The organism is Paenibacillus sp. FSL R5-0887 (assembly GCF_038002305.1).
GTDB lineage: Bacteria > Bacillota > Bacilli > Paenibacillales > Paenibacillaceae > Paenibacillus_AQ > Paenibacillus_AQ odorifer.
This window is the reverse complement of record NZ_JBBOCE010000002.1, coordinates 749,730-806,298: the sequence shown is the minus strand read 5'-3', so window position 1 is coordinate 806,298 and position 56,569 is coordinate 749,730. Positions and strand designations below refer to the sequence as shown.

Sequence of the window (56,569 nt, the reverse complement as noted above, 5' to 3'; positions counted from 1 at the left end):
TTGTTTCAAGCGCCACTCCTACCTCTGCTAACAAGGACACATGAGTGTGCCTTAAACTATGAGGAGTCAGGGCTGATGGAAGACCTGCAATTTCTAGATAAGTCTTCATTCTCAAGGTAATGTTTGGATGGGCTTCAGGGTATCCTGGATTTCTTCTGGTGTTTACGAATAGGAATCCAGCATCGTAGTAGTTTTTTCGATTTGCCATTTTAAATTCATTTAGCCATGCGATTTGATCATCGACAACATCAATGACACTATCAGTAATATCAATTTCTCGTCGTGATGCTTTTGTTTTAGGTGTGTTAATGACATACTCTTTAATTTTCTTTTTACAATAGAGCGTTTTTGTTATAGATATGAATTTCTCAGCACGGTTAATATCTTTGTTTTTATTTAGTGCGCTCATTTCCCCGATCCGTATTCCTGTATAGGCCATGAGATAAAAGAGATTAAAATCCTGCCTATCTCCATGTTCCTTCACTGCTTTCAGAAATCTTAACAATTCCTCCTTTTCCATATACTTTGGAATTTCAGTTTTATTTTCTAAATCTTCAACAGTAGTTTGATAAGTTGGTATTTCAGCACCAGAAGTTGGGTCTGATTTAATCATTTCTAATTCAACAGCTTTTTTGAAAATAAGCGAGCAAGACGAATGGAGAAGTTTAATTGAGTTTAATGAATAGTTTTGCTTCTTCTGATCATCAAGCATCATTTGGTAATCTCTTTTTGATACTTCTCCAATTTTTTTATGACTAAAGTACTTTTTGCATTTTTGTAATTCACGCATACGAATATCAACAGTCGTGTTTTTTACCTTACCAGTTGCTTCATACATTTTAAGCCATTCCACAACAAAATCATCAAATACGATATCCCTTTCTTCAAAGTAAGTTCCGTTTAATAACTGGGCTTTAATTTTAATTCCAGCTTCAAAAGCTTCCTTCGCTGTTGGATAGCTAGGAGTTTCCTTTTGTTTCCTTCCTTTTTTTCCAGGCACTGGAACACTGTAGCGGTACGTATGTCTACCATTTTCCGAACGTACACCTGGATACTTTATTTCTTCCCTAGGTTCCTTTGGTTTTCTGCCCATATCTAAATTCACCTCCCTTCACGAATGTATGTTCTGTTTAATTCGTATGTGAATCCGCCCTATACGGCTAATATCCATAGGTTATTTGAAAATTTTTATTACCGCGACGGGATCGAAGTAAATTATGTATTCATCATTTCCAGGCTTGTACACCGTGCAAGGTCCGTACACTTCCCAATAGTGATCAATTGCATTAATTAGAAAATCATCTGTCACACCAAGTAACTCAGCAAATTCATAAATATTTCTGACTCCAGCTTCATGTCCCATAAGAAAAGAGGAAAGTGGTACTAATTCCTCATAACCCCAGTTTTTCGCCTTCTTTTCTTGCTTCCTTTTATTAATACAATCTTGCATCAGAATATCTCCTGCACTGGTTTCATGATGGCCAATTTCCTCTACGAGCGTGCAAGCTTTCTCTGTCTTCGATTCAAGTCTACTATCGATACAGATAACTCCGTCAGCATATATGCCCCTTAATTTACCCGTCAAGGGGCGCTCTATGACTTCTATTAACAGAAGGTGAGCTTTTTGAAGTAATAGATCATATACCATAACACCACTCCTGATAGCAGTTACTTGTCTGAGGACTGTTGGTTTTTCTTGGAGCGAACAAACTCTTTGAATTTTTCTATTTCCATCAGTTCTTCGTCAGTCCAATCGTATCCGTCATGATGAGCAGCGATGGTTTGAATATCTATTTCAGCTTCAGTCTCTTTCTTTTTGGACATTTCTTGAAGCTCGTCCACAGTAATTCCCAATGCACGACAGATTTTTATCACATTATCGACAGATGCTTTTCCTATTCCTCTAGTTAGCATTGATTGCAAGGTAGTAGGCGGAATTCCAATTTCTTCAGCAAAAGCTCTATTGCTGGGATAGCCTTTTTCTTTAATTAGTCGGACTAATATTTTAGCTCTCTCCAATTTAGACTCACCTTTCAATTCAGATGTGAACGATTTATCGTTCATATACCTATGATACATGATACGTATTTAGTTGTAAAGCAGTGTTTGAACGAAATATTGATCAAATGAACGAAAAATTGGTTGACTGTGACCGCTATATCGTTTATAGTCAAGTCATCGCAAACGAAATTGCGTTCAACAAGAGAGGAGGAGACAGGGTGTATAGCAATCTTCGAGTTGAAATGATTGAGAAAAACGTCACCGTGACTGATATTGCTAAAACTCTAAATAAAAGGCGGTCCACTGTCGGGGATAAAATCAATGGAAAGTACAGGATTTATGTAGACGAAGCATTCGCTATTAGAGACGCTTTTTTCCCGGGTAGTAGTATCGATTACTTATTTGAAGCTTCAGAGCAATTAGGGGATAAAGACTTGGAGGTGAATCAAGATGGATCTCAACAATATGCCTGATCTATTAACTGCTGAACAAGTCGGGGAGTATTTGGGAGTCTCACGAAGCGCAGTCTACAGTTGGTGCAGAGCTAAGAAATTACATGGGATAAAACTTTGTGGAAACTGGCGTATTCGGAAATCAACATTACTAGAGTGGGTAGCTGAGCAGGAGAGAGCAAGTTGCCCCTCTAATGTATGAGCCTCCACTAAAGTCATCATAACCGTCTGCGTTAGATTTATACCTGAAAGGAGTTACACAATGACCTTTAACATTCAAGCTGAATTGCTTGCTGCTAAGCTTCACCTGGACCGTGCTATAGAAGCCTCTATCCAAGCAAGGGACATCCGTCATCTTAGTAAGCTTGGTTCAGCACGATATGAAATCGTTGAAACAATGATTCGGATGTATAAGGAGGCTGAAAGCAATGCGCCAACAAGTTGTGTCAGCTGACCAGATGTGGAGACGTATGGAACTTCGCCGAAGACGGTGGCAGATCCAGAATGGACGTTTGCTGGTGGATGAGCCTGAGGCTGTGGTCTGGTGGCTAGATAAAGAGATCGCGGAAATGGAGGGGCAACGTTGAAATCAAGGAAAGAAATTGACGCTATGAGCCATCAACTAGAAGCTTTGCTTCCTTCAGATGTATCGAAAGTCGCATTTCTTTGTATTGGAACAGACCGTAGCACTGGAGATTCACTTGGTCCACTAGTTGGTCGCTATTTAAAGCGCCGCGGTATTCCTAATGTAATTGGCACTCTTCACGATCCATGTCATGCGCAGAACCTTCAAGAGTGTACAGATTTATTTAATGGAATGTTTGTAGTTGCGATTGATGCCTGTTTGGGGAAATCAACGAGCATAGGCGACATCAGACTAAAGAATGGACCGTTAAAGCCAGGAGCCGGAGTAGGCAAAGACCTTCCACCAGTGGGAGACATTCATTTTAAAGGAATCGTCAACGTTGGTGGATTTATGGAGTATTTCGTTCTCCAGAATACTAGGCTTGCTTTAGTAGACGATATGGCTACTGCAATAGGTAGAGCGATCTGTGGGGCGATCAGACGAAAGAAATTATCAATTATGGCTGAGGTCGCTTGTGGACTTGAAAGGAGGTGAGATAAGGGAATGAGTGAACCTGTAACAGATGCACCAGGTGAGGTCATTGATTACTGCAGCCAATGTGGAGCTGAAATCACACTGGGTCGGATAGTCATTCGGTTTGGACGAGAATTGCTCTGTGATACTAATTGTCTGTGTGATTGGATTGGAGCTGAGGAAGTTACTGCTCCAGACCAGACAAAGCATGAAAAATGACCCGACGGATTAGGGCCCGTCAGGTCATCGATTTAAAACTAACACATTATGAGGTCAGTGTAACACTGACCAAAAGGAGATGCAAGTATGAAAGCTACTGGAATTGTTCGTCAATTGGATGGATTGGGTCGCATTGTCATTCCTATGGAACTTCGTCGCACTATGAATATCAAAGATGGAGACGGTTTGGAGATTTTCGTCGAAGGTGAAAAGATTGTTCTCCGTAAGTATGCACCAGGTTGCACGCTCTGTGGAAGTTTGGAAGGTATTGAATATATCTCGGGTAAACCTATCTGCCGTCCTTGTATCTCTAAAATCACTAAACTCCATGGTCTCTCATAATGTTGGCCATCCATCAGGTACATCGTAAACTGGCGCAAATCGTTCATATGAATCTTGACCAGAACGGAAACTTGATCGTTGGTAACCTTGAGCTGCAACTGATCCTAAAGCTTCTCCGGGAAAATCACAATCTGGTGTACAAATTGGACGGATTGAAAGAACTCGCCTTTATGGCTCACGAAATAGGCGACATGGAATGGCAGATGGATCTATGCGCCAAAATCGAAGAGCTTGAAGCGCGGATGATTTAGCTATGATGATTAAATTGTCCAGCCATGTTCGTTGTGAAGTTTGTGGCCACGTTGTAAATATCCGACTTATTCGGAACTGGAACGATCGGCAAGTTTGCACTCATTGTATAGCATCTATATTAAAAGTTAGCGACGAAGGAGAACTGTTGCATGATCAAAATAAATAAGCTTGAAATCGAAAATGTAAAACGGGTTAAGGCGGTTAAGATCGAGCCGACACCGAACGGGCTTACCCTGGTGGGTGGCAAGAATAATCAAGGTAAAACAAGTGTGCTGGACGCTATCGCTTGGGCGCTAGGTGGTAATAAGTATCGTCCTTCGCAGGCTTCACGTGATGGCTCAGTAATTCCACCATATCTGCATATCACTTTGTCCAATGGTCTGATCGTGGAGCGCAAAGGTAAAAACTCAGATTTGAAAGTCCTTGATCCCAATGGTCAGAAAGGTGGCCAACAGTTGCTTGACAGTTTTGTCGAAGAGTTGGCCATCGATCTGCCCAAGTTCATGAACGCTTCCAATAAGGAGAAAGCAAACATCCTGCTTCGCATTATCGGAGTTGGCCAACAACTTCATGAATTTGAAGTCAAGGAGCAAGAGGTCTACAACCGACGTCACACTATCGGACAGATCGCGGATCAGAAGGCCAAGTTTGCCAAGGAACAAATCTACTTTCCAGATGCCCCAAAGGAACCTATTTCAGCTTCTGATCTCATTCAACAGCAACAAGGGATTCTGGCGAAGAACGGTGAGAACCAAAGGAAACGGCAACGTCTGACGCAGATTCAAGCTGCCTATGATCAACAGCAACGTGAACTAGAACGTTTAGAAGCGTTGCTCAACGAGGCGCACATTAAACGCGCCCAATTCGCGGAAGATTTGGATATTGCTAAGAAGGATGCCTTAGACCTACTCGACGAATCGACAGAGGAGTTACAAGCCAACATCCGGCAGATCGACGAGATCAACCGGAAGGTGCGGGCAAATCTCGATAAAGACAAGGCTGAAACGGATGCTAGCGATTATCGGGTGCAATATGATCAATTGTCTACTGAGATTAATGACATCCGCTCACAGAAAGCTGAGCTCCTGACGAATGCGAATTTACCGCTGCCAGGATTGTCCGTCGATGATGGGGAGTTGATCTATAACGGTCAACGCTGGGATAACATGAGCGGATCCGATCAGTTAAAGGTGTCTACGGCCATTGTTCGTAAGTTAAAACCAGATTGTGGGTTTATTCTGCTCGATAAGTTGGAGCAGATGGATATGGAGAGCCTTCAGGAGTTTGGGCAGTGGCTCGAATCTGAGGGACTACAGGCCATAGCGACCCGCGTCAGCACTGGCGAAGAGTGCTCAATCATCATCGAGGATGGGTATGTCGCTGGACAGGAAGGAATTCAATTACAACAACCTCCGGGAGAGATTGATCGGGGTCCAACATGGAAAGCAGGTGAATTCTGATGTTTGAAATCACAACCGGAACTGTTCAGACAGCGCAGAAAGTCGTGATTTACGGACCAGAAGGCATTGGAAAATCCTCTTTGGCAGCTCAATTTCCTAATCCTGTATTCATTGACACGGAAGGTTCAACCAAGCAGCTGAATGTTCAACGTTTGCCCAAACCTTCAAGCTGGGAAATGCTCAAGCAGCAAGCTCTATGGGTGAAGCATGAGGGACCTTCACGGTTCGGTTCACTTGTTATCGATACTATTGATTGGGCTGAAATGCTTTGCGTCGAGAGCGTATGTGCTACTCATAATAAGAACGGCGTTGAGGATTTCGGATACGGCAAGGGCTATATTTATGTCGCTGAAGAAATCGGCCGTTTTCTCAATTTGCTTGGTGATGTGGTCGAGGCTGGCATTCATGTTGTGCTGAGTGCCCACGCACAGATTATTAAATTTGAGCAGCCAGACGAAATGGGAGCTTACGATCGTTATCAGCTCAAACTAGGGGCAAAGACTGGGAGCCGTACTGCACCGCTTGTCAAGGAATGGGCAGATTTGGTGCTCTTCATTAATTACAAGACCTATAGTGTAGCAACAGACAAAGAAGGTAAAAAGAACAAGGCTCAGGGAGGCGTCCGCACCGTTTATGCCAACCATCATCCAGCATGGGATGCGAAGAACCGCCACGGTCTACCTGATGACTTCCCAATGGATTATAACTATATTGCTCATATCTTTAACGGATCATCACCTGCACAATCTACAGCGGCTCCACAACAAGTTGCACCAACCGTAAATTCAACAGAAATTATTCCAAATATTATTCCGAATCAGCAAACTGCCAATATTGTAGCTCCAGTAACGACTGCTCCACCAGTGCCATCTACAGTGACAGCAGCACCAGTTCCACCAGCTAATACATCACAGCCAGATCCACAACAGCAGGCGCTGAATTCTAATATTCCAAGAGCGCTGTACGATCTGATGAATCAGCACCAGGTAACTGAGCCAGAAATTCAAATCGTAGTGAGTAATAAGGGCTACTACCCATACGATACACCGATAGCCAATTATGATCCTGGCTTTATCGATGGCGTGCTGGTGGGGGCTTGGCAACAGGTGTTTAGCTTGATCCAAGACAGAAGAAATGGCCTACCATTTTAACAAACAACAGGAGGATTAACTTATATGAATCAAAATACGGAACGCGAACTTGGATGGGACGACACAATTGAGAAAGACGGCGGAGAGTTTACTCTCCTCCCTCCAGGTGACTATAACTTCACGGTGACGAAGTTTGAGCGCGGACGTTTCAACGGCTCCGACAAGATGCCTGCTTGCAACCAGGCAAAAATTGAACTGACGGTACATTCTCCAGAGCATGGTGATGTTGTCATATTCCATAATCTCTTCTTGCACACCAAGACGGAGGGCTTATTGTCTAACTTCTTCGCGGGGATCGGACAGAAAAGAAAGGGCGAAAAGCTGAAAATGAACTGGCAGACAGTTATTGGATCTAGAGGTCGCCTGAAACTTGAGATCAATAATTTCAAGGGACGTGACGGTGTAGATAAGACTAACAATCAAGTTAAGACCTTTTATGCCGCTGACGAGCTGCCTCCAGGACAGCCGACTCAGCAATATCAACAACCGCAACAGTACCAGCATCCACAACATCAACAGTCGCCGTTTCCAGGCTCTCCTCCTCCACAAGGTGGGGGCTGGCAAACTGGGCAGTTTTAGGGGTTGGCTGCTATGGCTATGGAGCTCAGACAATATCAACAAGAATCCCGCAAATCGATTCAGGCGGAGTGGGAGAAAGGCGTCCAACGGACGCTCCTGGTTCTCCCTACTGGATGCGGCAAGACTATTGTATTTAGTAAGGTAATCGAGGATCGAGTAAGGCTGGGCGAGCGTGTGCTCGTCCTGGCACACCGCGGGGAGCTGCTAGATCAGGCCGCCGATAAGCTGTCAAAGTCTACTGGATTAGGCTGTGCTACAGAAAAAGCAGAGCAGACTTCCATAGGCAGCTGGTTCAGGGTTGTTGTAGGTAGCGTTCAGACGCTTATGCGGGATAAGAGGTTACGGCAATTTGCAGCAGATCATTTTGACACCATTATCATTGACGAGGCTCACCACTGCCTATCAGACAGTTATCAGCGGGTGCTGGCCTATTTCAAAGAAGCGAATGTGCTGGGTGTCACGGCTACGCCGGATAGGGGAGACATGCGGAATCTAGGCAGCTACTTCGAGTCTCTGGCTTATGAGTATACGTTGCCGAAGGCTATCAAAGAAGGATTCTTAAGTCCGATCAAGGCTATGACCATTCCACTCAAGCTAGACTTGTCTACAGTAGGTCAACAGGCTGGGGATTTCAAGAGTAGCGACCTGGGAACGGCGCTCGATCCTTACTTGGAATCAATTGCTGCTGAAATGTGGCGAGTAGCTCAGGATAGGAAGATTGTCGTATTTCTTCCATTGGTTAAGACCAGTCAAAAATTCACTTCTATATTAAATGCAATCGGCTTTAAGGCTGCCGAGGTTAATGGTGAATCGAAAGATCGGGCAGAGATACTGGCTGATTATGATGTTGGAAAATACAACGTCCTATGCAATTCGATGCTCCTGACGGAGGGGTGGGATTGCCCTAGTGTGGATTGTATCGTAGTTCTACGGCCGACAAAGGTCCGCAGCTTATATAGCCAAATGGTCGGGCGAGGTACCCGATTGTTTCCAGGGAAAGAGGATCTGCTCTTGCTTGATTTCCTGTGGCATACAGAACGGCATGAGCTTTGTCATCCTGCACATTTGATCGCTGAAAATGAAGAAGTGGCTCAGGCTATGACAAAACAGATTGAGGAGGCAGGCATTGCGCTTGATCTGGAGACGGTCGAGAAGCAGGCGACTGAAGATGTAATTGCTCAGCGTGAGGAAGCTTTGGCCAAAATGCTGAATGAAATGAAACGCCGGAAGGCTAAACTGGTCGATCCGCTACAATTTGAAATGAGTATCCAGGCTGAAGACTTATCAAGCTATGTACCGTCCTTTGGATGGGAAATGTCGCCACCAAGTGAAGCACAAATCCAGACGCTGGAGAAGCTGGGCATACTTCCCGATCAAATTGAGAATGCCGGCAAGGCAACAAAGCTGCTAGAACGTCTGGATAAACGACGTACAGAAGGGCTGACGACTCCGAAGCAAATCCGATTCCTGGAGCAACGCGGCTTCGAGCACGTGGGTACATGGTCCTTTGACAATGCTAAGCGTCTCATTGACCGCATCGCAGGAAACGGTTGGCGTGTTCCGGAAGGAGTTGACCCTAAAACATATCGTGAAGCGTAATTCGTTGTCTCTTGTGCAAGCTTAGATACTCAAGGCTCGAACGTCTAAGGAAGACTTTTAGAAATAATCCAATCAATTTGGTAAGCTGCATTACTCGTTTTATCAAATAATAATTCAAGGACAAGGATTTAAGAAAATAATGTTAGAGAGTGGAAACCAACCTACAGCCTCATCTGTAGGAGATTCGGGCAAGACAATTGATGCATACGTAAGGGTTTTTCCAGGATTATTAAGACTTCCTGTCATCATAGCAACTGCTTTATTTCCTCCAGCTGGTGGGACAGTAATGATTGCAAGTGACCATTGGTTTTTACAAGCAAGAACTTCAGACGGCGTTGCAACGATAAATGATATTGGCCTAGTTCCTGGTGGGAACTCTATTGGAACTCTGTGCGGATTCTGAAGAAGTTCATCAATTCGTCTGGGGTCTGTATTATACCAACGAGCCCAGTCCACAACTTGCGAAAGACTTGCCATCAAATAACCTCCAATTCAATCGTTTAATCGATATATATACTCTAAAGGTGAAAATTATTACAAAATATAATTTTTTGGATTTGAGGGAGATGAGGAACATGGAACACAAACTTGACCTCATAGCATTGTTGGCCTACATCGATCCATCCTTTTTGAATTACCAGGAATGGGTCAATGTCGGCATGGCACTAAAATATGAAGGTTACACGGCCAGCGACTGGGACGAGTGGAGTCGGCGGGATGGTGGACGCTACCATCCAGGTGAGTGCTTCAAGAAGTGGACGACATTCGAAGGAACCGGTAACCCAGTCACCGGCGCGACCATTACGCAGTTGGCCAAGGATAACGGATGGCTGCCACGGTCTGCAAATGATCGGGAACTGGATTGGGACGATGAAATTGCCGGCGGCGATTATGTTGTTATCGATAAGAATTGGATAGAGGGTAAAGAGATCCACGAGCCGTCTGACTGGAATCCTGTACAGCAGCTAACAACGTATTTGAGCGCTCTATTTGAAGCCTCCGAGAATGTTGGCTACGTCACAGATACCTGGCAGAACGATGAAGGCAAGTATTTGCCAACGAAAGGGGCATCGGATCGCACAGCCGGCGAATTAATCCAACTGCTTAATCAATGTGGTGGTGATATCGGCTCTGTTATTGGTGACTACGATCCAGCAGCTGGTGCTTGGATTCGGTTCAACCCACTGGATGGTAAGGGCGTCAAGAATGAGAATGTGACTGAATTTCGGTATGCATTGGTGGAATCCGACACGATGGACATTGAAAAACAAAACGCTGTTATGCGTGAGCTAGAGCTGCCGATCGCCGTGCTAGTATACAGCGGAGGTAAAAGCCTACATGCCATCGTCAAGGTAGAGGCAGCCAACTACGACGAGTATCGGAAACGCGTGGATTACCTCTACACCGTCTGCAAAAAGAACGGCTTGTCCGTTGACAATCAGAACCGCAATCCTTCCCGGCTATCACGTATGCCTGGGATTGAACGTAACGGGAAGAAGCAGTTTATTGTAGACACGAGTATAGGTAAAGCGAACTGGGCTGAATGGCATGAATGGATTGAAGGCATTAATGACGATCTTCCGGATCCGGAAAGCCTAGCAGACTATTGGGACAATATGCCGCCGCTGGCACCGCCTTTAATAGAAGGAATGCTGCGACAGGGACATAAGATGCTCATGGCAGGACCGTCAAAGGCAGGTAAGTCATTTGCCTTGATTGAACTCAGCATAGCCATAGCTGAAGGTATTAAATGGCTGGCGTGGCAATGTACGAAGGGCAAGGTTCTGTATGTCAATCTGGAGCTTGATCGAGCCAGCGCCTTGGATCGTTTCAAAAATGTATATAACGCGCTAGGGTTGTCGCCTAAAAATATCGGCAATATCGATATTTGGAACTTGCGTGGAAAGACAGTACCTATGGATAAATTGGCCCCGAAACTGATCCGGCGTGCAGCTAAGAAGAACTATATTGCTGTTATCATTGACCCTATTTACAAGGTGTTAACCGGTGACGAGAATAGTGCTGATCAGATGGCTCACTTTACAAATCAGTTTGACAAGATAGCAACAGAACTGGGTGCTGGCGTTATTTACTGCCATCATCACTCTAAAGGTTCGCAGGGCGGTAAGAAGTCGATGGACAGAGCTTCAGGCAGTGGGGTATTCGCTCGGGATCCGGACGCGCTTATCGATTTAGTAGAGTTAGATCTGACAGAAGCGTTATTGATGCAAGAGGAGAATAAGGCTGTCTGTGTGATGTATCAGCAGCTCTTTGAGAAGTACAATCCAGGCTACTTACAGGAACATGTGTCCCAGGATGATCTGCTCAGTTCAAAACAGATGGAGGATCACGCCAAACGTGCCATTCCAGGTCAACAGGCTATCGCTCAAGAGGGTGTCAAACAGGCGGTCAAGAGTGTTCGTATACGCTCAGCTTGGAGGGTAGAAGGGACGCTTCGGGAGTATCCGAAATTCGAACCAGTCAACATGTGGTTCCAGTATCCGATCCATAAGGTGGACGATGTAGGCAGCCTGAAGGATATCGATCCAGATGGTGAATCTTCAAAGCCACCTTGGCAGAAGGCAACAGGTAAGCGTCAGGATAAGGCAAAAGCGGAGCGTCGAAGCAAGGCTGATGAATTCGCAGATGCCGTAAGTAATTGTAATTTTGGTGAACCGCCTACTGTATTGGATATTATCGCGTGGTATTCATCTACAGGAAAAGAGGTTGCTGAACGTACCGTGAGAGACTGGATTAAGAAGTTTGGTTATGAAATCGATCGTTCAAACGGCTTCCGTATAGTCAAAAAAGATGATGAGTAATTGCGGCGGCAATCACTGTTTTATGGTCACCGCAAAAACTTGCAATGATCATTATTTTATGATCGCCGCAAGTTGCGAAACATGATTGCCGCAATTCTGCAATAAGTTGCGGGGATTTTGATACGTGTATGGTCGCCGCAAGTTGTGGCGGCGACCACTATATAAATATATAAGGAATAAGGGAGGGGGTATAAAAATCCCCCTCCCCCTTCCCCTAAATTTATTTGAAACCCGCCGCGAAATGAAAAGTTGAAAAATGGTATCACAACAGGAGGCGACAACGATGACTGAATTCTTCATGCCGATGAAAAAAGTTCCAACGATCACACATCAGCAGAAACAGGTCGCAGTTGTGAATGGTAAGCCAGTATTCTATGAACCCGATGAGCTGAAGGCAGCACGGGCGAAATTAATGGCTCATCTTGGGCAGCATGTGCCGGCAAGAAAATATACAGTAGCTATTCGGTTGACGGTGAAGTGGTGCTTCCCGATTACCGGCAAACATCAAGACGGGGAGTACAAGTACACGAGACCCGATACGGACAACCTGCAGAAGTTACTCAAGGATTGTATGACCGACTGTCGCTACTGGAAGGACGACGCGCTGGTTGCTTCAGAAATCGTTGAAAAGTTCTGGGCTGCGCTTCCAGGCATCTATATCAAAATCGAGGAGTTGTAGATGATGGACTACAAGGCGTTATTCTGGGATGTCTATCAGTGGACGCAGCAAGTCAACGCCGCAGCTACTCAGTATGGTATGCAGAGCCCTGATTTTTGGCAATGGGTCGCAGATTCATCCGGGGCGATGTGTCAGAAATATCAGGACAACCTACTGGTGATAAAGCAAATGATTATGCTGACGGAGTGGCTGGAAGAAGTCTACGAGAAGCAGCAGAAGGGGATGTAATTTATGGCTCGTGTATACGGAGATCTTCAACCGCATAGGGATGACGCCCTAGACGGCATTACTTATGATGGCAGCGGTAGAATGGAGTTTCATCCGGATTTTCATCCGAATCATGGCAAGCCGTTCACTCAGGAGGATTTGGAATACCTATGTACATTTTACGGTGTTGATGATGCTCGTGCCTTATCCTTTGCATTGGGTAAGACGGAGCATGTATGCCGTGTGAAGTTTGCAAAGCTTAAAGCGCAAGGACTGGTGGACCACTACCGGAATTGCTACAGACAACAATTGGAGCTATAAAAAAAGCCTCCTAATGGAGGCTCGCGACGGTGGTGATTAGTGTGAGTAAGCCCAACGCCACTTGGTCACTCACTCTGATTTCAAACCAAGAGGTTTTAATCGTCATGAGTCAACCCTCCCTTAAGCCGGGCGGATTAAGCCTTTCGACTGCCCAGACTAGATCCAGTAAAAACTAATTTACTTACCCTGTTCTAGCTTAAAAGATTGGTATAAACATACAATGTCGCCTCGTCTTTTGTCAATTGCAAGATTAATAGAGAGGGCTGATGTTAATGGGATTTGATCCCTACTTTCAAGAGATCCCCTGGGACATTATCACAGACGATAACGGTACGGTGGTTGGTGAGGTTTACACGATCCTCCCAGAAGCACCACTAAGGAAACGGCAGCGTAAGTGGGGTACGACTTCTGCAATGAAAAGGAGGTTTAGGGATGGCGAATACACCTGTACCAAGTCGAGCGGTTGAATACAGTACGAGAGGAACCAGTAAGCCGAGAGAATACATGTTAACTCCGGAAGAGCTTGAGGAGATCCGGCAGAAGTACCCAGCAACAAAACGAGATGTGAATTTTAAAAAGCCGGTAGCACATAACCCACGAACAGATCAAAGACACCTAAATCATGAGGAGGACAAGGATATGGGAGGACAACGGACGAGCAAAGAGGGGCCTAGCTGTGGGCTAACTAAGAAATTATTCTTAGAGCAGATTGCAGCTGGAGAGACGGTTTCAAGCATCGAGAAGGCTTGGGGGATGAAGTACAACACGCTGTACAATTGGGTCAAGAACTGGGATTGTCGAGGAGTTACACCTGATAAAGCCAGAGAGATACTTGCGCAGCTTGGCGAAGCTTCCGGCTATGCTTCTGAACCTGACAAAACCCAACTGCTTCGTGAAAAGGAGACGTTGCCGCAGCAAGCCGTGTCACATGACATGATTAAAGAATATAAATCACAATTGGATCAAGTAAAGTGCGCCTTGGATGAATCCGTGCTGGAGAACGAGCGACTTACAACTGAACTGGCTGAAGTAAAGCAAATGTTTGACGATGCCTATCAGCGGAATGTGAATGGGAATGCCAAGATCGGTGAACACCTGCAAGCTATTCAGGAACTGAAGGTAGAGCTAGAAGAGGTGACAAAATCACGTGATGTAATTCGTTCTGGTGTTACAGCTATACACGAGGAGCGTGAGGGGCTTCAAGCAGAGTTGAACCGGATGATCACAGAGCGCGATGAGTTAATGGCTGAGAACGATCGCTTGCAGCGTCGAGTGATTGAACCGCAGTTGGCAGAAAAGCCGACGACAGAACAACTGCTTGACCGGAGCATAGCCGAGCTGACTCGAGCACGCAAGATTATCAATCTATTATCTGCATCCGGAGAATAACACAGAAATGGGGTCAGCCATCATGAAGACAACCACAAAGGCAACTTGGATCGAAACCCTAATCTGTCAGTATGCCACAGATGTCCATAGCCTGGAACGTTACCGAGACACCTTGGATCTCAAGGATCCGAAAGCGGCAGAAGAGGCTGAGACCGTATCAGGGATGCTGGCAGACATGAGGTATGCCTTAACATGGATGCGTAGAGGACGCCGCCCAGGGAGCCGCAGAGGTGCTGAGATCACGGATGTGTACAGGCAACGTGAGATATATATCAAACTAACAGGACAACAAATGGGAGAGGCTGAGCGGTTAAAGCTGGTGGATGCACTTTTGTCGCTGAGTGATCGGGAGCGTACATGTTTCTTGCTTCACATGGCGCAGGGCTTGACGCTGTTAGAGATTTCGGGTAAGCTAAATCTATCAAAACGGTCTGTTCAAGAGTATGTTTCTAGGGCCAAGGAAAAGATTTCTAAGGACTTTTTGTAATCCTTGTCGTACGTACTGTCGTACAACGTGTCGTACAACCTACCCACTATAATTATGTCTATTAACGGGCTCTCCATTGCGGAGGGCTCTTTTTTGCTTCTCGTATAGTATCTATCATTGGATAAAAATTGAAAGTATAATATAATAATCCTTATGAAAGGAGGCTGAGAGAGAACATGGAAAAGGAAGTTTATGAAGTGGCCGGAGAAATTTTGCAAGAAGTTATTAAGGCAAAAACTGCTATTATAACCTCCACTACTTTGAGCTGGGATGGTAAGAAAAGCGCGGCTGAAGATTATATCGGCGATGAGGCATTGAGCGAAACCTTCAAGGCAATTTACAAAGCAATACAAGAAGCTTAGGATGTACCTGAGCTAGCATCCTCTTGGGGATGCTTTTTCTTTTGCAAAACAAACACAACGCCGGAGGTGGTGAAAATGCAGGATGGCTGAAACATCAAAACTAGCTGAGCAGGATTATATGACCGGTATGAAATATAAAGCAATCGCTGAAAAATACGGTGTCTCTCTCAACACGGTAAAATCGTGGAAAAAGCGTCATGGCTGGAATCGGGATAAGGGTGCACCCTCTCCGAAGCAGGTGCACCCTAACCGTGGAGGCGCCCCGCCTGGCAATCAGAACGCTGCCGGCAACAGAGGCGGATCAGCACCGAAGAGAAACAAGAATGCCGAGAAGCACGGGCTGTTCAGTAAGTATCTGCCAGCAGAGTCGCTGACCATCATGGAGCAGCTACAGACCCAGGCTCCGCTAGATATTTTATGGGACAATATCATGATCCAGTACACCGCCATCATCAGGGCCCAGCAGATCATGTATGTCAAAGATAGGGATGACAGCACGACCACGCTGATCGAGGAAAAGGACGGCAATGTGTCAGGCAAAAAATGGGAAGTACAGCAGGCCTGGGATAAGCAAGCAAGCTTCCTGACGGCTCAGAGCCGAGCCATGACAACACTCCAAGGCATGATCAAGCAGTATGATGAGCTCCTGAAGACAGATCTGGCCACAGAGGAACAGAAAGCCCGTATCGACGTATTGAAGTCTAAGGTGCCAAATAAAGACGGCCTGAATCCAAATGCGCAGATTACTGCATTGGCGGATCTGATTAATAACCCTGTTGCTGAGCGGGTGATCGACGATGAGTGAAGCTACGTTAATTCCATATGCTCCACTGACAGCCAAGCAGACGGATTATATCTCCACTTGTCGTAACAGCTGGCTGAACGTGGCAGAAGGTGGCAAGCGTGCAGGCAAGAACATCATTAACTTGATCGCATATGCCATGTGCCTGGAGGTGCACCCCGATAAGCTGCATCTGGTGGCAGGGGTAAGCTTAGCAGCAGCTAAGATGAACGCCATAGACTCCAACGGATTCGGGCTTCAATGGCTGTTTGCAGGCCGCTGTCGTGAAGGGGAATATAAGAATCGGGATGCGCTGTACATTCAAACCAAGACCGGCGAGAAGGTTATCATCATCGCAGGCGGTGGTAAGGCCAATGACGCAGCGCGGATCAAGGGCAACTCCTACGGTACCGTATATATCACTGAGGTAAACGAGTGCCATCAGAGCTTTGTACAGGAGGCAATCGACCGTACAGTCGCTAGTAGTAAACGGCAGCTCTTCTTTGATCTTAACCCGAAGCCGCCAGCGCATTGGTTCTATCGGGATTTCCTGGACTTTCAGGATAAGGAGAAGAAGGCAGGTCGTAACCCAGGGTACAATTACGCACACTTCACCGTTTTTGATAATCTGTCAATCACAGATGAGCAGCTGCGTATGGTTCTTGCTACTTACGATAAGGACAGCTTGTGGTATAAGGCTGATATCAAAGGGATGCGCACAGCAGCCACAGGGCGGATATATACTGGTTACACGGTCAAGGACGTAATCATTACCCGAGCTGCTATCCAGGATGAGCGTTTCATTGAGTTCTCAATCGGTATAGATATCGGTGGTACAGATGCTACGGTGGCCACGCTGACGGGCTTCACAGCTCGATACAGCAAAGTAATGCTGCTGGATGGCTATTATCACAAGCAAGGTAAGTCAACAGGCTACACACATGATCGGTACGCCAAGGAAATAGTCGATAGGATTGAGGAGTGGGGTAATATGTACCCTGCTTTTTTTGCGTGTGCTCATATCTTCGCGGAATCCGCGGATAAGCTGTTCCGTCAGGCACTTCTCAATGAGCTACAGCGGCGGAAGATCTTCATCACGGTGACACCGTCATACAAGAAAGAGGGCATCGTGGACCGGATCCGACTTACCAGTATCCTTATCAATCAGGGCCGCTACAAGGTCATGAGCCATCTGAAAGAGTGGCAAGAAGCGCTGGAAAACGCCACCTGGGACGAGAAGAAGCGCATAGAGGGTGAATGGGTGCGAACCGATGACGGCAGCTATCCGGTTGACTGTTTGGATAGTAGCGAGTACAGCGTGCAGCCATTTAAGAAGAGACTGGGGGTGTAGAAAGTGGGGTGGTTTAAGAGCATGGTTATGAAAATACTGAGGATCAACCCGGCACCGGAAAGCCAGGTCATTACGATCACGGAGCCATTTAGCTACCGTACCAATGTGCTGAGGAATCGACTTTGGTATCGTGGAGATCCATCCGAGCTGGATCAATTCTATAAGCAGTCGATGACGGATAGCGTGGGGAAATCACGCTTCTGGGCGGCTGTTCCAAGCAATGGCCTTGGTATCCGGAAGATCCACAGTGGGCTGCCTGCTATGGTGGCGGATAGGTTGTCTGATATTGTGGTCGCAGATATGGATGCCATCACCCTCAAGGCAGAAGCTGAGACGGACACATGGGGTGCCATAAGTGAGGATAATGACTTCCCTGGGCTTCTGGCTGGATCCGTAACGGAGGCACTGACAACAGGTGATGGGGCGTTTAAGGTCACGGTAGACTCGACAGTCAGCGCTTATCCGTTGATAGAGTTTTACTCTGGGGATCAGGTGGAGTATAAGCGTACCCGAGGACGATTACAGGAAGTTCTTTTCTATTCTGATTACACGGTTAACAGTAAGGATTATCGGCTCATAGAAACATTTGGCCGCAAGTACATTCGTTATCAGTTGCTGGATGCTTATGGCAAGCAGGTACCGATATCCCTAGTCCCTGAGTTAGCTGATTTGAAGGACATTGAGTATGACGGTGACTTTATCATGGCCGTTCCATTTATGGTGTTTAAGTCTACGAAATGGCCAGGACGTGGAAAGAGTATTTTTGACAGCAAGGCTGATTCTTTCGACGCTCTTGATGAGGTGATCAGTCAGTGGGTAGACGCCATTCGTGCTGGTCGCGTGCAGAAATACATTCCGAAGGATCTGGTTCCCATAAACCCCGAAACGGGCGAACTTATGCGATCTAATCCATTTGATAATCAATTTATTAAGCTGAACACAGGTCTTGCAGAGGACTCCAAAGGGCAGATGGACATGGTGCAGCCTCAGATACTCTATGAGGCTTTTGTTGCCAGTTATAGCAGCGCTTTGGATATGTGCTTGCAGGGCATCATATCTCCCAGCACCCTGGGCATTGACCTGAAGAAGACGGATAATGCCGAGGCTCAGCGTGAGAAGGAGAAGGCCACACTGTACACTCGTGGCAAGATCGTGGATCGACTGAATGAAGTTATCCCTGAGTTGGTTGAAACGGTGTTGAAGGTGTATGACACGATGCAGAATCGTACAGCAGGTGAGTATAAAGCCAGCGTAACTTTCGGAGAGTACGCTTCTCCTGACTTCGGTAGTGTGGTGGAAATCGTCGGTAAGGCTCGTACCTATCAGATCATGAGTCTGGAACGGTCCGTGGAGGAGTTATATGGAGACACATGGACTAAGGAAGAAAAGGCCGAAGAGGTGCAAAGGCTGAAAGATGAACAGGGCATCACCGAAGAACCAGAGATCCGCAGGGACGCTGATCCAGATGATGAAGATGATAGTGAATGAAGAAGAAATATGACATTCGCGGCATTTTCGCACAGATGGAGATTGACCTGATCGCTAGCATGAAGCGAAATCTGACCCGTCATGAGAATGAGGAGATGAAAGAGGGCTTCGAATGGGATCAATGGCAAGAGAAGAAACTGCAGGATCTTAAGCAATATAAGAAAGAGGCTACACAGATCGTCAAAAAGTCTGAACCCACGATCAATATTGCAATTGAACGAGAGGTTAAAGGCGGCTTTCTAGCTGGAATAAAGCGTGCAGCGAAGAAGCTGCTAGGCAAGATTACCCTAGATAAGCTGGATGTTGAAGGTGTATCAGATGAAAATTTCTTCAAATTGAATGAGAAACGCGTCAAAGCACTTACAGCAGCCGCTCAAGGCGAGTTAAAAGCTGCACGCTTTGCCATTCTGCGTCAAGGTGAGGATGTATTCCGGCAGACCATATTCAAATCTCAGGTATATCTTAACTCCGGCGCTGCTTCTCTTAATCAAGCGATCGACATGGCAACAGGTGATTTTGTAGATAAGGGCTTTGACTGTATACAGTTTGCCAATGGACGGCGAATGAACATTGCCTCATATGCTGAAATGGCCTTGCGTGCATCCTCCCAGCGGGCAGTATTCGAGGGAGAAGGCGCTAAACGCCGTGCAGCAGGTAGTTCGTTCGTCGTGGTGTCAGCTCATAATAACTGTTCGGAGCTGTGTCTGCCGTGGCAGGGTAAAGTGTACATTGATGATGTGTACAGTGGCGGGAAGGCGTCTGATGCTCCGTATCCGCTACTGAGTAAGGCAATGACAGCAGGTTTGTTTCACCCCAACTGCCGGCACAACATGACAACGTTTATACCTGGTAAAAGCCGCATGCCGGAGCCAGTGGACGATGCGGAGGCGTTAGGCAATTACAAGGCCGAACAGCGGCAGCGTTACATGGAGCGTCAAGTGCGCAAGTACAAGCGTCGTGAGGCTGGCAGTGTTGATCCAATTAACCAGGCTGCGGCGGCTGCTAAGGTGAAGGAGTGGCAAGGAAAGCTCCGAGAACATGTAAAGGAAAATGAACACTTACGGCGGGACTTTAGCCGGGAGAAATTTAAGATTCCTGTGCAAAAAACACCTGATAACGGTCTGAATAATAAGAACAAGCCTTTTAATATTCAGACTGAAGTGATCAAACATGCATCTAAAGGTGAATTTACTAATCCTAAGAACCCGAAAAAACAGGCAATAGGTAATTTTAGCAAGGGCGGACATGGGGAAGAGAACATTCAGCTGTTGATAGGGCATGGAATCGAGTATAATGTCGTTAAAGAGTATAAAAACGGCGTGCGCATTGGTAATGTGCCTTCCCATAAGGACAAGTTGAAGAAATCGGGCACAAAACAATCCTGGTTTCCGAAGAGTTGGACCGCAGAGGACATTGAGAAAGCTGGTATGTATGTGGCAAACCTTCAAGATCCAGATCAGTTTCAATTGGAGCCGAAAAAGGTTAATGGTGAGCTCATTTCAATATTCAAATATGCAAATTATCGAAGCGTGACCGTCGGGGTCGTGTACGATACCCAAAGAAAGGGCATTACAACAATATTCCCTGATGAAACGCAGAGGCTGTTAGGAGATGAAGAAAAGTGACTGGCAACGAAATAATTACAACAAATTTGCAGATCATTGATATGATGACTCAAAATGGAGCATCTCCACCTCTGGATGAATATTGGGGTGAGATTGTTGAGGTGCTAAGTCAGGACTTTGATACAACGAAAGAATTGTTGTTGAAGTGTACGCCCGCTGAAGTTAATAGGATGGGCGGCTACTTCGAGGATGTTTCTGAACGGCTACAGAGCCAGAAATTTATTGATCTGTTGCGCGAACTACAATATAAGTATCCTGATATAGACATGGAAATGGACATACAATGGGCGATTGACGCTCTCGATTGACTGGCACTCACGCATTTGCGAGGGTGCTTTTTTCATGCCTGAAAGGCGGTGATTACCCTTGTCTGATAGTGTTATGATTACTTTTATTATTTGCCTGACATTAATCATTATCTTTGGAATTGGAAATAGCAAGAAGAGATAATCATGGCCACGATTGAGACTGTTGTGGCCTATTTGCTCGTTGTCCGGAGCATCACGGACCACTCCCCTAGCTGGAGAGCAGCTATATAAATCTATGGAGGTTGATGATAAATGGATTGGTTAAAAGAACTGTTGAAGAAAGCCGGATTTGATGAGTCGAAGATTGATGCATTGCTAGGTGACGTGAACAAGGAGCTACCGAAGCATTTTGTTCCGAAGTCGCAGTATAACGAGCTGTCCGACACTAAGAAGAAGCTGGAGAAGGACATCACAGACCGTGATACGCAGCTCGAAACGCTCAGCAAGGACGCTAATGCTTCTGAGGGTCTGAAAGCTGAGATTGCAAAGTTACAGGGTGAGAACAAGACTGCCGCTGAAAAGTACGCTGCTGACTTAAAAGACATGACGTTAACGAACGCCATTACAGCTGCACTAAATGGTAAAGTCCACAATGAGGCAGTCGTTACTGGATTGATCAATAAAGACAAGCTGGTGATCGGAGATGACGGCAAAGTGGTCGGCTTGGATGAGCAGCTAACTGGACTCAAGACGTCTGATGCCTACCTGTTTAAACCTGATGAGCCAGGAGCCGGTGGCGGTACAGGCGGTTTCCGTGTTGGAGGCGGAGGCGGTCAAGGTGGAGCCGGTGCAGCATCAAATGAACAACTGGCCAACATATTCGGAGTGGCTGAGTCCAAGTAAATATTTTATTAAACGAGGAGAGATGTACAAATGCCTTATAACTATGTAGATAGCTTTCAGACGGTGTTGCAGCAGAAGTATACGAAGGAATTGACTTCTAGTGGTCTAACCACTCAGAATGCAACCTTTTTGAATGCCAAGACCATTAAGGTGCCGCGCTTGGATGTGGCCGGATACAAGAACCACAGTCGTAATGGAGGTTGGAACCGACAAGGAATCAGCAACGATTTCGAGTTGAAGGTACTGACCTTTGACCGGGACGTGGAGTTTTACGTGGATGCGATGGATGTTGACGAAACGAATCAGATCGTTTCTGCGGCTAACCTGACTACAGTATTTGAGGCGGAGCAGGCAATCCCAGAGCTGGATAAGTACCGCTACAGCAAAATCTATGCGGACTATGTTGCGCTAGGTAAGACACCAGATACAACGGCGCTCACGGTGTCCAATGCTTTGTTGGTGTTTGATAAGCTCATGCAAAATATGGATGAGGCAGAGGTACCTCAAGAGGGTCGTATCCTCTACGTAACACCTACCACCCACACGCTACTCAAGCAAGCAGAGGAAATGAAACGAGTTATTCAGGTGCAGAACAATAACGGTGTCATTGATCGGGCTGTACGGCAATTGGATGATGTCACACTGATTAAGGTGCCGTCTAGCCGCATGAAGACCATCTATGATTTTACAAACGGTGCTGTACCAGGTGTGGGGGCGAAGCAGATCAATATGATCATGATTCATCCTCAATGTGTTCTGGCGCCAATCAAGCACACTGCTATTTACCTGTGGGAGCCAGGAAGCCACACAGGGGGTGACGGATACCTGTACCAAAACCGCCGCTACACTGATCTGTTTTTGATCAATCGTAAGGCAGACGGTATCCAAATCAACGCAGAAGGAGGCGAGTAAGAATGTTGTATGCAGTTAAGGGTAACACCCAACTCAAGATCGACGAGGCAGAGCGTGATGACTATCTGAAGCTAGGCTACGATATTGCTGAAGAAGCTGCTGGTAAGTTAGAGACGATAGAAACTTCTCCAGCTAAGACGATCTCTTATAAAGATCACGAGCAGGCTTTGGCTACCATTCAAACATTGGAAGCTGAAAACGCCAAGTTAAAAGCGGAACTGGCTGAGGCAAAGAAAGCCGCCAAAGCGGACAAGTAGGTGATCACATGGCCTATGCAACGGTAGAAGATTATAAACACTACGGTGATGGGCAGATAACACCTGATGAGCTGGATAAGGCACTGGAGAGGGCATCGGATCAAGTGGATGCCCTGACCTATAACCGCATTGTGGGACGAGGTCTAACAGGCCTTACACCATTTCAACAGGTCAATGTTATAAAGGCAACGTGTCAGCAGGCAGACTTCACATTTCAGTATGGGGAGTATCTTAACTTTCCGCTCTCTGGCTACTCGGCTGGCAGCGTGTCGCTGTCATTTAAGGCGGTCGAGGGAGCAGGAGGCATACAAACCACGGAAGCTGTGACAAGCCTTTTAGCCGCCACAGGGCTGACGAGTAGGAGGTTATGTTGATGCGTGGCAAGCTTCCATTTCCGCATTGGATACTCAAAACGCCTGTTAAGGTCTATCTGACCTACACTAGCGAGAATGGAGAGCCTATCGAGGAATTAATCTTCGATGGGCTTTGTTGTCATGACGAGAAGATACGTCAGAAGCTGGATAAGGAGAGACGTCTGGTGACGCTGTCAGGCAAAGTGATCATCAAAGGTGACATTTGCCCAGGGAAGTTGATAGAGGGGGTGGTACGGTTCGGAGAGATCGAGCGGCCCATCTTCAGCGCTTCTCGACCGCAAAATCCAGATGGCAGTGTGTTTTCTACGGAACTGGAGTTGATGTAAATGGTTAAGGTGAAAACCAAGATGAATAATCAAGCCATGAACCGACTACGGACCGCACCGGAGAAGGCATTGATTCAGGTTATTGAAGGTGCCAAGGATAGCATCCTATCCGATATCATGACTTCTGAGGTGGTTCCTAAGCAGACAGGTGAACTTGAGAGAAGTGCTACAATCGATGCGAGCAAGTCAAAGCGGGGCAAGGTGACTATCACCTATGATACACCTTACGCTCGACGTCTCTACTGGCACCCTGAGTATAGTTTCCGGAAGGACAAGAATCGGCATGCTCAAGGTGAGTGGCTTCGGGCGTGGGCAGAAGGCAAGAAGACTAGAGGTGTGACTCAAGCCTTTAAGACATTGCTTAAGAAATTGGCAGGAGGATTTATTAAATGATGACTCTTGCAGAAGTGCGCGACTGGTTGAAGGCGCAGGTGATCTGCCCAAATTGGTACATTGGCAAAGCGGACGGCAGCAAAGCGGAGTCTATTACTTTATACAATTTAAATTCCGGTACTCCGGTGCTGGCTATCGGCGGATTGGCTAATACCAGCTATGCGGTCAAGGCCGTGTCCATCTTGATTCATTGGACAAAGAATGCAGATACAGCGGAGCGCAAGGCCATGGAGGTCTACGCTGCGCTATTTGGACAGTCTGCGGTGATTGCAGGCAAGCGGGTAATTAGCTTCCAAATGCGCACCGCGGAGCCTGTCAGCGTGGGGACAGACGAGAACAACATTTATGAATACGTGATCGAGGTCACGATCTATTACGAGAGGTAGGGATTGTTTTGCTAAAACCTAATTTACAGCTGTTTGCTGGTACGACAGGTGTCTTTCCGGTTCATAACAACGTTTTTAAAGTTGGTTCTAAGGGGAGGGCTTCTACAGTCGTACAGATGATCGAAATCAAGGACTTGGAGAACTTCTCCATTTCTATTGATGGTAATACGGAAGAATGGTCCCCAATGGACCAGGAAGGCTGGACACGCCGAGCCGTGACAGGTAAAGGCATGACGATCAGTTTCACGGGTAAACGGCATTACGGTGACCCAGGTAATGATTATATTGCTGGGTTGATGCTAGGTACTGGCCAAGATGTAGAAACGAAATTCGAGTGGACGCTTCCTAGTGGAGCGAAATTGACTATGGACTGTGTAATCAACCTCACAGCTCCAGCAGGCGGAGATTCTACCAATATCGATGCTTTGGAATTTGAACTATTATCAGACGGCAAGCCGACCTTTACAACGGCGCCAGGCGGAGGAGCGTAAACCATGACAAAAGTAATCAATATTTCAGATAAATTTGCTGTTGAGGGAAAAGGCTCTATCAAGATAGGGGGTAAGGTCTACGAGGTTGATAAATCCGTAGAAGCCGTTATGCGATTTGAAGAAATCGCTGAGAATGGAAGCGTTAAAGCACTCCTTACAGCTATCGAGGGAACCCTGGGTGCTGAAGCATTTGAGGAAATCGGTGTGAAGAAGATGGGCATTGCCAATATTAAGGTTCTTGTATCTGGTCTTATGGCCGTCATGCAAGATTTGTCCTACGAAGAGGCTACCGCCCGATTTCAATTGTAGTCCATCTGGCGAAAGCTGGTACGACTTACGGGAAGATTGGGGACTGATCGAGGCCAGTCTGGCTAAACAATATGGTATTCGAATTCGGCAACACGGAAATATGCCTTGGTCAGAGTTCTGTACCCTTGTGGCAGGGCTGATGCCAGATACGCCGCTAGGGAGTATCGTCACGATTCGGAGCGAAAAAGACCGTAAAGTCATTAAAGGCTTCAACGCGGATCAGCGGCGCATCCACAATGAGTGGCGTCAACGATGTGCTGCTGCGAAGATGGCTGATCCAGAAGATTTGGATCAGTCAACGAAGGGATTAGAAGCCATGCTTGCTCATATGTTCGGAGGTGGCGCATAAATGGCAGGTAGCAGTGCTGGTCGCATAGATTTAGATCTAGAGCTTAATTATGGTGCCTTTCAGCGCCAGCTCGGAGGCATAGCGGGGACAGCTAACGGTTTAGTAGGTAGTGCCTTTAAAGGTCTCGGCGGGATAATCGCCGGGGCCTTTGCTGTAGGTGGGCTGGTCAAGTTTGGCCGAGAAGCCATTAACCTGGCATCTGATCTGCAAGAAGTACAGAACGTTGTTAATGTGACCTTCGGATCCATGACAAATCAAATCAATAGTTGGTCATCCAACCTCATTGATAGTTTCGGGCTCTCCGAATTGTCTGCCAAGAAATATGCCTCTACCATGGGCGCCATGCTCAAATCATCCGGAATATCGGGAAAGGCCATGACCGAAATGTCCGTTAATTTGACGGAACTGGCTGCTGATATGGCATCCTTCTACAATCTGGCCACAGATGATGCCTATTACAAGGTGTTTTCAGGAATGGCAGGCGAGACGGAACCTCTGAAGCAATTAGGGGTTAACATGTCTGTAGTTAACATGGAAGCCTACGCTATGTCTCAGGGGATTACTAAGTCTTGGATGTCCATGACGCAAGCTGAGCAGCAAATGCTTAGGTATGGATACTTACTGAAGGTTACTGGAGATGCTCAAGGAGACTTTGCTCGTAACGGTCAGAGCTGGGCAAATCAGATCCGGATTATGGGAGAACAGTGGAATATTTTCAAGGGTTCTATGGGTGCCGGATTTATTAACATTCTGACACCGATTATTAAGGGGATCAACTGGCTGATTGCCAAGCTTCAGGTAGCGGCAGCTTATTTTAAAGCTTTCACAGCGTTACTATTTGGAGATGCTTCACAAAACGGCGGTGCAGGTATGGCAGGGGTATCCTCTGGCATCGAAGATACCGCTGGAGCAGTGGGTGACGTTGGTTCTGCTGCGAAAGATACAGGTAAGAAAGCTAAGAAAGCAGCTAATGATATCAAAGGTAGTTTAGCAGGTTTTGACCAACTAAATACCCTAGCTGATAAGACTGCAAGCTCACTAGGCGATGCTGGGGACGCAGCAAGCGGCGTTGGTGGAGCTGATTTGAGTGGTATGGCAGCAGGGGTAGGATTCGGGGGAGCTATAGACTTAGGCTCTTTAGACGTCGATACAGACCCATATACTGCTAAACTAAAATCATTAATTGATACAACCAAATCATGGTTTAGCGGCTTATGGTCTGACGTAAGTTCTGGATGGGCAGGTATGGCTCCAGCAGTACAGCCGTTCATTGACATGATACCCCCCATCAAAGATTCCTTAAGCGGCATGAAAGATAGCTTAGTGGATATTTGGCAAAACACTCTTGCCCCAATGGGTGCGTACCTTCTGGGTGATTTCATTCCTAGTTTAGTAGTTGGGTTTACTCAAAACTTTGCACCTGTTATAGCTAACGCTCTTGTGGGTGCTTTCGATCTTGTGGACAGAACCCTAGCAAACCTAGCAGTGACTATGAATGATCTGTTTGTTAATACGTGGCTGCCTAACGTTGAGATAGTCAAGAACGCTATGCTTGAAGCAATGCCAAGTATTGCATCGTCACTGGACAGCTTGATCCAAGGCAGTATTCTTCCAGCGGCAGATTTCTTTCTAAACGGGTTTATCTTACCTGTTGTTAAGACCATGAGTGAAGAGTTTACGCCTGTATTCACTGACACAGCAGTTCATGCAATTGGTATCTTCTCTGATACCTTGAGCAACTTTGTCAATATGGCAAATGACCTATGGCAGAATACATTGCTTCCTAACTTTACACGGTTACGGGATGTCATTCTTGAAATCATTCCACCGATTGCGAATGCGTTCAACAAAATCATTAACTCTATACTTCTACCTTTTGTAGATTTCATGGCTAATAAGTTCATAATGCCTATCTATAAAGCTTTCATGGAAACACTGGTTCCTATCTTTACTGACGTACTAGTGTGGGCATTTAAGGAAGCCTCTGACGCGTTTACATGGTTCGTTGACTTAATCGTTGACATCTATGAAACTATCTTCGAGCCAACCTTTAACCTCATCCGTGATATAGTTATGGACGTACTTGATTCCTTGAAAGCAGCGTGGGATGATCACGGTAAAAAAATCCTGGACGGGTTGAGTAAGTTCTTGGATAACACAAAGAAAACCTTCCAGAAGCTATGGGATGAAGTGTTGAAGCCTATCATCCAACCTTTCTTACAGACCTTGAAAGACATCTGGAACGATACTTTAAAGGGTTTGATTGACAAAGCAATTGACTTAGTATTTAAGCTCACAGAAGCCGCGATAGAGATCTATAACGGGTTCATCCAACCTATCATTGACGCGGTGGTCAAGTACTTAGGTCCGATTGTGGTTGATACCTTTACCAGCATGTACAAATCAGTAAAGACTATTATTGGCTGGCTGGGTGATGTTCTTAGTGGTTTCATGACTATTCTGGATGGGCTGATTGACTTCATTACTGGCGTGTTCACAGGTAATTGGGGTAAGGCTTGGACGGGCGTCAAAACTATCTTCAAGGGTGTATTCGAAAGCTTGTACGGTATTGTCAAAACACCTCTGAACATGATTATTGATGCCATTAATGTCGTGATAGATGCCCTAAATAGTATCAGTATAGATATCCCAGAAATTGATGTCTTCGGTAAGAAAGTTGGTGGGGGCAGCTTTGGCATTAACCTGGACCGTATTCCTCGTTTAGCTAAGGGAGGTATCGTATCTACTCCGACCCTTGCTCAAATTGGGGAGGCAGGGCCAGAAGCTGTTGTACCGTTAAAAAACACAGCATTTGTAGATACTTTAGCGAGCGCCTTAGGTAGTGCGGTCATGGCAGCGATGGCCCTTAATAACACAGGTGGTCAGGGGGATCGAGTGCAGGAGAATCAAGAAATTGTAATGCAGATGGACGGCACTGTGCTTGCCCGGCTGCTGGCTCCATTACTGACCAAGGAACAACAGCGTACCGGTACGTCGATTATCCGTAACATCACAACTACCTAAGGGAGAGGAGTAACATGATATCCATAAACGGAACCACCCTGCCAAGTACAACTACCTACAAAGTTTCAATTCAGGATCTTTCCAAAGGAGAACGTAACGTGAACGGATTGTTGCTCTTGGAGCGTATCGCTACTAAAAGGAAGATTGATCTTGGCTGGAAGATGCTGACGCAAGCGCAGTTCGCAACTATTTTGACTTTGGTCTCTGCTGTATTTTTTGAGGTCGAATACCAAGATCCGCAAGCCGGTAGGAAGACGGGAACCTTTTATGCGGGTGATCGAACAGCGCCGGCTTTGTTTTATACAAACGGGGTGGTTCAGTACAGCGAGGTTTCCTTCAGTATCATAGAAAGGTAGGGAGGTACGTGATTGATGTATCCAGGCAATATAAGAAAGCGGTATACGCTGCTTCCCGAAAGACCTCTGCCCAGATTGAATTCCAAATTTTAAACAACGAGGCTTACGAGGAAGTATCCAAAATATCGGTATCTTCTAGCGCACCACAAAGCAGACAAACACAGGTCGTTAATAAGGTGAGGAAGATGTCAAAAAAGTACGGAACCTTTGAGCCTGAATATTGGCTGCTAGATGGTAGCTTTCATATTCTCCCCAGGACTAATGAAAACTTGTCGAGTGAGCTGGGATGGTGGAGTGATGCGATTTGTAATGATGATGGCACGTTTCCAACGGAGCAGACGCTGACGATTGATTTCGCCAGCCCAATTGAAACATTGGGAGTCGCCATTACATTCGATACCCTTACAGGAGAGCACCCGTCAAACTTTAAGATCACTTTTTTGTCTGCTACTGCTGAGGTGATTAACACTTTGGAGGTGGTCGGCAATACCACGGCGTATTACGTCTCTGCTACGCCTGTGAGTGGGTACCAACATCTGGAGTTGACCATATCGAAGTGGTCGAGGGGGAGCCGCAGGGTGCGCGTAACCGAAGTGGATTTTGGCGTCATACAAACCTATGACGGCAACAAGCTTATAAGCGTAAACTTGCTGGAGGAGATGAATGTTGTCGGAGATACCCTTCCTTCCAACGAGATCCGTTTTGTAGTAGACAATTCCGATAAGGCGTTCAATATTTTGAATCCTCAGGGGTATTACAAATTCCTTGAGAAAAATCAGGAAGTGAGCCTATCAATCGGCCTGGAGATCGTGCAGGGATCGTTTGAGTTTGTCCACATCACCAAGTATTATCTGACGGATTGGAAGAGTGATGAAGGTACCCTGACTACTACCTTTACGGCCCGGGATTTTCTTGATGCACTTGAAACGATTGACTACGTGAGTATAGCAGACACTAACCTGTATGCTCTCGCGGAGGATATCTTTCAGAAGGCTGGGATTACCTCGTGTGTTATCGACGCAGGGCTGCAGTCCATACCGACCCAGGGGTTCAAGTCGAAAATCAGTTCCAGAAAGGCTTTGCAGTGTATCGGCATCGCGGCTAAAGCGGCTATATACCAAGACAGGGCTACCGGGGTGCCCATGATCCGTAGATTTGCAGAGGTTGACGCCCGGACAACCTTCCTCAACTACACAGGCGAGCCGGACATGATAACGGGCACCGGCACGCATATGTATGCTGACGGAGGGTATCAGATGAAAATGATCGATTTTGATAACGCATATAAGGAGCCACAAATTAAGTTGGAAGACGCAGTGAAGAACATAGACATGACAGTGTTCAATTATCTGGAAGACACGTTCGACCAGGTGCTGAACACTTCGGTGATGATATCAGGTAGCACCACGGTATTCTTCGAGTATCAGACGCCGATCATTTCAGCTTCCGCACAAATCAACATTACCGGGGCCATCTCATATACCGTCTCCAAAACGTATGATGTGGGCGTAGAGATGGTTATTGTCGCTGATGGCACTGTTACCATAGCGATCTCCGGGAAAACCCTTGCAACTGCTACCACGGTGTACAGACTATCTAATACGGCTGTCAAAGAGGGGAAGACTCTTCTGGTGGAAAATCCGTTAATCAATTCGCCGGAGCAGGCGCTTGAAGTAGGGAACTGGCTTGCGGCCGAACTTTCGGCGCGGGCTGTTTATGCTGTCAACTGGCGGCAAAACCCCGCGCTGGAGTGTGGAGATATTGTACTGATTGAGGATAGCTTCGGTAACAAAAAGCAGTCACGCATCACCAAGCAAGAGTACAGTTTCCAGGGGTACCTAGGAGGCAAGTCGGAGACGAGAGGAGGGGTTTAATCTGGCCTGGGACATCAAACAATCCACGAATAAAGGCAATCAAAAAGCTACTGTCCAAGCCGAGGGCACAGTTTCCCTGTTTCCCCGGAACTCCAATGAAAAGCATACGCCTTACAATATCACTGTGATCGAGGGGATGCGCGGGGATCTTCCTTATACGGAGGTTTGGATGTTCATCAATGCTCGTTATGACCATGATGCGAAAAGATTTAAGCGGAAGGATTTAAATAACTTCTCCTTTGGCATCCAGATGCAGGGCGGTGGGACATACCCGGGCGAGGAAAGCTTTGGCGATTATATTAACCAAGGGATTAACGTTTGGAAGGCAAACGGTAAGAACGCTTTTGGCCAAGGTGACCCCATGCGGGATCTGGTAACCGAAGAGATCGGTCAGATGATTGATGGCAAATGGACGGAGTTCGGCATCTTCCTTGGCTGGACCAACGCCTTCATGATCGACAGTTACGGTGGTATGACTATCGGGGGAGCGGGCTTTGAGATTGATGGGAACGGCGTGTTCCCATACAAACGCCTATCTCTTGGAAAGTTTCAAGGGGGCAGTGATGTTCCCGGACAAGCTCCAACTGAGTATGTTTATGCTTACAACGGAACGTTATGGAACGCTTATCATGGTTTGTTTGATAGTGATGCCAGAGCTAGAAATAGCTTTTATTGGGGGATGGTATCCGCCATAGATTATTATGATAACGGTTCGTTTAATCCGGGTTCTGGAACAGCAGGGCTTGAAGAAGACACAACCGATTGGGAGTTGAAAAAGCGACCCCAGGGTTTAGCTCACACGTGGCAAAAATGGAAAACCATGTTCCGCATACGAGGGAAGGATGGTTCAGCTTGGGAACAGGGGCAATACCGTATTCCTGCTATCAAAATAGTCCAGGCAGATATTGTAAACGTGACTGATTTCAATATGAATTATCCAGATAGCACATGGACGAAAGAAAACACCTTTATTGTAGCCGTCAGGGGCGTATTATCGGACGGCAATACTAAGCAGATGGGTGCAATAAATGCGACATTCACACCTTACGGGGTTTATGGGTATCTCGGAGGTGAGTTTGCTTCGGCAGAAATCTTGATTTCTAAATACAAGTAAGGGGGCTGCATATTGGCGTGGACGACACCAAAGCTTAATTGGACGGCGCAAGACTACTTTAATCACGCCGATCTGAGCAAAATAGAATCCAATGTAAAGGCCGTACATGATTTGATGGAGTCTAAGGGGGTTCTGGTCGCCATCGAGGGAGGCATCTATTCCCGGAATATATGGTGGGTACCCTTCAAGGAAGAATTTGTGAGGGTGGAATCCAACTTGGAAGCATTAAGACAACCCTTCACGCCTACGGGATGGCGTTCAAGAGAACTGCCCTGGACAGCAGATCAAGCCTTCAGCTATCTGGAGTTGAACAGATGGGAATCCAATTTAAACGCTTTATGGAAATATTACAGCTCAATGTAAAGGAGGGAAGGTATGGCTTATAACCGGACTGTTTGGGAAAATCGCGAAGTAGAAAATCCGCGGACTTATGTAATTGAAACTAATTCAGACGGAACAGTTACCCTGGTCCCTGCAGAGGGAACTGTTATTGAGGCAGGGACGCCAATATCGGCGGACCCATTAAATAACGTTGAGGAGGGCATACTTGCCCTTGAAGCAGCCTTATCTGAGGTCAACGCTAATTATATTCGGCAGCCGGGTTATGCGCCAACCGGAGGAACTGGTGCGGCTTACAGTGCATCCTTGATCCCCGGCCCCACCGGCTATTATGAAGGCTTCGGCATCACGATTATTCCCCATGTAACGAATACCACCAATACCACCTCTCTGAATGTGAACGGTTTGGGTGCGGTAGCACTAAAAGATCAGCGCGGTAATGCTTACGCTGTGGGGAGACTACTGGCAGGCAAGCCTTATTCCTTCCGCAAGGTAGGATCGGATTTTTTAGCAGATAGCGCGGGGGGCAATGGTACTGCGCTGCCCGCGCATGTTCTAGCACCCTACAGTTTTACAAACGATAATGGGGAGTTTACGGGGATAATGCCACACATAACCAGCGCAGCAGATCCCGCCATAGGCGTGGGTCAATGGAGTAACGGTGACCTGGCCGTCTATCCGCGCGAAGGGTATCGCAAAGGCGGTGCCGGTGCCGGAGAGTTAAAAGTAACAACGGCTCAGCTTCAAGCTGCCGACCCTGAATTTAGACCGGACAGAATCCTTGAAGGTAATAACATTTATGGGGTGGCTGGCAGTATACCGAATAACTCAGTACGCAACCAACACATGCCTGGTACAGCTGTAACCGTCTGGTCAGGAGACAGGTTCTTTATTCGTCCGCCCGCAGGCTGGTACAACGGGGAATCATGGGTAACTTATCCAGTTCCTGGACTAACCTCTAATAACGTAAGATCAGGAGTTGACATAGGCGGTTTGGTTGGTAGTATGCGAGAATACTTCGGAGGATCTTTTGCAATCAGTGCGCGTTTTGGACTAGAGTCGTATCAGACTACAGAGCTGCTCAGAGTAAATGCAGGATTCACCAATATTTCTTTTGCGGGTATATTGCAGGTAATTATCTCCGCGCGTAACGGGGTATCACAAGGAGCCGGACTAGTTCTAATAGACATCCACGGTAATGAGCTATTCTTAACAGGGTATAAAGAATTAGATTCTGGAACTACCTATACAATGACTCACCACGGTATGTTTATTGATAGAGTGAACCGTCAGATAACTTCCGTGTACGGTGGAGGTAATAATGAATACGGTGGATGGTGGGGAACGACAGATATCGGAGTGAACGGAACCTTCTCAAAACCCTTCAATCTCGACAACCGTGTTATTCTGGCGTACAGAACATACTACACAATGGGCGGCGGTTACAATGATTGCTGGATACAAGGTAAGTTAGCTTACAACTAATTATAACTAAGGCGGTTAAAAGCGTCCTATAACTCTTTAATGTACGGAATCAGTGCGGTTAAGTATATGACTCCACAGTGAACAGCTCAAGTTATTGAAGCTCAGACAGCTATTATTTACGGCGGTACATTTTAAAGGAGTAGCACTATGGAAAATAAGATAAAGCTCATGCGGTGTATCAAAGCACAACTAATGGCAAAGGGAGCATTAGCGGTCGGGAAACTGTGTTACTGCGCTGACACCGAAGAACTATAATAAGTGTTTTTAACATATGAGTTACTTCACAAAGAATTGTTATCGCAAATATATTGATTGGGAACAGAACCATACTACGCAGCAATTTTGTGACAACACGCCACATAGTAATCGTTTTTATTTTGCCCTCGGATCCCCGGGGGCTATTTATATTGAGGGGGGAACGATGATGTCGGGAGGTGGCGGAGTTATGGGGACCGAGGATAAATTAGTAGAAATCCAAATTCAGTTGGCCAGAATTGAAAAAACGCTTGAGGTAGTACCGACATTGGCATCGACAATTGAAGCTACACGTGACTTAGCACGAGAGGCTATGCAATCTACTAAATCAGCACATCATAGGCTAGACAGGATTGAGGACGCACAGCGTTGGCTTTGGAGGACTGTTGGTGGGGCAATCATTACAGTGATTATAGGAGCCATTGTGGTGGCTATCAGAATGGGAGGGAACTAAGTGATTAAAGATAAATACCCGATTGAACGGCGTTATATCAATAAGCGTCAAAATGTACGACCCGGCACCCGTTTAACATCGGGAACGCCGGGTTTTTTAGTTGCTCATGATACAGGCAATCCAGGGGCAACGGCGGATAACCACTTTACTTATTTTCAAAATCTTAAAGACCGCTCAGCCTCGGCTCAGACATTCATTGACGATAAAAAGATATTAGAGATCATCCCAACAGGTACGGGGCCAGATCCAGCAGAAAAGGCTTGGCATGTCCTATATAGTGTTACAACTGACAATAAGCTTTATGGAGATGATGCTAATGATATCGCATTAGGTGTGGAGCTATGCTATGGAGGTAAGATAAACACCCTTGAGTCGTACAAGCGCTTAGTGTGGTATATGGCCTATTGCTGTGACAAGTGGGGACTTAACCCACTGACGCACATCCCAAGTCATAAGCAACTAGACCCTGCACGTAAAAGTGATATTGATCAGGCATTAGCTACAATTGGTAAAACACTTAAGAATCTCCTGTATGATGTGGTAGCTGAGGTGAAAGAGCAGCCAGTTGTAATCAATACACCTGCTGTTGTACAGTTACCGGCTAGTGTAGCTCAACGTCTAATTGATGATTATGTATCTCCTGCTTGGTTTGTAGCTCGACAAGCAGGTAATCAAGTAGAAACAACTCATTTGCACAACCTAGCTGATAACCTAAGATTGGCATCATGTAACCCGTTGCAACCTGGGTCAGCAGCACCTTTTAAACAGTTGTATAAAAGTAATGCTCAGGAGCTTATTTTTAGATGGCTCTCTCCAGGATGGTTCATTTCTCATCGTAAGGGAGACAAGTCTGGAATGGATTATTTTAAAAGTACGGCCGATCATCTGAGACGCGCTGCGGGGATGCCAACAGAATAAGGGGGAATTAGTTATGAATAATGAAGCACTGAATAATGTTCTAGCTTTTGCATCTGTTTTAGCAGCATTTGTGTTTGCTGGAGTACAATTTGTGAAGACTACTGTTAACGTACCTAAAAACATACTGCCCATGATTGGTTTAGTAATCGGCTTGTTGATTGGTGCAGCTGCTCAACCGTTTACTGAGTTGGAGCTTGTTCTTAGATTATGGGCAGGTGGGCTTGCAGGGCTATCGGCAACGGGTTTGTTTGAGTTGGCTTTTAGTAAACGGAGTGGGACTACAAAAGAGTAAAGCGATATGCCCGTTGGCTTTGGCTGGTGGGCTTTTTTCGTTTACAGAAATATATTGATTGCCCTACAATGATAATTAATGGAAGTGAATTACAACGGAAAAATCTTGAGTTAAAAAGGTGAGGATTATGAGCGATTTATTTATCAATTCTATGACTTCAGTTGTATCTGCTTTAGTTGGAGCACTTTTTGGTTACAGAGGAGCTATTAAAGGTTCTATTCTTCAGATCCAGCAATCCCAGCAAAAAGAAAAAGAAGAAAGAGAAGAGAGACAAAAAAATATGGTGAGGTCAATATTTCATCTCCTTAGTTTTGAAATTGAGCAGAATTTTAGCCACTTATCATTTACTTCGCTTATGAAGATTCTTGAATCCGAAGGCAGAGTTGACTATCTCTTAAATACAAAAGGAAAGATGAAGTTCGAAGAGTACAATTCTATAAAATACGAAATGATGAAGCAGATGGATGATGAATATGTTATGAGAACAATCACTACATATCATTTTTTTTACACTCTTAATAAGTGTGATAATATACTCAACTTGACTGAGTCTGAGTATGCACTTATAAAATATAAATGGACTGAAATATTTAAGGATATCTGTGAGTATAGAGGCATCAATATAAATGATGATAGACATTTATTTGAAGTTTTAATGAATGACAGAGGAAACGTTTAGTGAGTGCTACATACAAAGTTCTTGAGAGTGATGCGGAATTTCTGACAGCAGCACTGACACAGTCCAAAGTATCCGTCTGGTACCGAGAAACTCCAGATCCTATAGGCCACCTAATGGATTATGGTGGTCTTGTAGAGGGTTACACTCCGGATTCAATTAAGATTGCTGGTTCTCGGTTCGTTCGACTTCGATTTGAATTTAGAGCAGAGATAAGACCGCCCCGCCAACCTTAAATGGTCAGCGGGGAATTTTTTTGTGTTCCTAACGTTTAGCGCAGCGCAAGCACCAAGGAAATTGTGCTTATTGCTAGCGCAAGAACACTTATGATCATTGATACCGTTAGAGTTTTAGAGGTCTTCATAATCCCAACTCCTTTGTGATATACTATATTAAATAAGAAAGAAACAGCACCCCTTGAGGGAGGTCCGCCGAAGCGGACCCTTGAGTTAGCGTCTCAGGTTGATGATGAGGGTGACTATCGAGTTAATCAAGCTGATGATTGCAGTCATCAGTGTGATTTGCACAACTCGATTGTCTTTTGGCTGTTTCTTTCTTTTTTTCTTCATCTTGTTCACCTCCTTTATATTTCTATTATATACTGGTACCAGTATATAGTCAAGAGTTTTATATACTGGTAACAGTATATTTTTTGTGGTATCCTATAGCAAAGGGGGGATAACCATGGAACAGCAAGGTAAGGCATCAACACGCGCAAAAGATAAGTACAACGCCGCAAATTATGATCAAGTAAAGCTGTGGGTTAAAAAAGGCGACAGGGAAAGGATTGACGCTGTTGCTAAACAACTTGATAAGAGTCGCAACGCCTTCATTTTGGAAGCAATAGAAGAAAAGATAGCAAGAGAATGTAGAGAGCCGCTACAGGAGTAGTCCTGAATGGCTCTTTTTTGTCATAAAAAACCATTGATTAAAAATCCAATAAGCGCATATAATACAAACAAGTGTTCTTATTTTGGAGGCGTTATTTATGTTAAGTGATACACCGCGGAAGCTTTTACTGATCATTACTCATTACTCACGACATTTTGGTCGTCTCCCTTCATTGCCTGAGCTAGAACGATTAAGTGGACGAATGCCAGTTGATATACGAAATGGATTGAAAGAGTTGACAGAGGAAAACTACATCGAATGGAACCCAAATACGCCACCTGAAATGGCCTGCATTATATCTGGCTGGGAAAGAGATAATCCTTCCCACCGAGATCCTGAAGAAGCTCGGGAAGTTAAAAACATACCGAGTAGTGCGGACTACTGGTTGTATTATTAGGGAGGATATCTATGCAGAGAAAGAAACTTGAAGGTAACGGATTGTGGGAAAGCAGCAGGATGATTATGCCTGAGCATAAAAATAGGATGCTGGACGATGCATTAAATGAAGAGACTCGTAAAAAGCCTGATTTAGATCCCCAAGCATTAGCTGAAATCTCACAGGTATTAGCTCAATCGTTAGAGGATTGTAGTCCAATTACGCTCAGACTATTCGATCCCGTTGAGGATAAGGAGATACGTGGTATTGTGATGCGTGTAGATCAGCAATTGATGCAGATCAAGTTGAGAACAAGTGATGATGAATGGGAATGGAGCAATATGAAAGATGTTTTAGGAGCTACTACATAGCAGATTCCCAAGCCCTTGAGATTATGACATAGCCCTACTAACCTATATGGTCGGTAGGGCTTTTTTTGTTTTATAAGCTTTTACAGGTTTTCGCGATAACTAATATTATGAGCAGACTTCTCTTCACGAACTGCCTTACGAATTATATCTTTAACTTTATGAGCATCTTGAATGTCTTCAAATATAACTGAAGAATTAGAAATGTCATCGGAGAACACTGTAACTGACCCTACACCAATCAATTTGTCTTTGAGAGACTGTTTTACGGATAAATCCCGTACTCGAAGAAGCTCAACTTCCTCAATATTTTTTCCAATGAGACCAGACTCTATGATTATCCGTTGAGTCGTGATTTTATAGGTCGTATTGTTAAGAATACCGAGTTTTGCTTTTTCCTTTAATCGATCCGAGATACCAGCAGGTTTGCCTTCCCATAAAACTAATTCTTCGCTATTAGACATAAACTAATCCCCCTAAGGCTTTATAAAGATTAGTCTATCAAAACGAGGAAAAACTTACTATATTATTCTGTGAGTAAAGCCTCTTTATATCTCGACTTCTTCCCATCCTGGTGGTAATGGATCCTCAGGTACAGGTTGTAGATGTTCTGGGAGCACATTTATAAGTAAAGGCTCGCCAATATCGAGCAAGACAGTTTGTGTTCCTTTAGCTATAACAATACCGATTTTACCGATATGGAAACCGTCTATGATACGGACGCGAAGTCCAAACGTTAAATCTTCTGCTTTCACAATTATCAGCCTCCGGGCATATTTTTCATAACTCTTAAAAATAATTGAGCAAAGTGAACTAGAGCGGATAGAGCTTTGAAATCTTGTCATTAGCAAGATAGGCAAGGCTTTATTTATTTCCCCACATTTCCCCCACAACGATATTTTTTATTTCTATTCAAATCCGAGAAATCGAACATATATACGATAAAAATATGCTGAAAATACGATGAAAACTAATCATGAGATAAAAACGGGCAAATTATTGCACGACAGAGATGCGTTATAACGAGTGGGAATTTTATTTGTGGAGTGGGGAAAAAGGATACGACGGGATCACCGGAACCTTCCACACCGTGGATTCGGAGGACATTCCTTATCAAGGTGCGTTTGCTGTGTCGACAAGAATTGGCGGGAGTCTAAAGGGGCATTTGATTTCTGCGCTGAAATCATGCGAGCTGGTGTTTATTTTGGAGAGTGTCCCGAACGGGAAGAAGCGGCTGGCGCGAATATCAGAAATCTTTTACGAAGAGGATAGAAATTCAGTGTTTGCTAATGATCTTATGCGCTGGGAGCCGGAGGAAATGTGTTGGTCTTATAATGACAAGCTGACGAAAAATCTGATGCTGAAAATGACTAAGAAAAATGCGCAGGCTACGCGGATTCTCCAAAAAGAGCTGGGACGACTTGCTTCAACAAAACCAATGGATCAGCCGCTTAAAGAAAGCTTGAAATCTAAGATAGTACTTAATGAGTGAGGAGGTGCAGATATGGATTTACTATTTTATATTTTTCGTTTTGTTCTTCATTTATGGATTGTGTGGGGACTGTGGTTACTCACCAAACTGCTCATCGAAAGGCATTTACGGCAGGTAGTCCAGAAATTCGATTTTCGAATTAAACATAAGATGAGCATTTTTGGAAAAAGAGTTAGCTCGGTTAAAAAAAGGCTGTGGCTCTACCGCCATCTGGACAAGCTTCTGTATTTCGTACACCGGAAGTATGAACCGGGTATTAGCGTTATGCGTTTTGTTATGCGTACAGCCATTTTGTTTATTGCGGTTTTCTTATCAGGACTACTGACACTTAGTGAGCTCCCTGGAAGGTTGAGTTTTAACAATCCTTTTTTGGAGGGGATTACTTTTAATGAAGGACAGCCGATTCAGGGGGCGTGGAGATTTCCGCTTTTTATAGCTGTAATATCTGCGACGATTCCTTATTTTCGTATGAGATACATCTATGCACAGCGGAAGGTACATGGAAGCTACGATCTCCTCGATGTAGTCAAAATCTCCACCAAATTCACACATTTGTCGGTAGATTCGATTCTTGATCGTACAGCGGATTTTCTAACAGATAAAAATGTACTAAAGAGTCCTCTGAAGCTGCTTGGTGCCGCATTTTCTAATTACAGTAATGAGAAGGAGCTTGTTGAGGAGGCAGGGAGATTCTCCAGTGCGATTGGCACCACCTTCGCTTTAGAGTTTATATCAGATTTGCTCTATGCCGAGAAGGAGGGAACCCGTTATTTAAAAAGCTCGCTAATGCTGTTGAATCGTTCTATGGAGCAGCAGAGAGAGACGATTTTAACTGTAAAAGCAGGAAGCAGAGATGCGATCAGCCTTGGCTTATATGGGAATCTTCTGGTGCTGGTATCTACGGTTGGAACCTTTATGTATATGCTGAAGCCCGATGTCTATTTTCAACTGCAGTTCGAAACTACGGTAGGCCTTTCCTTTTTGATGGTGATCGTCTCCGGCCTTTTTATCTCTTTTGTGATCAGTACTATTCTTGCCAGGCCCAAACTGGACTACCACTAAGGTGATGAACTATGGATAGATTATTACTACTAATTACAGTGATCGGAATCGTGTATGTCGCATTACTTGTGTTTGTGAGCAGCAGCAGTAAGCAGGAACGATATCTTGTCCGACTGGGCATCCGGTGGAATTCGCTGGTTGAACACGTGCAGAGTGATAGATTTCAGCAATTGTTGAATGAATGCGGTTTATCAATTTCGGCTCGAAAAGTTACACTATTTCGTTATTCAGCGGCAATCATCTATTTATTTAGCCAAGTCGTCAGCGATTTCATCAGATCTGTTCCTTTTTCAATCTATGACCCTCTAATTGCTCTACTTATTCTCATAATCAGCAGTCCGATGCGTTATCTTCCGCTTGGTTGGGTGTTGGCGTGGCTTCACCAAAAGACGAATATTCAAAAAGATGGCGAGTTGATCTCCTTTATCCGTCTCTATGAGAATAATCGCCTACGTAAGCGCGGATATGTGCAGTTTGGTGCTTTTTGTGGGAGTACAGCGGGACATTTTCAATATATACGTCAGGACTTGTATGAGCTGTCAGAACGGGCAGTAGATGAGGGTGTGGAGGGGGCGATTGAATGGTTTTGTGCCAAATTTCCGGATAACCATCACTTTATTAATGACATCCGGTCCATTTTACTGGCGACAGAAGGCATGGATGATGACACGGAAGCTGCAAACTATTTGCGTGAACAAGGCAAGATTATCTCCAAAATCTCCAGCGATCAGTATTTGAAAAAATGGTCTTTCATCGGTGATCTATCGACGATTATTAATGTTATTCCATCGATTGCTACTTTTTTGATGATCGTTGCCATGGCGATGCAGTACATTTTGCTAATCAAAGGAAATTTTAATGGAGTCGGCATGTTCCAGTGAAAAATTGTATATTCAACCTTATTTTTAAAACCTAAAATAAAAAGGGAGAAATTAACAATGAAAAAAGACGCTATTTCTACAGGTTTGTTTATCGCTATCGGTTTTTTGTGTGTGGCCATCGTAATTGCCATTTTGATTCCTCTGGTGCGTGACGTGATTAATGCTGCCGATGATAATAGACCGACGATCCCGGGGGTATCTCTAACTCAACCGCTGGATTCCAGCCAGACTGCATTAACTATGTCCATGACTCACGTTTTGGTATAAGTCAGATGAAAAAAGACTCTATTTCCGTCGCTATGTTTTTGGCCATTGGCTTTGTAATTGCGGGGATGTTTGTCACGGTAGCTACGCATATGATCGGCAGCAGTCAGGACGATATCATCTCACATACTAAGCAAGTGGAACAGTATTAGAAGGAGGCGTGTCTAATGAAGGAGACCGTCCTCCGGGCATTGTTCATGTGGCTAGTCCTGTTTATTATCCTGCAGCCTATCTTCACCTACATAGATTATCTGCTAGATTTACAGGTCAAAGCTAATACGTCCTATATCACACAAAAAGCAGCAACAGAGGGGATGGTTACAGCTTCTATGCGGAATGAAGTAATTTCAAATCTGAAGGCGATTGGATTTTCTGAAGCTTCGATAGAAATTACTAGCAGTACAGACACCGTTCAAGAGCGAAAGCAACGAATTGATGTGTATGTAACCGCGCCGCGGATAAATCTGTTTCCTTATAATTTTTCTACGGTTTCGCAGCCGACTCGATATTATGGGCATGGATCAATTATGAGTGAGTATCTCGATTGACTAAGGGATGAGCGTAATTTATGGATTACATTATTAAGCTGGCATTTGTCCTACTGATCTTTATCTACTCCTGGTTCTTTCAGATCCAGAATCAGGAGTGGGACCAGCTGCGCAGCATGTTAAAAGACGCAAATAATATCGCTGTTCACGATGCCGCACAGGAATTAGATGAGACCGAATTGACTCGTGGTCGTCTGATTATAGATCCTACAGAAGCGTACGATACTTTTCAGCAAACCCTGCAGAACAATCTAGGCCTTGATAGCGGCCTTTTCCCCCAAGGGAGCAGTCGTTTTAAGACACAAGTAAAGATTGTGAAATTCGATATTATTGATGATTCCGATGGTGTGACGTTTCCACTTTTATACGAGGATAGCGAATATGGCATAACCAAATACATCGCAGGTCCTTCGGTTATTGCCGTCATAGAGACGGAACACCCGGTTCTGATCTCCAGATCCAAAACACAACAGCCCATCAGGGTGCCAGCAGTTCAGGAGTATAAGTTCAATAAGTAAGAAAAGCCAATTAAAGAAAAGGGAGAGATTCAGTGATGAAGAAGAACATTTTAAGAGCAGCTTTGACTACAACAATGTTACTTAGCATGGTATCGGGGCAAAACGTGATTACTAACGCAGCTGCGGTTACACCATCAGCTATAGCTACAGCAAAACCTGCTGCTACACCAGCACCCATTATGAGGGATAACTTAAGTAAATATGGTTTGAAAAAGGATTTAGAGTTGCCAGTTACGGTTACGGCGGGTGGGCTTAGTTATACGCTGGAGAAGTTTATGATTTATGATTTCAAGTCAAAAGATGCACAAAATTTAGTGAAACAATTTAAATATGACTCATTTGGAGTAATGGTTAGCAAACCTAAACATTTCATATGGACTAAGATTACGATTAAGAATAACAGCAATAAAATTGTTAAAAGATCCTTAAATGATCAAAAAGAAAAATGGATTTTAAGTTTACAAGGTAAGGGACAATTAGACCAAATTTGGCCAAAAGTAAATGTGGGGAAACTAAATAATAAAGAAGCGTTTTATTATTACACTCTTAAGCCAAGTGAGCAATTAACTACTTATCAAGCATATTTATATGATCAGGATTTCAACTATTTTGCCATCCGCTTGTTCCATGATGGCGGATTCGACGAAAAATTTATAGTTAATTCTCCGGAGTAAGTATAAATGAAAAAAATAATCATCTCATGTCTATGTTTTTTATTGCTCATTCAGTTTATGACAGCTATTTCAGTAAAAGCAGCCGAGACGAAATTGACCTCGGTTGCTGTCCCAATTACTACAGGTTTACAAGGATCAAACAATACTGCTAAAGACTTCTATTTGGAACTTCCTAGTGGAGTATCTAGTTCTTCAGTTAAGACAGGTACTTTAAAATATAGTGGATCTAACGAAAAAACTAGTCTCTCTCTTGAGAACGGGAAAATTAAAGTGACATTACAAGGGGTTGCAAATCAGAAATATATAAAAGAGGTTCAGGGATATAGAGCATCCTTTGAGTTGCTATATAGGACCGATATTTATAATTCAATATGGTTATACTCTGACGGAAGAAGATGGCAAATAAATCAGTATGATGAAAAAAAAGATAGTTTGGTGACAGATGATAAAGGTGCAACTGATAGTTATCCTTCTAAGAATCCACCAATAACGGTAGTAACTGCAGGACCTTATCAAGATAAAGATTACCTAAAATGGTATAACGGATCTAAAACTGAGGTTATCGATTCTCAAAATATCATTGAGTCTACTATAAAACCTCAAGTAGTTAAGAAATCTTCTTATGCTCAAGATCCAAAGTTTAAAAATGGAAGAATTATTTTGAACTATACGATTCCTACAGGAGTACCTTGGGATCCTGAAGATAATACGGGTTTAACTGGAAAAGCAGAGGGACGAAAGTATAAAGCATTCGCATCCTATTATTACACTGCAGATGCTAAAGTCACCACCTACAGCTACGGGGGAACAGTCAGCTTTGAATATGGTCTCCCAGATGAAGCTACACTCACAGGTTCTGCAATTCTAGAACAACCTAATCCAAACCCAATTAAGTTTGATAATAAGAATGTGCCAGTTAAAATCGCTTTGAAGGGTGAACTGCTATCCTATAAAGATATTTCGAATATTTCAGAATGGATTTTTTATGCCAAAGAGAAAGGTAATGAAGGCTCACTCCAGACAAAAAAGGTGTATACCAAAACTCTAACGGCAAACGAAACTTTCAAGTTCGAAATTCCGAAGGAGAAAGTGGCAGGTAAAAGTAACTACAGTCAAGAGTACGTACTAAGTATAGTAGTGAGATTTAAGAATGAAGTCGTGACCAAAAGAAGTAAGTTCGACTCGTTAAAAGAATCTTTTACAGTCAAAGCAGGAGTGTATACAACCTCAGATCCTCCGGGAGGAGGGTTTCCAGGTCCTACATCACCGTCAGAACTACCGAGAGAGTTAAAACCTCCAGTAGCTCTTATAAATGCACCGAAAACTGTAAAAGCAGGACAAGAGTTTGTAACCAGTGCAGCAGGGTCGTATGACCCCGATGGTTATATTACGGATTACTTTTGGGATACGCCTAATGCTAAGGGAGAATTGAGCACTTTGCCAAGGGGAACGCTTTGGTATGATAGAGACCATTTGGGGGAACAAACACTTGCTTTGACTGTAATGGACGACGACAAAATGACTGGAAGTACTAGTACTGAGGTTAATGTCATTGAGCCAAAACCAGATGCATCTATCAGGGTAGATGGTACATTAAAGCAAAATCGAAAGGTTATCATACAAAGTTACGTTAGTAGCCCGACCCACTACCCATTAGTAGATGCTAAGACTAAATTCACCATCACAGCCGTATCAGGTGGAACGAATTCTGATATTAAATATAGCGGATCGCTGAACGGAGTATATAGCAAAGATGTGCTATTCAAGAAGCCAGGGAAATATAAAGCAACCATTTATGTGGAGAATACATTAGGGCTAACTGCGAGAAACGAAACAACTTTTGATATAGCACTAGACCAGAAGCCTTTTGCATACTTTACGATGGCTGGAACAGCGTATCGCAATCCTTCAGATGGTAATCAAGCGACCCTATCAATAGATGATATGTCGTACTCACCAGACCAAGATATGGTGGCTCGAAGGCTTTGGGAATACCGCTACGATTCTGATAACAACGGAAATTTTTCAGGGCAACCATGGGTTATTTTTAATAATGAGAATTTAGATCGTTTGAATCTTAAGGTAAGGGAAGTTGGAAAATACGAAGTGCGACTGACTGTATTTGAAGAGTTTGGCCAGCCGACTATTGCTGAGTTTGTAACGCAAGATGATCGGCAATCCATAGATTCAGAAGCTACACAAAATGTGATCGAACGGATCTTCACGGTTAAAAATCAGGCACCTGATGTCGATTGGTCATGGTAGAGAGGATTAGAGATGCAGAAATTAAAAAAAACAATTTCAACGTTTATGGCCCTTGTATTACTACTTCTTTCATTCCCTGAATTTTATTCGGGGAGTGCAAAGGTAGAGGCGACAGGTGACCCAAATATCATCAATTTTATGGATATCCGTCTTGAAGGATTTAATAAAACAACTCCTTGGGAGCCGGCTATGGGGAATATAGGATCTTTAAGTTTGAATATGCCTGCTATGACCCTAACCAATATTACTTTTGATCTAACAACAAGAATACTGCGCTACGATTATGTACCTGATGCGCCTGTAGTTTTAACATCAGGGGATATTAATTGGTACTATGATACGCAGCGTACTAGATTTCTTAATATTTACAGTTATATGTACAGGACAGATGGAAGTGGTAATACTGATTATGCTACTGATGCCTCATGGAGAATTGAAGAAATGCCACCTGTGAAAAGTTCGGATAGTCTTCAGTTTAACCTTGATAGAAATACAACCGCTTTTTATGAAAGTTATGCTTATCCAGCGAAGTATGGCATTCCAAAAGCCCTTAAAGTCGCACTAAGAGCAAGTGATGCGCAACACCAACCTAACGAATGGATGAATGGTTGGCATAACAACGTATATTATGATTGGGATAACATACCTCTAGTAATAAATTCAGCACCTACGCTCACAGTGACTACACCAAGCGAGCAGCAGCTACTGAATGAGCCAGGATTCAGTGGTATGAATATCGAAGGATATGTTCGAGATGTGGACAATAATGATCTAGTCGTTAGTGCTGAAATTCCTAATGTGTTCTATAAACAAGTCAATGTCCAACAGGCACTGAATAATAAATGGTTTTCCATCCCAATAGATGTTTTGGCAGACGGAATTCCTCCCGGACGACACAATATCATTATCAAGGTTGTGGATCCCTATAATTATAAGGATGAGAAATCGTTGGTCGTTAATGTATCCTATAGGCTTAGGAATAAATCCTTTATATTGATTAACACTCCTATAGACTTATCAACCACATACAAGGACTATGAAGGAGATTCTAAATATCAAGAACGCTATAGATACGACCATAACCCGTATTTCTTCGATAATTCGATGGGTATCATTTCGGATAGTGGGTTATGGCGTTCAGAAAGGTATACCTCCTTTCCATATAGCGGACTCTATAACGCAACCTTTCAAGCACGAGATAATCCTAAAAACGATGACAGATTCGATGTCTATCGTTTATGGAGCCGAGATAATTTATCTTCAATGACCTATCATGTTCATCGAAAGCCAATTGCATTGTTTGCTGCCAAACTGGCGTGGGGATCTCTTCTGCTAACAGATAGTTCCTACGATTTGGACCACATCACGGCTGTTAATAAGGGACTTATAGCTTGGCAATGGCAGTATAAAAAAACTGATTCTGAAATATGGACAGATGGTCAACCGCCAGCTCAATTACCGAGTTCTGTACAATATGACATACGCCTTAGAGTACGTGATGTCGATGGCGAAAATGGGTTGGGGGTCTGGAGCGACTGGTGTGTAAGGACGGTGGGGGCTGCAGGTAATCTACCTCCCGTAGCGTTATTTAGTGTTGATCCTAATATTGTTTCCTATCGTAAAGCTACTACCATAACAGACAAATCGTTTGATCCGGATAATGATCCATTAGATGTGTATTACTGGACGGTTATCAAAGACGGTTGGAACAAAGTTTGGGAGCATTGGGGTGGAGCTACAACGCCACCTAATATCGCAGCTTTTGGGATCGGTAATTATCAAATTAGTTTACAAGTGCATGACAACCGAGGTTTATGGTCAGATTGGTATCGCCAAAATGTCCAAGTGATTAATCACCCACCCGCAGCAGCATTTAACATGCCAGCTGAAGTATATCGAGACACTGTAATTACAATGGATAATCTAACACCAGAGCCTGATGAAGATGGAGATTCGCTTGCTTATTTATGGTACGCCAAACTCAGCAATAGTCCTTATTATTATGCTGGCAGTAACCGCAACCAATCTTTGACGATACGAGATCTTATTGCTGGAAACGGAATTTCACCGCAGCAGGCTATATCAGAAGGATGGGAAATGCGCCTTAAGGCAACAGATGTACCTAATCCCTCAAGTATTGGAGCTTTAAGTTCCAATGCAACACGCGTATTTACTGTTAAAAATCATGTTCCAACAGCTGCTATTAATGGTCCATCGGCAGTATTCCAATATGATACCCGACAATATACATCTTTTGATGAGGATGGAGATCCCTCCGACATCGCTAGTCTGCAATACTTCTGGAAAGTAACGGATAGTGATGGCATTACGCAATGGCTTCGAACTCCTAGTATTGATGTTAATTTTCCTGAGTCCGGTATCTATACATTGGAACACTGGGTTATCGATCAGATCGGTGATAAGTCTAATATAGCTACGTTGAAGGTGAGTGTTACTAAAAATCTAGCGCCCTCAATGACATTGATAACCCCGGCGGGAACCGTAACCAATCCATCCGTTATAGATGCCGAAATACAAGGAGATCCATTAATTAAATGGAATTATACAGACCCAGAGAGTGATCCGCAGGAGAAGTACCGTTTAGAATTTTTTTCGAAAGACGGACTCTTAGTTAAGACAGTTGAAAACCTTGACACCACAGGTCAGCTGCGGCAGTATCAACTCCCTAACCATACATTTAATCGATTTGAATACTTCACCGTATATGGGCGGGCTTATTCCAAATTAAGCTGGTCAGAAATATCTAACGAAAAAACGTTTATCATCGACAATCCGCCGCAGCCCGGATTCACACTTATCACGGATACAGGCAGAGATGCTGCCAAAGAGCCGATTTATCGCACGGATCTTCTAAATATCAAGAGCAAAGCGACGGATCCAGACCTTCCAAAAGGAGATACGATCAGCCATAAGTATGATTTGAAATCATCTAACGGGACGGAAGGATTGGCTAGTACTCAAGCTGAATTTACGAAGAAATTCACCTCAAATGGCGTCTTTACCTTGAAACAAACCGTTACGGATTCTCTAGGACTGTATCGAGAGCTATCTCTGAGTATCACTGTAGCCAACCGTAAACCGACCGTAACGATAACGTACCCAACAAGTACTGACTCAAGTAAGCCCATGATCGCAAGTACGCTTACACCAATCATCAAGTGGGATTATCAAGATGAGGATGGAGATGAACAACAGCGGTATAAGGTACAAATTATCAACTTGGCGACAGGGATGGTTAAGGTTCAATCTGGCGAACAAAATTCAAGTGCCAAACAGTGGCAAGTGCCCGCGGGAATATTGGTTGAGAACGAAAAATATGCCGTGGAAGTGGAAGCTTTTGATGGTTATAACTGGAGTAATATCTCAGCGCGTAAATATTTCATGGTTAATCTACTGAGTATTAAAGGTGGGGTCCAGCACACAGAGGAATGGAATAACAACCGTAAAGGCTACAATTTGAACAAGAGCGGTAATGAGGAGAGTCCAAGAGGCTACAATGTGTTTTGGGCAGGTGAGCGATTTATTTTGCAAGGGATAGCAACCGGTCTACCTGATACTGTTGAGGTAACGATGACGGGAGGTTATTCTACGCAACTAAATCCAACGAACAGTGACAAAACCTTGTGGACAGGCGAATTATATGATCCAGCATTTGTGAAACTTCCCGATGGTCCAGTGACCTTTACCTTCACAGCTAAGAATGAGTACAATACCAAAATTGATACAGTTACTGTTGTGATTGCTGGCGATTGGTCTGAATATTTTCGGAACCATCGTGTGAAGTAATGATACATCTACGAATTTATCCTTTTTCCATCTAAAAAGGGCTACGCGGAAATACGATCCGCATAGCCCTTTTTTACGAGCAACAACTTATATAACTCCTTCAGTCCGTTCTTCATTCATTCTCATCATTCTTGTCGCAACGGAAGGGGTATGTAAAGGTATATTCGTCGAACGTGCAGAGGCTCTTTGAGCTCTACGCACATAATAGGATAACTTACCGCTGAATATTTTATGGGAACAGAGTGAAAGAGCGAAATCCTCCGGGGTAACAAAGCAGGAAGGCTTATTCACAGGCTGAACTGCGGTATTTTCAAATAAGGAAGCAACAAAATGAGAGCAGAAATAAGCGTTCTCTCGATCTATTTTAACATTTAGAAGTACGCCGATCAGGCCTAAAAGATGGTATTTATAACGTTCCTGATTTTTCATCATCCCTTGGACATGATTGTACATGGCATCGTATTCCGTGGCACTGACACGTAACTGATAAATAGAGCAATTTGCGCTGCTATAGAAAGGGTGAATGAAATTTTCTTGAATCAGACCCGCGACGAATGGATTGTGCATTTTTTTTCTTCCGAAGCTGTACACCTCACGTAGTTCACTATCAAAGGCGATCGAAGCATGGTTCAGATCAGCTTTTGTAAACCACTTAATGAAACCACTGAAGGCTGTACCTGTACCGGTAAGCACAATATAAACATCCTTTTTCGAAGTCATGTTCAGAATTCCTTTCCACTTGGAGATATTGGATAATGAATGAAAATTTTACTTGAGTAACTCCATCTTACTTTATATTCGAGCATTGTAAAACAAACTTTAGTCGCAATAGAAAACTAGACCATAGGCTAAGTAAAAACCCGTCTCATGACATAGTTACTTTTGCGTATATAAATGCGTAGATATTGCAAAACATAAGCTGTCAAACAAAGAGTTTTTAAAAACAATTGGAATTGCTTCCACACTAGTGATACAATAAGAGTCAAAATGACATTCTTGAGATTTCAGAGGAGGAACTATTAAATGAGTGAACAAGAACAAGCGATCCAGAAGGAAGAAAACTCAACAGTAGATAACCTGTCTATCACAACAATTCGTACTTTGGCTATTGATGCTATCGAAAAAGCGAATTCCGGCCATCCAGGTATGCCAATGGGTTCTGCACCAATGGGCTACCAACTGTTTGCAAAAACAATGAATCATAACCCTGATCATCCAACATGGGTAAACCGCGATCGTTTTGTATTGTCCGCTGGACATGGTTCCATGCTTCTGTACAGCTTGCTGCACCTTAGCGGCTATGATCTTCCTATGGAAGAATTGAAACAATTCCGTCAATGGGGTAGCTTGACTCCTGGTCACCCGGAAGTTGGTCACACAGCTGGTGTTGATGCAACTACAGGTCCGCTTGGACAAGGTATTGGTATGGCCGTTGGTATGGCTATGGCCGAAGCTCAATTGGGCGCAACCTACAACAAAGAAGGACATAACATAGTTGACCACTATACTTATGCTATTTGTGGTGATGGTGACCTTATGGAAGGGATCTCTTCTGAGTCCGCTTCTCTTGCTGGTCATTTGAAACTCGGAAAATTGGTTGTATTGTATGATTCAAATGATATTTCCCTTGATGGTAAATTGAATCTTTCTTTCTCCGAAAATGTAGCTCAACGTTTTGATGCTTATGGTTGGCAAGTTCTGCGCGTAGAAGACGGAAATGACCTTCCGGCTATTGAAAAAGCTATTGCTGAGGCGCAAGCTGAGACTAGCAAACCGACTTTGATCGAAGTAAAAACAGTTATTGGTTATGGTAGCCCTAACAAACAAGGTAAAGGCGGCCATGGCGGTACTCACGGTTCCCCACTTGGAGCAGAAGAAGCTAAGCTGACCAAAGATTTCTACAAATGGGTATACGAAGAAGATTTCTATGTGCCTGATGAAGTTCGTGCACATTTTGCAGAAGTGAAGAAAAACGGAATCGCAGCTAACAAAGCTTGGGACGACAAATTTGCGGCTTACAAAAAAGCATATCCAGAGCTAGCTGCACAATTCGAAACAGTAATCAATGGCGATCTTCCAGAAGGCTGGGATGCTAACCTTCCAACTTACACTACTGAAGATAAAGCAGTATCGACTCGTGTCGCTTCCGGTAGTGCGCTTAACGGTCTGACTGCTGGCGTTCCTCAGCTAGTGGGTGGTTCCGCTGACTTGGAAAGCTCCACTATGACGCATTTGAATGGTTTGACATCTTTCACACCAGAATCTTATGATGGCCGCAACATTTATTTCGGCGTACGTGAGTTTGGTATGGCTGCTGCAATGAACGGTATTGCTCTGCACACTGGTCTTAAAGTATTCGGAGGAACATTCTTCGTATTCACAGACTACCTGCGTCCAGCAATTCGTTTGGCTTCGATCATGAAATTGCCAGTAACCTATGTACTGACACATGACAGTATTGCAGTTGGTGAAGATGGTCCTACGCATGAACCAATCGAACAATTGGCTTCCTTGCGTATCATCCCAGGTCTGACTGTTATTCGTCCGGCTGATGCTAACGAAACCTCTGCAGCATGGGCTTATGCTATGGAAAACAAAGAGAATCCGGTTGCTTTGGTTCTGACTCGTCAAAACTTGCCAATTCTTGCTGGAACCGTAGATGGCGTTCGTGAAAACATCAAACGTGGTGGTTATGTTGTCTCTGATTCCAAAAATGGCACTCCACAAGCACAACTTATCGCAACTGGTTCTGAAGTACAGTTGGCAGTTAAAGCGCAAGCTGCTTTGGCAGAAGAAGGCATCGATGTTCGTGTAATCAGCTTGCCAAGCTGGGATCTGTTCGAAAAACAAGACAAAGAATATCGCGATTCCGTAATTCTTCCAGGAGTCAAAGCTCGTCTTGCTATCGAAATGGCACAAACCTTCGGCTGGGAACGTTACACTGGTGACCAAGGCGATATCCTAGGCATCACTACTTTCGGAGCTTCCGCCCCTGGCGATAGAGTTATGAAAGAATACGGCTTTACTGTAGAGAACGTAGTTAGCCGTGTGAAAGCACTTCTGTAATTAACTGAATAATCATTAGGGGGAGAACAAGTAATGAGTCAGTTTAACAACGCAACGATCGAAAAAGCAGCCAATGTATATTATGGCGGACAAGTAACCAGCCGTACGGTAATTTTGCAAGATGGATCTAAGGTGACACTGGGCATCATGTTGCCGGGTGTGTATGAATTTGGTACAGATGGTCCTGAAATTATGGAGATTCTGTCCGGCGATCTTAAAGTGCTGCTTCCCGGCACTGAGGTATGGCAGGAGATTAAGGGAGCGTCAACGTTCAATGTTCCTGGCAACTCTAAATTTGCGTTGGAAGTATTTGAAGTAACTGATTATTGCTGTTCTTACCCGGTTCTATAAAAAACAGACTTTTCTAAGGGCTGTCCTATAAGTAGCTTTTTTCTATGAGTGAGACGACCCGGATTCAATTTAAAAATCGTAAAAGTCAGCAAGGCAGCGGTTCTCCTGTTATTGGAGGATCGCTGCTTTTTGTGTTGTTGGTTGGTGATATTGCTTGATGTTCAATTATGTATTCATCATTCTATTTTGAGGCTTAAGGACTCAAATGACGTTAGGGCTGAATCGGATCATCACCAAATTAGCACTGAGTCATAACCATCCCCACCGCGTACGGACCCAGAGGACGCTATTAGCAAATTTATAGCCTTTTGAGCAAGTTTTCGGACTCCAGTGCAACTATTTCATAGAAATAGGCTCATAATTGGCGCTTTTTATGCCAATAGCGACTATGGAGTCCGATAGCATGCCAAATGTGGGATTATACTGCGAATAAGGTCAGCTGAGTCCGAAGGTGCTGTGTCATCACCAACTTGGCACCTGGTTAGCGCCAACCCACCGCGTACGGACCCAGATGGCGTTAGCGCTGGAGCAACACCAATTTAGTACCGGATCACCACCAATCCTACCGCTGTAGCACCTGGTCACCACCAATCCTACTGCTGTAGCACCCGGTCACCACTAATCCTACCGCGTACGGACCCAGATGACGCTATTAGCAAATTTATAGCCTTTTAAGCAGGTTTTCGGACACCATGGACCTCTGTCAAGAAAGTGGACAGTCACGCAACAGACATTCTAGTCAATTGCTCAGCAAAACGAACTGGAGAAAGATACCCCAGCGCGCCATGCATTCGCTTGCGGTTATAGTAAAACTCAATATATTGAAAAAGTGTCTGGTAGGCTTGCTCCTTAGTTTTGAATCGCGGATTACAATAAATGAGCTCCTTTTTCAAAATGCTGTGCCACGACTCGATACAGGCGTTATCATAACAGTTACCTCTGCGGCTCATGCTGGACTCCATGCCATACGCTTTCAACTGCTTCGTGTATTCATGAGAAGTATATTGAGAACCTCTATCGGAGTGATGTAATAGACCTTTTTCCGGTTGTTTAGCTTCGTAAGCATCTTGTAAAGCGCCCGAAATCAAGCTAGTTTCCATATGGTTCTCCAAGCGCCACCCCACGATTTCGCGCGTGCAAAGGTCCATCACACTTGCCAGGTACAAGCGCCCTCCCCGGCAAGGAATGTACGTAATGTCGGTAACCCATACTGAATTGGGTTTGAGTATTTTAAATTGCTGGTTCAGCGTATTCGGGGCAATTGGATGGTCATGATTGGAGTCAGTGGTCTGTACGCGATACGTTTTGGAGACAATGGAGCGAAGCTTCATATGTCGCATATACACACTCACCGTGCGTTCGGTAACGGTATAACCTTCTTGATGTAACAGGCGGGTGATCTTCGGACTCCCATACCGCTTTTGATGGTCTGCAAAATGATACTGAATTCGCTTCATTATCGCAGCCTTACGAAGCATATGCGTACTGGTTTTTTCTGTCCGCCACTTGTAGTACCCGCTCCGTGACACATGTAGGGTCATGCACATCTTCTCCAAGAGAAACTCGGAGCGATGTTTTTCAATAAACTGGAATCTCAGTTCCTTGGTTTGCTGAAGATGTGCACTGCTTTTTTTACGATCGCTAATTCCTCTTCCACATCGGCAATCTTGTTATCTTTTTCTTGAAGTTGACGGCTCATTTCTTTCAACTGTGCCTCGAGTTCTCGTACTCGATCCACGCTAGCTGCCGGTTCATTCTTTAATTCTCGATACTGGCTCATCCATTGATGCAGGGTACTTTTTGGGATGTTGAGCTCTTCCGCCAAGTCGCCCACTGTCTTTGTTTGCTCTTGAATGAACTGCACTGTCTGTTTTTTAAATTCTTCGTTATACCGTTGTCGATGTTCTCCCATGTGAACACACCTCCGTGGACTCATTATCGCCAGTCTGTTAACTACTGTCCACTTTTTATTCTAGCTTCACCAGTGCAGCTATTTCATAGAAACAGGCTCATAATTGGCGCTTTTTATGCCAATAGCGACTATGGAGTCCGATAGCATGCGGAAATATGAGATTATGCTGCAAATAAGGTCAGCTGAGTCCGATGGCGCTGTGTCATCACCAACTTGGGCACCTGGTTAGCGCCAACCCACTGCGTACGGACCCAGATGGCGTTAACACTAGATCAACACCAATGTAGTACCGGGTCAACACCAATCCTACCGCTAAGGACCCGGTCACCACCAATTCTACCGCTTAAGGACCCAGCTGATGCTATTAGCAAAATTATAGTCTTTTGAGCAGGTTTTCGGACACCAGTGCAACTATTCCATGGAAATAGCCTCATAATTGGCGCTTTTCATGCCAATAGCGACTATGGAGTCCGATAGCATGCCAAATGTGAGATTATACTGCGAATAAGGTCAGCTGAGTCCGATAGAGATAGCTGTGTACCGCAGAGGTTACTTAGTTAAAGGAGCTTGAGGTTTGGAGCGAGCGAGGGAGAGGTTCTAGAAAATACGGGATATACCGTAGTCATCAAGCAATCAACTTGGTACCAATTTGCTACTAAACAGCAGCTCACCCAGTGACTATCCAACAATTTCTCCAGTATCTATCCAACAATTCAGCGCTCCTTCAGTAACTTTTCTGAAATTATCTAACAACTCATCCAGTAACTTCTCCAGCACTTACCCAACATTTCAGCACTCCCTCAGTAACTTTTAAGCGACTATTTAGCAACTCATCAGTAACTCCACCAGCACCAATCCACCGTTTCATCACTAATACAGTAACTTTTGCGACAAACCAGTACTTCGCGACCTTCTTAGTAACTATCCCACCAACACCACCACAACGTTCTGAGTAACTCCACAGCAACCAATATTTTCTTGCACTACAACTGTTAATTTAGTATTATAAATACACAAACAAACGTTCGTATATTTGGTTTGACAATGGGATTGTCCATAAAGAAAAGACCGCATCGCAATATCATGTGCGAGGCGGTCGTAAATGTTCTTATGAAGTAGGTTTTGAGCTCTTGGATTTATTTATTGGATACATTTGCACCCATCTTTTGGCCGATCCACTCTTCGTAACATTTCACTACGGCAGAAAGATCTTCTTCACCATAACCTTGGGTGAATCCAGCTTGGAACATGCTTTTAGCCAAGCCCAGCATAGGAGAAGGAACGCCTGTTGCATCGCTGTGGGCAGAGGCGAGCTTCAAATCCTTAAGCATTAGAGCCAGGGAGAATTGATTGCTGAAATCATCTTCTATGATTTTACGGCCTTTAAGCTCAGCTTGTTTGCTGCCCGCAGAACCAAGTTGTACCAGTTCCAGGAACTTGTCTGCTGGTACGCCTGATTTAACAGCAATGGCGAATCCTTCGGCTAGGGCAACATTATGAATACCTACCATAGCATTGTGAGCCAGCTTGGCCACAGCGCCGCTGCCGTTCTCACCCATATGTAGCAGCTTCTTACCCAAAGTTTCAAAGATATCACGATGTTGTTCTATGACCTCAGCACTACCGCCGACCATGAACACTAAGGTTCCTTCAATCGCTGCTGGTTTGCTTCCAGTTACTGGCGCGTCTAGGA

General features: G+C 44.5%; 71 protein-coding genes (2 of these 71 only partly in view). 60 read left to right on the top strand and 11 right to left on the bottom strand.

The features are described 5' to 3' along the window. From MKY14_RS21535 to MKY14_RS21525, 3 genes are all read right to left on the bottom strand, one after another. Positions 1–1,093: the 5' portion of a tyrosine-type recombinase/integrase gene (locus tag MKY14_RS21535; protein ID WP_340888881.1), read on the bottom strand. It extends 119 nt beyond the left edge of the window; 1,093 of the gene's 1,212 nt are visible here — the first part of the coding sequence; the start codon lies at positions 1,091–1,093; its stop codon lies beyond the left edge, outside the window. Positions 1,094–1,174: 81 nt separating this feature from the next. Further along, on the bottom strand, positions 1,175–1,648 hold the full coding sequence (locus MKY14_RS21530) for an ImmA/IrrE family metallo-endopeptidase (RefSeq protein WP_340888883.1): 474 nt from the start codon (positions 1,646–1,648) through the stop codon (positions 1,175–1,177). A 20-nt stretch (positions 1,649–1,668) separates the two neighbouring features. After that, positions 1,669–2,019 (bottom strand): helix-turn-helix domain-containing protein, encoded by a 351-nt coding sequence (locus MKY14_RS21525; protein ID WP_340888884.1) that lies wholly within the window; start codon positions 2,017–2,019, stop codon positions 1,669–1,671. Positions 2,020–2,219: 200 nt separating this feature from the next. On the opposite strand from MKY14_RS21525, the gene MKY14_RS21520 reads away from it, so the two are divergent. The 12 genes from MKY14_RS21520 to MKY14_RS21470 all read left to right on the top strand — a co-directional run bounded on the left by MKY14_RS21520 (position 2,220) and on the right by MKY14_RS21470 (position 9,154). Beyond that, positions 2,220–2,474 carry a helix-turn-helix transcriptional regulator gene (locus MKY14_RS21520; RefSeq protein ID WP_340888885.1) on the top strand — a complete coding sequence of 85 codons (255 nt, stop codon included), beginning with the start codon at positions 2,220–2,222 and terminating at the stop codon, positions 2,472–2,474. Next, positions 2,452–2,655 carry a helix-turn-helix domain-containing protein gene (locus MKY14_RS30875; protein WP_445669877.1) on the top strand — a complete coding sequence of 68 codons (204 nt, stop codon included), beginning with the start codon at positions 2,452–2,454 and terminating at the stop codon, positions 2,653–2,655. The genes MKY14_RS21520 and MKY14_RS30875 overlap by 23 nt, the downstream gene beginning before the upstream one ends. Before the next feature lie 60 nt (positions 2,656–2,715). Then, positions 2,716–2,907, top strand: a complete 192-nt coding sequence (locus MKY14_RS21515) for a hypothetical protein (protein ID WP_340977307.1) — start codon at positions 2,716–2,718, stop codon at positions 2,905–2,907. Beyond that, positions 2,882–3,040 carry a hypothetical protein gene (locus MKY14_RS21510; protein WP_340977306.1) on the top strand — a complete coding sequence of 53 codons (159 nt, stop codon included), beginning with the start codon at positions 2,882–2,884 and terminating at the stop codon, positions 3,038–3,040. Before MKY14_RS21515 ends, MKY14_RS21510 begins: the two co-directional genes overlap by 26 nt. Then, positions 3,037–3,573, top strand: coding sequence for a spore protease YyaC (yyaC, locus tag MKY14_RS21505; protein ID WP_340977305.1), 537 nt, complete (start codon positions 3,037–3,039; stop codon positions 3,571–3,573). The genes MKY14_RS21510 and yyaC overlap by 4 nt, the downstream gene beginning before the upstream one ends. Positions 3,574–3,582: 9 nt before the next feature. After that, positions 3,583–3,771, top strand: coding sequence for a hypothetical protein (locus MKY14_RS21500; RefSeq protein WP_340977304.1), 189 nt, complete (start codon positions 3,583–3,585; stop codon positions 3,769–3,771). Between the two features lie 87 nt (positions 3,772–3,858). After that, the gene (locus MKY14_RS21495) at positions 3,859–4,113 is read left to right on the top strand and encodes an AbrB/MazE/SpoVT family DNA-binding domain-containing protein (protein ID WP_340977303.1); all 255 of its coding nucleotides are present in this window, start codon (positions 3,859–3,861) and stop codon (positions 4,111–4,113) included. Then, a complete protein-coding gene (locus tag MKY14_RS21490; protein ID WP_340977302.1) occupies positions 4,113–4,364 on the top strand; it encodes a DUF7667 family protein in 252 nt (83 codons plus the stop codon). Before MKY14_RS21495 ends, MKY14_RS21490 begins: the two co-directional genes overlap by 1 nt. A gap of 150 nt (positions 4,365–4,514) precedes the next feature. Beyond that, positions 4,515–5,825 carry an AAA family ATPase gene (locus tag MKY14_RS21485; RefSeq protein WP_340977301.1) on the top strand — a complete coding sequence of 437 codons (1,311 nt, stop codon included), beginning with the start codon at positions 4,515–4,517 and terminating at the stop codon, positions 5,823–5,825. Beyond that, positions 5,825–6,976 (top strand): ATP-binding protein, encoded by a 1,152-nt coding sequence (locus MKY14_RS21480; RefSeq protein WP_340977299.1) that lies wholly within the window; start codon positions 5,825–5,827, stop codon positions 6,974–6,976. The genes MKY14_RS21485 and MKY14_RS21480 overlap by 1 nt, the downstream gene beginning before the upstream one ends. A 24-nt stretch (positions 6,977–7,000) precedes the next feature. Next, positions 7,001–7,555: a hypothetical protein gene (locus MKY14_RS21475; RefSeq protein ID WP_340977298.1), complete on the top strand. Its 555-nt coding sequence runs from the start codon at positions 7,001–7,003 to the stop codon at positions 7,553–7,555. Positions 7,556–7,567: 12 nt separating this feature from the next. Next, positions 7,568–9,154, top strand: coding sequence for a DEAD/DEAH box helicase (locus tag MKY14_RS21470; RefSeq protein ID WP_340977297.1), 1,587 nt, complete (start codon positions 7,568–7,570; stop codon positions 9,152–9,154). A 114-nt stretch (positions 9,155–9,268) separates the two neighbouring features. Here the strand turns inward: MKY14_RS21470 and MKY14_RS21465 are convergent, their stop codons facing one another. After that, positions 9,269–9,631 carry a hypothetical protein gene (locus MKY14_RS21465; protein WP_340977296.1) on the bottom strand — a complete coding sequence of 121 codons (363 nt, stop codon included), beginning with the start codon at positions 9,629–9,631 and terminating at the stop codon, positions 9,269–9,271. Positions 9,632–9,729: 98 nt separating this feature from the next. On the opposite strand from MKY14_RS21465, the gene MKY14_RS21460 reads away from it, so the two are divergent. The 36 genes from MKY14_RS21460 to MKY14_RS21285 all read left to right on the top strand — a co-directional run bounded on the left by MKY14_RS21460 (position 9,730) and on the right by MKY14_RS21285 (position 38,039). Further along, positions 9,730–11,976, top strand: coding sequence for an AAA family ATPase (locus MKY14_RS21460; RefSeq protein WP_340977295.1), 2,247 nt, complete (start codon positions 9,730–9,732; stop codon positions 11,974–11,976). A gap of 283 nt (positions 11,977–12,259) precedes the next feature. Beyond that, positions 12,260–12,655: a RusA family crossover junction endodeoxyribonuclease gene (locus tag MKY14_RS21455; protein ID WP_340977294.1), complete on the top strand. Its 396-nt coding sequence runs from the start codon at positions 12,260–12,262 to the stop codon at positions 12,653–12,655. Next, positions 12,656–12,883: a hypothetical protein gene (locus MKY14_RS21450; RefSeq protein WP_340977293.1), complete on the top strand. Its 228-nt coding sequence runs from the start codon at positions 12,656–12,658 to the stop codon at positions 12,881–12,883. A gap of 3 nt (positions 12,884–12,886) precedes the next feature. Next, the gene (locus MKY14_RS21445; protein ID WP_340977292.1) at positions 12,887–13,183 is read left to right on the top strand and encodes a DNA-entry nuclease; all 297 of its coding nucleotides are present in this window, start codon (positions 12,887–12,889) and stop codon (positions 13,181–13,183) included. Positions 13,184–13,615: 432 nt separating this feature from the next. Then, positions 13,616–14,572, top strand: coding sequence for a hypothetical protein (locus MKY14_RS21440; protein WP_340977291.1), 957 nt, complete (start codon positions 13,616–13,618; stop codon positions 14,570–14,572). A 22-nt stretch (positions 14,573–14,594) separates the two neighbouring features. After that, positions 14,595–15,059 (top strand): sigma-70 family RNA polymerase sigma factor, encoded by a 465-nt coding sequence (locus MKY14_RS21435; protein ID WP_340977290.1) that lies wholly within the window; start codon positions 14,595–14,597, stop codon positions 15,057–15,059. A 176-nt stretch (positions 15,060–15,235) separates the two neighbouring features. Continuing rightward, the gene (locus MKY14_RS21430; RefSeq protein ID WP_340977289.1) at positions 15,236–15,421 is read left to right on the top strand and encodes a hypothetical protein; all 186 of its coding nucleotides are present in this window, start codon (positions 15,236–15,238) and stop codon (positions 15,419–15,421) included. 82 nt (positions 15,422–15,503) lie between these two features. Beyond that, positions 15,504–16,226 (top strand): phage terminase small subunit, encoded by a 723-nt coding sequence (terS, locus tag MKY14_RS21425; protein WP_340977288.1) that lies wholly within the window; start codon positions 15,504–15,506, stop codon positions 16,224–16,226. Then, complete coding sequence (locus MKY14_RS21420) at positions 16,219–17,553, top strand: phage terminase large subunit (protein ID WP_340977285.1); 1,335 nt, start codon at positions 16,219–16,221, stop codon at positions 17,551–17,553. The genes terS and MKY14_RS21420 overlap by 8 nt, the downstream gene beginning before the upstream one ends. 3 nt (positions 17,554–17,556) lie before the next feature. Beyond that, positions 17,557–19,041 carry a capsid protein gene (locus MKY14_RS21415; protein WP_340977284.1) on the top strand — a complete coding sequence of 495 codons (1,485 nt, stop codon included), beginning with the start codon at positions 17,557–17,559 and terminating at the stop codon, positions 19,039–19,041. After that, complete coding sequence (locus MKY14_RS21410; protein WP_340977283.1) at positions 19,038–20,666, top strand: phage minor capsid protein; 1,629 nt, start codon at positions 19,038–19,040, stop codon at positions 20,664–20,666. Before MKY14_RS21415 ends, MKY14_RS21410 begins: the two co-directional genes overlap by 4 nt. Beyond that, positions 20,663–20,974, top strand: a complete 312-nt coding sequence (locus tag MKY14_RS21405; RefSeq protein WP_340977281.1) for a hypothetical protein — start codon at positions 20,663–20,665, stop codon at positions 20,972–20,974. Before MKY14_RS21410 ends, MKY14_RS21405 begins: the two co-directional genes overlap by 4 nt. 252 nt (positions 20,975–21,226) lie before the next feature. Continuing rightward, positions 21,227–21,817: a phage scaffolding protein gene (locus tag MKY14_RS21400; protein WP_340977280.1), complete on the top strand. Its 591-nt coding sequence runs from the start codon at positions 21,227–21,229 to the stop codon at positions 21,815–21,817. A gap of 30 nt (positions 21,818–21,847) precedes the next feature. Next, the gene (locus MKY14_RS21395) at positions 21,848–22,729 is read left to right on the top strand and encodes a capsid protein (RefSeq protein ID WP_340977278.1); all 882 of its coding nucleotides are present in this window, start codon (positions 21,848–21,850) and stop codon (positions 22,727–22,729) included. Between the two features lie 2 nt (positions 22,730–22,731). Next, positions 22,732–22,986: a hypothetical protein gene (locus tag MKY14_RS21390; RefSeq protein WP_280753507.1), complete on the top strand. Its 255-nt coding sequence runs from the start codon at positions 22,732–22,734 to the stop codon at positions 22,984–22,986. A gap of 8 nt (positions 22,987–22,994) precedes the next feature. After that, positions 22,995–23,360, top strand: a complete 366-nt coding sequence (locus MKY14_RS21385; protein ID WP_340977277.1) for a hypothetical protein — start codon at positions 22,995–22,997, stop codon at positions 23,358–23,360. Then, on the top strand, positions 23,354–23,686 hold the full coding sequence (locus MKY14_RS21380) for a hypothetical protein (protein WP_340977275.1): 333 nt from the start codon (positions 23,354–23,356) through the stop codon (positions 23,684–23,686). Before MKY14_RS21385 ends, MKY14_RS21380 begins: the two co-directional genes overlap by 7 nt. Next, positions 23,687–24,079 carry a hypothetical protein gene (locus tag MKY14_RS21375; RefSeq protein ID WP_076214217.1) on the top strand — a complete coding sequence of 131 codons (393 nt, stop codon included), beginning with the start codon at positions 23,687–23,689 and terminating at the stop codon, positions 24,077–24,079. Further along, positions 24,076–24,465, top strand: coding sequence for a phage tail terminator protein (locus MKY14_RS21370; protein WP_340977274.1), 390 nt, complete (start codon positions 24,076–24,078; stop codon positions 24,463–24,465). The genes MKY14_RS21375 and MKY14_RS21370 overlap by 4 nt, the downstream gene beginning before the upstream one ends. Before the next feature lie 8 nt (positions 24,466–24,473). Continuing rightward, positions 24,474–24,956, top strand: coding sequence for a phage tail tube protein (locus MKY14_RS21365; RefSeq protein ID WP_340977273.1), 483 nt, complete (start codon positions 24,474–24,476; stop codon positions 24,954–24,956). A 3-nt stretch (positions 24,957–24,959) separates the two neighbouring features. Continuing rightward, on the top strand, positions 24,960–25,265 hold the full coding sequence (locus tag MKY14_RS21360) for a hypothetical protein (RefSeq protein WP_340977271.1): 306 nt from the start codon (positions 24,960–24,962) through the stop codon (positions 25,263–25,265). Beyond that, entirely contained in the window at positions 25,177–25,614 is a 438-nt protein-coding gene (locus MKY14_RS21355; protein WP_340977270.1) for a Gp15 family bacteriophage protein, read from the top strand. The genes MKY14_RS21360 and MKY14_RS21355 overlap by 89 nt, the downstream gene beginning before the upstream one ends. Continuing rightward, positions 25,615–28,638 (top strand): hypothetical protein, encoded by a 3,024-nt coding sequence (locus tag MKY14_RS21350; protein ID WP_340977269.1) that lies wholly within the window; start codon positions 25,615–25,617, stop codon positions 28,636–28,638. A gap of 14 nt (positions 28,639–28,652) precedes the next feature. Continuing rightward, positions 28,653–28,994 (top strand): DUF6711 family protein, encoded by a 342-nt coding sequence (locus MKY14_RS21345; RefSeq protein WP_340977268.1) that lies wholly within the window; start codon positions 28,653–28,655, stop codon positions 28,992–28,994. A gap of 8 nt (positions 28,995–29,002) precedes the next feature. Then, positions 29,003–30,868: a hypothetical protein gene (locus tag MKY14_RS21340; protein ID WP_340977266.1), complete on the top strand. Its 1,866-nt coding sequence runs from the start codon at positions 29,003–29,005 to the stop codon at positions 30,866–30,868. 169 nt (positions 30,869–31,037) lie between these two features. Beyond that, positions 31,038–31,982 carry a hypothetical protein gene (locus tag MKY14_RS21335; RefSeq protein ID WP_340977264.1) on the top strand — a complete coding sequence of 315 codons (945 nt, stop codon included), beginning with the start codon at positions 31,038–31,040 and terminating at the stop codon, positions 31,980–31,982. A 12-nt stretch (positions 31,983–31,994) separates the two neighbouring features. Further along, positions 31,995–32,345, top strand: a complete 351-nt coding sequence (locus MKY14_RS21330; protein WP_340892514.1) for a hypothetical protein — start codon at positions 31,995–31,997, stop codon at positions 32,343–32,345. A 12-nt stretch (positions 32,346–32,357) separates the two neighbouring features. Beyond that, a complete protein-coding gene (locus tag MKY14_RS21325; protein ID WP_340977262.1) occupies positions 32,358–33,806 on the top strand; it encodes a hypothetical protein in 1,449 nt (482 codons plus the stop codon). Positions 33,807–34,227: 421 nt separating this feature from the next. Beyond that, entirely contained in the window at positions 34,228–34,515 is a 288-nt protein-coding gene (locus MKY14_RS21320) for a hemolysin XhlA family protein (protein WP_340977260.1), read from the top strand. Continuing rightward, entirely contained in the window at positions 34,516–35,433 is a 918-nt protein-coding gene (locus MKY14_RS21315) for a peptidoglycan recognition protein family protein (protein ID WP_340977259.1), read from the top strand. A gap of 13 nt (positions 35,434–35,446) precedes the next feature. Further along, on the top strand, positions 35,447–35,725 hold the full coding sequence (locus tag MKY14_RS21310) for a holin (RefSeq protein WP_340977256.1): 279 nt from the start codon (positions 35,447–35,449) through the stop codon (positions 35,723–35,725). A gap of 127 nt (positions 35,726–35,852) precedes the next feature. Beyond that, positions 35,853–36,404, top strand: coding sequence for a hypothetical protein (locus MKY14_RS21305; RefSeq protein ID WP_340977254.1), 552 nt, complete (start codon positions 35,853–35,855; stop codon positions 36,402–36,404). Beyond that, positions 36,404–36,637 (top strand): hypothetical protein, encoded by a 234-nt coding sequence (locus tag MKY14_RS21300; RefSeq protein ID WP_340977253.1) that lies wholly within the window; start codon positions 36,404–36,406, stop codon positions 36,635–36,637. Before MKY14_RS21305 ends, MKY14_RS21300 begins: the two co-directional genes overlap by 1 nt. Positions 36,638–37,085: 448 nt before the next feature. Beyond that, entirely contained in the window at positions 37,086–37,292 is a 207-nt protein-coding gene (locus MKY14_RS21295) for a transcriptional regulator (protein ID WP_340977252.1), read from the top strand. 97 nt (positions 37,293–37,389) lie between these two features. Further along, positions 37,390–37,689, top strand: coding sequence for a hypothetical protein (locus MKY14_RS21290; protein WP_340977250.1), 300 nt, complete (start codon positions 37,390–37,392; stop codon positions 37,687–37,689). A gap of 11 nt (positions 37,690–37,700) precedes the next feature. After that, the gene (locus tag MKY14_RS21285) at positions 37,701–38,039 is read left to right on the top strand and encodes a YolD-like family protein (RefSeq protein WP_340977248.1); all 339 of its coding nucleotides are present in this window, start codon (positions 37,701–37,703) and stop codon (positions 38,037–38,039) included. An 80-nt stretch (positions 38,040–38,119) separates the two neighbouring features. Here the strand turns inward: MKY14_RS21285 and MKY14_RS21280 are convergent, their stop codons facing one another. Together MKY14_RS21280 and MKY14_RS21275 are read right to left on the bottom strand one after the other, a co-directional pair. Further along, positions 38,120–38,500 carry a PH domain-containing protein gene (locus tag MKY14_RS21280; protein ID WP_076139041.1) on the bottom strand — a complete coding sequence of 127 codons (381 nt, stop codon included), beginning with the start codon at positions 38,498–38,500 and terminating at the stop codon, positions 38,120–38,122. An 84-nt stretch (positions 38,501–38,584) separates the two neighbouring features. Beyond that, entirely contained in the window at positions 38,585–38,791 is a 207-nt protein-coding gene (locus MKY14_RS21275) for a hypothetical protein (protein ID WP_340977246.1), read from the bottom strand. A 284-nt stretch (positions 38,792–39,075) separates the two neighbouring features. On the opposite strand from MKY14_RS21275, the gene MKY14_RS21270 reads away from it, so the two are divergent. From MKY14_RS21270 to MKY14_RS21225, 10 genes are read left to right on the top strand one after another with little or no spacing between them, the layout of a single operon-like run. Continuing rightward, entirely contained in the window at positions 39,076–39,528 is a 453-nt protein-coding gene (locus tag MKY14_RS21270; RefSeq protein WP_340977245.1) for a hypothetical protein, read from the top strand. Between the two features lie 12 nt (positions 39,529–39,540). Next, entirely contained in the window at positions 39,541–40,590 is a 1,050-nt protein-coding gene (locus MKY14_RS21265; protein WP_076128188.1) for a hypothetical protein, read from the top strand. 11 nt (positions 40,591–40,601) lie between these two features. Next, positions 40,602–41,471: a hypothetical protein gene (locus tag MKY14_RS21260; protein WP_340977242.1), complete on the top strand. Its 870-nt coding sequence runs from the start codon at positions 40,602–40,604 to the stop codon at positions 41,469–41,471. Positions 41,472–41,528: 57 nt separating this feature from the next. Continuing rightward, positions 41,529–41,738, top strand: coding sequence for a hypothetical protein (locus MKY14_RS21255; protein WP_076128184.1), 210 nt, complete (start codon positions 41,529–41,531; stop codon positions 41,736–41,738). A gap of 5 nt (positions 41,739–41,743) precedes the next feature. Next, positions 41,744–41,887, top strand: a complete 144-nt coding sequence (locus MKY14_RS21250; RefSeq protein ID WP_162636675.1) for a hypothetical protein — start codon at positions 41,744–41,746, stop codon at positions 41,885–41,887. A 15-nt stretch (positions 41,888–41,902) separates the two neighbouring features. After that, positions 41,903–42,283, top strand: a complete 381-nt coding sequence (locus MKY14_RS21245) for a hypothetical protein (protein WP_036681716.1) — start codon at positions 41,903–41,905, stop codon at positions 42,281–42,283. Between the two features lie 20 nt (positions 42,284–42,303). After that, positions 42,304–42,801: a hypothetical protein gene (locus tag MKY14_RS21240; protein ID WP_076280073.1), complete on the top strand. Its 498-nt coding sequence runs from the start codon at positions 42,304–42,306 to the stop codon at positions 42,799–42,801. 35 nt (positions 42,802–42,836) lie between these two features. Next, positions 42,837–43,475, top strand: a complete 639-nt coding sequence (locus MKY14_RS21235) for a hypothetical protein (RefSeq protein WP_340977240.1) — start codon at positions 42,837–42,839, stop codon at positions 43,473–43,475. Positions 43,476–43,481: 6 nt separating this feature from the next. Further along, positions 43,482–45,740 carry a PKD domain-containing protein gene (locus tag MKY14_RS21230; protein WP_340977238.1) on the top strand — a complete coding sequence of 753 codons (2,259 nt, stop codon included), beginning with the start codon at positions 43,482–43,484 and terminating at the stop codon, positions 45,738–45,740. A gap of 12 nt (positions 45,741–45,752) precedes the next feature. After that, positions 45,753–49,547: a glycoside hydrolase family 78 protein gene (locus MKY14_RS21225; RefSeq protein ID WP_340977236.1), complete on the top strand. Its 3,795-nt coding sequence runs from the start codon at positions 45,753–45,755 to the stop codon at positions 49,545–49,547. Positions 49,548–49,634: 87 nt separating this feature from the next. Here MKY14_RS21225 and MKY14_RS21220 read toward each other — a convergent pair whose 3' ends face one another. Next, positions 49,635–50,267 carry a hypothetical protein gene (locus tag MKY14_RS21220; protein ID WP_036681725.1) on the bottom strand — a complete coding sequence of 211 codons (633 nt, stop codon included), beginning with the start codon at positions 50,265–50,267 and terminating at the stop codon, positions 49,635–49,637. A 303-nt stretch (positions 50,268–50,570) separates the two neighbouring features. On the opposite strand from MKY14_RS21220, the gene tkt reads away from it, so the two are divergent. Together tkt and ppnP are read left to right on the top strand one after the other, a co-directional pair. Beyond that, positions 50,571–52,613 carry a transketolase gene (gene tkt, locus MKY14_RS21215; RefSeq protein ID WP_076128175.1) on the top strand — a complete coding sequence of 681 codons (2,043 nt, stop codon included), beginning with the start codon at positions 50,571–50,573 and terminating at the stop codon, positions 52,611–52,613. 33 nt (positions 52,614–52,646) lie between these two features. After that, positions 52,647–52,964, top strand: a complete 318-nt coding sequence (ppnP, locus tag MKY14_RS21210; protein ID WP_036681729.1) for a pyrimidine/purine nucleoside phosphorylase — start codon at positions 52,647–52,649, stop codon at positions 52,962–52,964. A 719-nt stretch (positions 52,965–53,683) separates the two neighbouring features. On the opposite strand, the gene MKY14_RS21205 is transcribed toward ppnP, so the two are convergent. The 4 genes from MKY14_RS21205 to MKY14_RS21190 all read right to left on the bottom strand — a co-directional run. After that, complete coding sequence (locus MKY14_RS21205) at positions 53,684–54,547, bottom strand: IS3 family transposase (protein WP_256715073.1); 864 nt, start codon at positions 54,545–54,547, stop codon at positions 53,684–53,686. An 11-nt stretch (positions 54,548–54,558) separates the two neighbouring features. Continuing rightward, positions 54,559–54,876 carry a transposase gene (locus MKY14_RS21200; RefSeq protein ID WP_036683594.1) on the bottom strand — a complete coding sequence of 106 codons (318 nt, stop codon included), beginning with the start codon at positions 54,874–54,876 and terminating at the stop codon, positions 54,559–54,561. Between the two features lie 754 nt (positions 54,877–55,630). After that, positions 55,631–55,843, bottom strand: a complete 213-nt coding sequence (locus tag MKY14_RS21195; protein WP_076308591.1) for a hypothetical protein — start codon at positions 55,841–55,843, stop codon at positions 55,631–55,633. A gap of 169 nt (positions 55,844–56,012) precedes the next feature. Continuing rightward, positions 56,013–56,569: the 3' portion of an NAD(P)-dependent oxidoreductase gene (locus tag MKY14_RS21190; protein ID WP_340977234.1), read on the bottom strand. The gene runs 346 nt beyond the window's last position; only the last 557 of its 903 coding nucleotides appear in the window; its start codon lies beyond the right edge, outside the window; the stop codon is at positions 56,013–56,015.

Excerpts from the sequence above, each read along its gene's own strand:
- MKY14_RS21435 (WP_340977290.1), top strand. The coding sequence starts at position 14,595 with ATGAAGACAACCACAAAGGCAACTTGGATCGAAACCCTAATCTGTCAG.
- MKY14_RS21375 (WP_076214217.1), top strand. The coding sequence starts at position 23,687 with ATGGTTAAGGTGAAAACCAAGATGAATAATCAAGCCATGAACCGACTA.
- MKY14_RS21335 (WP_340977264.1), top strand. The coding sequence starts at position 31,038 with ATGTTCATCAATGCTCGTTATGACCATGATGCGAAAAGATTTAAGCGG.
- MKY14_RS21390 (WP_280753507.1), top strand. The coding sequence starts at position 22,732 with ATGTTGTATGCAGTTAAGGGTAACACCCAACTCAAGATCGACGAGGCA.
- MKY14_RS21235 (WP_340977240.1), top strand. The coding sequence starts at position 42,837 with ATGAAGAAGAACATTTTAAGAGCAGCTTTGACTACAACAATGTTACTT.
- MKY14_RS21530 (WP_340888883.1), bottom strand. The coding sequence starts at position 1,648 with ATGGTATATGATCTATTACTTCAAAAAGCTCACCTTCTGTTAATAGAA.
- MKY14_RS21220 (WP_036681725.1), bottom strand. The coding sequence starts at position 50,267 with ATGACTTCGAAAAAGGATGTTTATATTGTGCTTACCGGTACAGGTACA.
- MKY14_RS21515 (WP_340977307.1), top strand. The coding sequence starts at position 2,716 with ATGACCTTTAACATTCAAGCTGAATTGCTTGCTGCTAAGCTTCACCTG.
- MKY14_RS21200 (WP_036683594.1), bottom strand. The coding sequence starts at position 54,876 with ATGGGAGAACATCGACAACGGTATAACGAAGAATTTAAAAAACAGACA.
- MKY14_RS21500 (WP_340977304.1), top strand. The coding sequence starts at position 3,583 with ATGAGTGAACCTGTAACAGATGCACCAGGTGAGGTCATTGATTACTGC.
- MKY14_RS21230 (WP_340977238.1), top strand. The coding sequence starts at position 43,482 with ATGAAAAAAATAATCATCTCATGTCTATGTTTTTTATTGCTCATTCAG.
- MKY14_RS21510 (WP_340977306.1), top strand. The coding sequence starts at position 2,882 with ATGCGCCAACAAGTTGTGTCAGCTGACCAGATGTGGAGACGTATGGAA.
- MKY14_RS21255 (WP_076128184.1), top strand. The coding sequence starts at position 41,529 with ATGAAAAAAGACGCTATTTCTACAGGTTTGTTTATCGCTATCGGTTTT.
- tkt (WP_076128175.1), top strand. The coding sequence starts at position 50,571 with ATGAGTGAACAAGAACAAGCGATCCAGAAGGAAGAAAACTCAACAGTA.
- terS (WP_340977288.1), top strand. The coding sequence starts at position 15,504 with ATGGCTGAAACATCAAAACTAGCTGAGCAGGATTATATGACCGGTATG.
- MKY14_RS30875 (WP_445669877.1), top strand. The coding sequence starts at position 2,452 with ATGGATCTCAACAATATGCCTGATCTATTAACTGCTGAACAAGTCGGG.
- MKY14_RS21470 (WP_340977297.1), top strand. The coding sequence starts at position 7,568 with ATGGCTATGGAGCTCAGACAATATCAACAAGAATCCCGCAAATCGATT.
- MKY14_RS21455 (WP_340977294.1), top strand. The coding sequence starts at position 12,260 with ATGACTGAATTCTTCATGCCGATGAAAAAAGTTCCAACGATCACACAT.
- MKY14_RS21395 (WP_340977278.1), top strand. The coding sequence starts at position 21,848 with ATGCCTTATAACTATGTAGATAGCTTTCAGACGGTGTTGCAGCAGAAG.
- MKY14_RS21265 (WP_076128188.1), top strand. The coding sequence starts at position 39,541 with ATGGATTTACTATTTTATATTTTTCGTTTTGTTCTTCATTTATGGATT.
- MKY14_RS21400 (WP_340977280.1), top strand. The coding sequence starts at position 21,227 with ATGGATTGGTTAAAAGAACTGTTGAAGAAAGCCGGATTTGATGAGTCG.
- MKY14_RS21260 (WP_340977242.1), top strand. The coding sequence starts at position 40,602 with ATGGATAGATTATTACTACTAATTACAGTGATCGGAATCGTGTATGTC.
- MKY14_RS21250 (WP_162636675.1), top strand. The coding sequence starts at position 41,744 with ATGAAAAAAGACTCTATTTCCGTCGCTATGTTTTTGGCCATTGGCTTT.
- MKY14_RS21350 (WP_340977269.1), top strand. The coding sequence starts at position 25,615 with ATGGCAGGTAGCAGTGCTGGTCGCATAGATTTAGATCTAGAGCTTAAT.
- MKY14_RS21430 (WP_340977289.1), top strand. The coding sequence starts at position 15,236 with ATGGAAAAGGAAGTTTATGAAGTGGCCGGAGAAATTTTGCAAGAAGTT.
- MKY14_RS21280 (WP_076139041.1), bottom strand. The coding sequence starts at position 38,500 with ATGTCTAATAGCGAAGAATTAGTTTTATGGGAAGGCAAACCTGCTGGT.
- MKY14_RS21325 (WP_340977262.1), top strand. The coding sequence starts at position 32,358 with ATGGCTTATAACCGGACTGTTTGGGAAAATCGCGAAGTAGAAAATCCG.
- MKY14_RS21410 (WP_340977283.1), top strand. The coding sequence starts at position 19,038 with ATGAAGAAGAAATATGACATTCGCGGCATTTTCGCACAGATGGAGATT.
- MKY14_RS21320 (WP_340977260.1), top strand. The coding sequence starts at position 34,228 with ATGATGTCGGGAGGTGGCGGAGTTATGGGGACCGAGGATAAATTAGTA.
- MKY14_RS21495 (WP_340977303.1), top strand. The coding sequence starts at position 3,859 with ATGAAAGCTACTGGAATTGTTCGTCAATTGGATGGATTGGGTCGCATT.
- MKY14_RS21385 (WP_340977277.1), top strand. The coding sequence starts at position 22,995 with ATGGCCTATGCAACGGTAGAAGATTATAAACACTACGGTGATGGGCAG.
- MKY14_RS21290 (WP_340977250.1), top strand. The coding sequence starts at position 37,390 with ATGTTAAGTGATACACCGCGGAAGCTTTTACTGATCATTACTCATTAC.
- MKY14_RS21465 (WP_340977296.1), bottom strand. The coding sequence starts at position 9,631 with ATGGCAAGTCTTTCGCAAGTTGTGGACTGGGCTCGTTGGTATAATACA.
- MKY14_RS21240 (WP_076280073.1), top strand. The coding sequence starts at position 42,304 with ATGGATTACATTATTAAGCTGGCATTTGTCCTACTGATCTTTATCTAC.
- MKY14_RS21380 (WP_340977275.1), top strand. The coding sequence starts at position 23,354 with ATGTTGATGCGTGGCAAGCTTCCATTTCCGCATTGGATACTCAAAACG.
- MKY14_RS21245 (WP_036681716.1), top strand. The coding sequence starts at position 41,903 with ATGAAGGAGACCGTCCTCCGGGCATTGTTCATGTGGCTAGTCCTGTTT.
- MKY14_RS21450 (WP_340977293.1), top strand. The coding sequence starts at position 12,656 with ATGATGGACTACAAGGCGTTATTCTGGGATGTCTATCAGTGGACGCAG.
- MKY14_RS21305 (WP_340977254.1), top strand. The coding sequence starts at position 35,853 with ATGAGCGATTTATTTATCAATTCTATGACTTCAGTTGTATCTGCTTTA.
- ppnP (WP_036681729.1), top strand. The coding sequence starts at position 52,647 with ATGAGTCAGTTTAACAACGCAACGATCGAAAAAGCAGCCAATGTATAT.
- MKY14_RS21440 (WP_340977291.1), top strand. The coding sequence starts at position 13,616 with ATGGCGAATACACCTGTACCAAGTCGAGCGGTTGAATACAGTACGAGA.
- MKY14_RS21370 (WP_340977274.1), top strand. The coding sequence starts at position 24,076 with ATGATGACTCTTGCAGAAGTGCGCGACTGGTTGAAGGCGCAGGTGATC.
- MKY14_RS21485 (WP_340977301.1), top strand. The coding sequence starts at position 4,515 with ATGATCAAAATAAATAAGCTTGAAATCGAAAATGTAAAACGGGTTAAG.
- MKY14_RS21480 (WP_340977299.1), top strand. The coding sequence starts at position 5,825 with ATGTTTGAAATCACAACCGGAACTGTTCAGACAGCGCAGAAAGTCGTG.
- MKY14_RS21460 (WP_340977295.1), top strand. The coding sequence starts at position 9,730 with ATGGAACACAAACTTGACCTCATAGCATTGTTGGCCTACATCGATCCA.
- MKY14_RS21420 (WP_340977285.1), top strand. The coding sequence starts at position 16,219 with ATGAGTGAAGCTACGTTAATTCCATATGCTCCACTGACAGCCAAGCAG.
- MKY14_RS21345 (WP_340977268.1), top strand. The coding sequence starts at position 28,653 with ATGATATCCATAAACGGAACCACCCTGCCAAGTACAACTACCTACAAA.
- MKY14_RS21285 (WP_340977248.1), top strand. The coding sequence starts at position 37,701 with ATGCAGAGAAAGAAACTTGAAGGTAACGGATTGTGGGAAAGCAGCAGG.
- MKY14_RS21310 (WP_340977256.1), top strand. The coding sequence starts at position 35,447 with ATGAATAATGAAGCACTGAATAATGTTCTAGCTTTTGCATCTGTTTTA.
- MKY14_RS21295 (WP_340977252.1), top strand. The coding sequence starts at position 37,086 with ATGGAACAGCAAGGTAAGGCATCAACACGCGCAAAAGATAAGTACAAC.
- MKY14_RS21225 (WP_340977236.1), top strand. The coding sequence starts at position 45,753 with ATGCAGAAATTAAAAAAAACAATTTCAACGTTTATGGCCCTTGTATTA.
- MKY14_RS21445 (WP_340977292.1), top strand. The coding sequence starts at position 12,887 with ATGGCTCGTGTATACGGAGATCTTCAACCGCATAGGGATGACGCCCTA.
- MKY14_RS21490 (WP_340977302.1), top strand. The coding sequence starts at position 4,113 with ATGTTGGCCATCCATCAGGTACATCGTAAACTGGCGCAAATCGTTCAT.
- MKY14_RS21475 (WP_340977298.1), top strand. The coding sequence starts at position 7,001 with ATGAATCAAAATACGGAACGCGAACTTGGATGGGACGACACAATTGAG.
- MKY14_RS21360 (WP_340977271.1), top strand. The coding sequence starts at position 24,960 with ATGACAAAAGTAATCAATATTTCAGATAAATTTGCTGTTGAGGGAAAA.